Origin of the sequence: Halomonas sp. (assembly GCF_033549285.1) — a bacterium.
In the GTDB taxonomy this organism is placed as follows: domain Bacteria; phylum Pseudomonadota; class Gammaproteobacteria; order Pseudomonadales; family Halomonadaceae; genus Halomonas.
This window is the reverse complement of sequence record NZ_JAWSUJ010000016.1, coordinates 1-53058: the sequence shown is the minus strand read 5'-3', so window position 1 is coordinate 53058 and position 53058 is coordinate 1. Positions and strand designations below refer to the sequence as shown.

The following is a 53058-nucleotide window of genomic DNA, read 5'->3' as shown; positions in this document are numbered from 1 at the left end:
AAGCGCCTTGCCATGGTTCCGTCCGTGTCAGGTATCCTACACACATTATGCACGAAAACTTTAGATTAGGCACTTACGTATGTGTGACTGCCGCCACTCTACCTGCATTTCCTGGAACCATTGATTGGCAAATTCCTTGAATGTCAAACTTATGGCAGTATCCCTATTGGAGAGTGATTCATCTTCTTCTCCTTCGCTTTGAGAGTTTTGTTGTTGAATCTTCTTCAAGTTACGGCTTCCCGGGAAGAACTCGGCATAGTCGAGCTCATCCAGCAGAATCTTGGCTTCGACTCGCTGCATCAGCTTCTCGACTTGTTTTCGGTTTGCAGGGGTATCCGTCAGCGCCGTCTGCTCTCGGCAACGCACGCCCTGATAGAAGAAGTCGAGATAGAGTTTTCCTGTTTCCTTGCGGACTCGGACCTTACCCATGACATACCCCTCCACCTGCCATGGGGATCGCCAGATCGTCGCCTGTGGAGTCGGCCAGCATTTCTTGCTCAACCGCTTCCCAGAGGAAAAGGATTTTTCGCCGCCCGAAAGGCTTGATGTAGTGCTTACCTTCAAGGAGGACGGTGTCCTTGAGGCACTGGCGGATGGTGCGGCAGTCGTACTTGATCCTGGCTGCGAGCTCTTCCGTGGTGAGGTAGGTATAGGAGGTATCCATCGAAAACGCCCTCGCGTGGTGATAGCCTGTGTCTACAAAAGGCATTCGCAGTAGCCAAATGCCATCCTGAATGGCATTTTAGCCTGCATAATCACATTTGCAAGGGCTTTTTGTTATCCAGGATAAAAAAATCACCTTTGAGATGGAGTGAGCATGATTCGATGCCACCTGGCGCGCCTGATGGGGGAGCGCAAGATGAAGATCGTGGATGTGGCGCGAGAGACCGGGTTAAACCGCAATACGGTGACGCTTCTCTACAAGGAGACGGCGCAGCGCATCGATCTGGAAGCGTTGGAGAAACTGTGTCGGCTGTTCCAGTGCGAGGTGAGCGATCTTCTGGAGTATGTGCCCGAGGAGCCGTGAGAAAGGGGGGGTGGCCACTTCAGGCGTCTTGTGACGCTGTCTGCCCGAAGGTCGTTGTTCGACGGCAATGGCTGGAAGAGATTTCCGATGGGTGGCACGGGAGTGTCACAGTGGTGTCACAGGCGACTTTTCCTGCAGACAACGAAAAGAGGCAGGCCAGTAAGATACTGACCTGCCTCTAAAATATTGGTAGCGGGGACCGGATTTGAACCGATGACCTTCGGGTTATGAGCCCGACGAGCTACCAGACTGCTCCACCCCGCATCAACGTTGAGAGTATTCTACAGGCTATCCGCCTGTGGTCAAGGATTGATTTCAAACGCTCGTCCCGGCGGCACTCCCTGGTCCATACTTCCCCTGCTGTCATCAAGGTGACAGATCAATGAACAAGACTGGTGATGGCCGGCCTGGCGCCACGCCAGAAAAGATGTCATGCATATCAGGGAGGTAGTCAATGACAACACAAGCACCCGTCGCCTGGGTCACCGGTGGTACCGGGGGGATCGGCAGCGCCATCTGTCGCTCGCTGGCCTCGCAGGGCTACACGGTGGTAGCGGGATACCACAACCCGGAAAAGGCCAAGGCCTGGCTGGAGACCCAGAAGTCCGAGGGTTTCGACAACATCGACATCGCCGGGATCGATCTGGTCGACTTTGATGCCTGCGTGAAAGGGGTCAAGGAGATCGAGGAGAAGCACGGTCCCGTGAGTGTGCTGGTCAACTGTGCCGGGATCACCCGGGACGGCACCATGAAGAAGATGACGCCGGACCAGTGGCACGAGGTCATCGACACTAACCTCAACAGCGTCTTCAACACCTGCCGCAGCGTGATCGAGAGCATGCTCGACAAGGGCTACGGCCGGATCATCAACATCTCGTCCATCAACGGCCGCAAGGGCCAGTTCGGCCAGGTCAACTACGCCGCGGCCAAGGCGGGCATGCATGGCCTGACCATGTCGCTGGCCCAGGAGACGGCCACCAAGGGCATCACCGTGAACACGGTGTCACCCGGCTACATCGCCACCGACATGATCATGAACATTCCCGAGAAGGTCCGTGAGGCCATCCGCGAGACCATCCCGGTCAAGCGCTACGGGACGCCCGAGGAGATCGGTCGCCTGGTGACCTTCCTCGCCGACCAGGAGTCGGGCTTCATCACCGGCGCCAACATCGACATCAACGGCGGGCAGTTCATGGGCTGATCGCCCGACCGTCGCACGCCCCCTGTCGCCGGTGACCCCGGCGGCAGCCCCCGACAGCGCGAGGCATCCGCCTCGCGCTGTCGCGTCTGTGGGCGGCGTTCCTGATCAGGGCGGTGGCAGCTCGGCCAGGCTCTCGAGCATGCGGTCGAGTTCGCCCACCTCGCGCTCCCAGAGCCCCTCGGGCATCGGGCCGGTGGCCAGCAGGTCGGCGAGTATCTGGTGGAGCTCCTCGGCGCGGGAGGTCTGCTGGCTCAGGCTGTCGTTGAGGCGCTCGACCTGGATCGCCAGGCGCAGCGGGTCGTCCCGCTGGTTGACGCGACCGCCGGCCAGCAGCGACAGGTGGGCCCGCAGGCGTGCCAGTCGCTCCTCCACCGCATCGTCCGCGCCGGCCTGGCGGGCGGCATTGCGACGTTCGTGGGCGTCCTGCAGTGAGCTCGGCAGGGCCAGGCCATCCGGCAGGGGGACCGCCTCGACGGGGCCACCCGCCAGGCGCCGGGCGTCCGCCTGCAGGTGGGCATTGAGCAGGGGGCGGATGGCCTGCCAGCGCTCGGCTTCCTCGGCCAGCGACAGGCGGGCCAGGCGCTCGCGGCGAGCCCGCACGATGCCGGTCCAGCGGCGGCGCATGCCCTCGCTGCGACGTCCCGAGGGCAGGGGCTCGAGTGCCGTGGCCTCCCGCACCGCCTCGTCCAGCACGCCGGCCTCGCGGCTGTGCGCCGGGTGCCAGCTGTCGAGCCGGTCGATCAGCGCCTGCATGGCATCCAGCTGGGCCCGGTTGCGCTGGGCCTGGTCATCCCTGGCGGCATCGCGGCTGGCGAAGATGTCGTCGCACAGCGAGCGGAACTCCCGCCACAGGGCCTGCTCCTCGCCCTTGGGGGCGCGTCCCAGGTCGCGCCAGCGGCGCTGCAGCGCCTTGGCCTGGTCGGCCCGCCTGGCCGCGGGCATCTCCCGGGCCAGCAGTTCGCGGGTCTGCTCGATCAGGTCACGCTTGGCCTCGGCGATCTCCCGGGCGCGCCGGTCGATCAGGGCCTGGAGGTCATGACGGATGCGCCCGAAGCGTCGTCCGATGGGCTCGGCCTGCTCCCGGGGTACCGGGGCCAAGCGGCGCCACTGCTCCCGCGAGCGGTCGCGGATCTCGCGAAGCGCATCCGGGTCGGCCTCGTGGGCAGGCTGCTCGAGCAGCGTCTCGAGCTGCTCGCACAGTGCCTCGCGGGCAGCCAGGTTGCGCTGGCGCTCCGCCTGCTGGCGCTCCCGCCAGGGGGCCAGGCGCTCGTGGAGGCGGTCGGAGGCGGCCCGGAAGCGGGCGGACTGCTCGCGGTTGGCGGCGGCATCGCCCAGGGCCTTCCACTCCCTGACCAGCTGGCGGTGGCGGCGGTCGAGGGCCTGGTCACTGGCGCCCTCCTCATCGGCCAGCGCCTCGATGGCGAGGCAGAGCTGGTCGCGCTTGGGGCCGGCGACGAAGCCGCGCCAGTCGCGCAGTTCGGCGAGTCGTGCCGCGAGGCGCTTGAGTCGCGCCTGGTGCGGCTCGAGCGGTGCCTGGGGCAGCCGGTCGGCCTGCTGGCGCAGGCGCTGGTACAGCCGGCTGGCGCCCTTGAAGGCGCCGCTCTCGAGCAGGCGCTCGAGCTGGTCGAGCTCCTCGACGAAGCGCGACAGTCGAGCCTCCAGGTCGCCGTCTTCCCGGGCAGGCTCGGCGGCGAGTCGCTGCCGGGCTCGCTGCAGCAGCGGCGCCGGGGCCAGCCCCGGCGGCCAGCCGCAGGCCTCTACCAGGGCCTCGAGACGCTGGTCATCGCCGTCGGCCAGGGCCTGCTCGATCGCCCCGGCACGCTCGTCCAGGCGGACGCGCGCCTGGACGATGCCTTCATAGGCGGCCAGCGCCCGGTCGTAGCGGTCACGCAGTGCCTCGTCGGCCAGGTGCTGGTCGGAGAGGGCCTGCCAGCGGGTGGCCAGCAGGCGCTTCTGGGCGCGCAGGCTGGCGATGTCCTGGTCGGTCAGCCGGTCGCCCTGCTGCAGGCCCTCGAGGCTCTCCTCCAGGGCCTCGACCAGGGCCTCGCGGGTCTGGTCGGCGCTCTCGCGCTGGCGATGGTCGGCATCCCGTGCGTGCTCCTGGGCCTCGTGGTCGCCGATGACCTTGCGGCAGCGCAGGCAGGCATCCTGGTAGCGCCGCTCCTGCCGCGCGTCCGGCAGGTCCTCCAGCTTGGCCCATTCGCGCATCAGGTGGCGGAAGCGACCGGCATAGAGCGGTTCCCAGGGGCTGCCGGCGTGCTGCTCGAGGGTCTCGAGCAGGGCCTCGCGGCGCTCCCGGGCGGCCGCCAGGGAGGCGGCGTCGGCCCGCATCCGGTTGAGGCGTTCACGCGCCTTGCGGGCCACCTGGCGGTCGCGGCGGGCCTCGTGGGCCAGCCGGGAGAGTCCCGCCTCGCTCTCCACCCGGGCGGCGGCGGCATGACGCACGGCGGCAATGCCATTGTCGCAGGCCTGGCGGATCAGGTCCTCTTCCGCCTCGAGGCGGGCCAGGGCGGCGAGGCGCAGCTGCTGGTTGTCGCCCTGCAGGGCGAGCTCGTTGAGCAGGCCAGGGTCCTCGAGCCGCTCCACCAGGGCGATGCGCGCCGGCAGGTCATGCGCACCGCGGCGGCCGGCGAGCAGGGCCACCAGGTGGCGCCGCAGCTCCGGGGAAACGTCACCCTCCTTGCACAGGGCGAGCAGACGCTCGGGGTCCTCCAGGCGGGCCAGGGCCGCCTCGCGCACCGCGGGCTCGGGGTCGAGGGCGAGCCGCTCGAGGGCATGGCGCTGGTCATCGCGGGACGGGTCGAGGCGGGCCACGGCCTGGCGGCGGACCTCGGGGTCCGGGTGTTTCCAGCGCGGGGCGAACAGGCGGCGAAGGAGTCCTGGCATGGGGCATCCTGACAAAGGGAGCGCTCCCCGACGGGGCGCGGGTAAGGTCGTTATTGTTGGCGGCAGCGGTGCGGTGCCTGGGTCGAGAGTATCTAAGCACGTGCCGAGGTGGCAGAAAAGTCCAGCCGGCCGGGAGGTGTGGCCATCCGGAGACACTGACAACGGCCGCCCCTTGACCGTATGATCGGTTGCAGGGGCGCAGCCACTCGCTTAGCTTTGTGGCTGTACCCCGATCATCACCCGACGTGGAGTTCGGCAATGAGTCTCAAAGTGGACAGGGACAGCATGGCATTCACCTTCAAGGGGGGGATGCTGCCGATGACGGTCATGGAGCTGACCAGCGCCGACCCCGAGCGCATCCGCGAGCAGCTCGCGGGCAAGATCAGCCAGTCGCCGGCCTTCTTCCAGCATACCCCGGTCGTTCTCAACGTCGAGAAGCTCGATGAACCCCACCTGGCCCTGGAGCGCATCTGCGCGGTCTGCCGGGCCCACAAGCTGCTGCCGGTGGCGGTGCGCGGCGGCCCGGACCCGGTCAAGCAGTCGGCCTGGGCCCTGGGGCTGGGCTGGTTCCCGCCCCAGGAGGCCTCGCGCCCGCGCCCCCTGGAGAGCGTCGCCGGCGACGTAGAGGCCGACGCCGACCCGGTCGAGCCGGCAGGAGAGGCCATGACCCCCGATGCGCTGGCCGGCACCACGGCGGGCGGTCGCATCTATCGCGGCACGGTGCGCTCCGGGCAGCAGGTCACCGCGCCCGAGGGCGACCTGGTGGTGGTGGGGGCGGTCAATGCCGGCGCCGAGGTGCTCGCCGCCGGCAGCGTGCATGTCTACGGTGCCCTGCGCGGACGTGCCCTGGCCGGGATCCATGGTGATCCCCAGGCCGGCATCTTCTGCCGTGAACTGCACGCCGAGCTGCTCTCGGTGGCCGGCAACTACAAGCGCCTCGAGGACATCGACCCGCGCCTGCTGGGTACCACCGTCCAGGTCCGGCTGAGCGACGACCAGCTCGGCATCACGCCGCTGGCCTGATGCCGGCCAGCGGTGCGGCAGCCGCGCTGGCACCACCATTCCCTTTCATCATCACAAGACAGGATGCGACACTTGGCCAAGATCATCGTTGTGACCTCCGGCAAGGGCGGGGTCGGCAAGACAACCAGCGCAGCCGCCATCGCCACAGGGCTGGCGCTGCGTGGCAAGAAGACCGTGGTCATCGACTTCGACGTGGGGCTGCGCAACCTCGACCTGATCATGGGCTGCGAGCGCCGCGTGGTCTACGACCTGGTCAACGTGATCCAGGGCGAGGCGGGGCTTAACCAGGCGCTGATCCGCGACAAGCGGGTCGACAACCTGCACATCCTGCCGGCCTCCCAGACCCGCGACAAGGATGCCCTGAACCAGGAGGGCGTCGAGAAGGTGCTCGATACCCTGAGCAAGGACTTCGACTTCATCATCTGCGACTCCCCGGCGGGCATCGAGCGCGGCGCCCAGCTGGCCATGTACTTCGCCGACGCGGCGATCGTGGTCACCAATCCCGAGGTCTCCTCGGTGCGCGACTCCGACCGCATCCTCGGCCTGCTGGCCTCCAAGACCCGGCGCGCCGAACGCGGCGAGGACCCGATCCAGGAGCACCTGCTGATCACTCGCTACAACCCGGGCCGGGTCGACACGGGGGACATGCTCAACCTGGAGGATATCCGCGAGATCCTGGCCATCGACCTGCTCGGCCTGATCCCGGAGTCGGAGGCGGTGCTGCGGGCGTCCAACCAGGGGGTGCCGGTCACCCACGATGACAACAGCGATGCCGGCCAGGCCTATGCCGATACCGTGGCGCGCCTGCTGGGCGAGGAGGTGCCCCTGCGCTTCCACGAGTACCAGAAGAAGAGCCTGTTGAGCCGCATGTTTGGAGGAGTCCGCCGGTGAAGTTGCTCGATTTCCTGAAGCGAGAGCGCAAGAAGTCTGCGTCGGTCGCCAAGGAGCGGCTGCAGATCATCGTGGCCCATCAGCGCACCCAGCGGGGGCAGCCGGACTACATGCCGCTGCTGGAGAAGGAGCTGCTGGAGGTGATCCGCCGCTACGTGCAGATCGACGACGATGCGGTGAACATCACCCTCGACAGCGAGGACAACTGCTCGGTGCTGGAGCTCAACGTGACCCTGCCCAAGGCCTGAACGGGCCGTCCCGAGCGGCTCCTGCGCGGACAGCCCTGAGCGGTCCCTGTGTAGCCTGAGCGGTCCCTGCATGGAGAGCCCCGAGCGTTTCCCGGGCGACGGCCCGCCGGCTGAGTCGTCCGCGGGGCTGTGCTAGGCTGGGGCCCGTGAACCCACGCCCTTCGGAGAGCTCCCGCCCATGGCGCAGTCCCCCGCCGCCCCGCAGTCCTTCCTGTGGCACGACTACGAGACCTTCGGTGCCGACCCGCGTCGCGACCGCCCCTCCCAGTTCGCGGCCATTCGCACCGATGCCGACCTCAATGAGATCGGCGAGCCCCTCGAGCTCTTCTGCAAGCCGGCCGATGACTTCCTCCCCCATCCCCAGGCTTGCCTGATCACCGGCATCACGCCCCAGCAGGCTCGCCGCCGCGGCCTGCCCGAGGCCGAGTTCGCCGGCGTGGTCGAGGCGGCCATGAGCGAGTCGGGCACCTGCGCGCTGGGCTACAACAGCCTGCGCTTCGACGACGAGGTGAGCCGCCACCTCTTCTACCGCAACCTGCTCGACCCCTATGCCCGGGAGTGGCAGAACGGCAACTCGCGCTGGGACCTGATCGACGTGGTGCGTGCCTTCCATGCCCTGCGTCCCGAGGGCATCGAGTGGCCGACGCGCGACGATGGCGCGCCGAGCTTCAAGCTGGAACACCTGACGGCCGCCAACGGCATCGCCCATGCGGGGGCCCATGACGCCCTGGCCGACGTCCGCGCCACCATCGCCCTGGCGAGGCTGCTGCGCGAGCGCAACGGCAAGCTCTTCGACTACCTGCTGGGGCTGCGCGGCAAGCGTGCCGTCGCCCGGCAGCTGGACCTGCCCGGGCGCAAGCCGGTGCTGCACATCTCGCGGCGCTACCCGGCGAGCCGTGGCTGCAGCGCCCTGGTGATGCCGCTGGCCGAGCACCCCTCCAACCCCAACGGGGTGATCGTCTTCGACCTCTCCATTGATCCGGCCCCGCTGCTGGAGCTCACCCCCGAGCAGATCCGTGAGCGGGTCTTCGTCAGCAACGACGACCTGGCGGAGGGGGCCGAGCGCATTCCGCTGAAGGTGATCCACCTCAACAAGTGCCCGGTGCTGTTCCCGACCAGCGCCCTCAAGGACGTGGAAGGGCCGCACAAGGGCGAATACGGCGCCATCGTCGAGCGCCTGGGGCTGGACCTGGCCGCCTGCCGCGACCACTGGAAGCAGCTGTCGGCCCGCCCGGAGGTGGCCGCCCGGGTCGCCGAGGTGTTTGCCGCGCCGCCTCCCGAGCCGCCGCATGACCCGGACCTGATGCTCTATGCCGGGGGCTTCTTCTCGCCGGCGGATCGCCAGCAGATGCAGCGGGTGCGCGAGACCGACCCCTGGGACCTGGTGGGAGCACGCTTCGCCTTCCAGGACCCGCGCCTCGAGGAGATGCTGTTCCGCTACCGGGCCCGCAGCTATCCGGAGACCCTGGAGAGCGAGGAGCAGGCGCGCTGGGAGGCCTTCCGCTGGGAGCGCATGAACGACCCTGCCATCGCCGGCCTGACCCTCAAGGAGTTCGCCCGGGAGATCGAGCGGCTCAACAGTGTGCCGCTCTCCGACCGTGACCGGCAGGTCCTCGAGGAACTGGTGATGCACGTGGAGGCGATCATGCCCCCCCAGGCCTTCGACTGACCACGAGCTCCGCGTCGCGATGCCAACGACAGTGCCCGGCCAATGGCCGGGCACTGTCGTGTCGGAGGGTCAGTCGCGGCCTTCGGGCAGCGGCTTCAGGTGGTGGCTCAGGGAGAGGACGTCACTGGGCTCGTCACCCGGGTCGAAACTCACCCGCGCCACGCCGTCCTCGCGCAGTGCCGGCCAGCCCTCGCGCAGCTCCTCGGCCGTCACGGCCAGGGTCCGCTCGGCGAGCCGGCGATGGCGGTCGAAGGCGGTGTCACCGTAGGCGAGCGCGCGCCACAGGCGGTTGGTGCGCCCGGAGAGGCTGGTGTCGCGCTGCATCAGCGCGTCGTGCACGGCCTGGCGGTAGGGTGCCAGGTCCTCGTCCTCGAGCGCCTCGAGCCGCCCGGCGAAGTCGTCCAGGAAGGCGTCGATGCGCTCCTGGATCACCTCGCTTGCGGTGTCGGGCGACTGCACCAGCAGGCTGATGCCCGGCGCGTCCAGCATCGGCGAGTAACCCGCGTTGACCACATAGCCGAGCTGCTCCTCGGTGCGCAGGCGCTGGTAGAAGGGGGTCTCCAGCAGCTGGCCCAGTACCGCCAGGCGTGCCTGGCTGGCCAGCGAACGGTCCGGCCCCTGGAGGTAGCGCAGTACCAGCGACTCTTCCCGGGTGGTGGTCGGCGTCAGCGCGGGCAGGTCGTCCGCCTGCAGGGGGACGAGATCCGGGATCTCGTCTTCCGCAAGGGACGGAGAGAGTGCCTCGGCGACCTGCCGGGCCTCGCGCTCGGCGAGCGTGGCGTCGAGGTTGCCCACGGCCATGGCCTCCAGGCGCAGCTCGGCCAGGAAGCGCTCGCGGAAGTCGCGCAGGTCCGCCACGCCGAGCTCGCGGCTGGCCTCGAGCAGGGCGTCGGTGGGCCACTGGGGGCGTACCAGGGCCTCGGCCAGGGTGCGATGGGCCTGCCGGTAGAGGGCGTCCTGGGGCGCGTTGCGCCATTCGCGCTGCAGGCGGTAGTGCACCCGGTCGAAGCTCGCCGCGTCGATCTCGCCCTCCTGCAGCTGGTCGAGGACCCGGGCGATTAGCCGGTCCTGGCGGTCCCGCCAGCCCGAGAACGACAGGGTGATGCCCCGGGCGTGGGCATAGGCCTCGAAACCATGGCCGGCCAGCCGTGCCGGGTAGAGGGTCTCGTTGAGGCTGTCGCCGAGCCAGCCGGCAAGCAGCCGGGAGAGCGCCGCCTCGCGGGCCTCCTGGCTGGCGGCGGGGTGCTGGAGGCTGAAACGCCACTCCACCTTGGGGGTATCGAAGCGGGCATCCGCCTTGTACCAGAAGCTGAAGCCCGGTTCCTCGATGCGTTTCTCGGGGACCTCGTCGTGGCGGTCGAGGAGTTCGAGGTCCTCGGCGATATAAGGGTTGGGCTCGGGCAGGGCGAGGCCCGCCAGCGGCTCGGCCTCGACTGTCGCCTCGACCTCGCGCCAGGGGGCGTCGAACCAGGGCGAGACCTTCTCGCCCTCGACCTCCGGGCCGCTGTAGAGGCGCAGCATCCTGTCGCCCCGCAGGCCGTCGAGCCAGCGAGCGATCTGGTCGCGATCGAAGCCATCCATGCGGTAGGGCGCGACGTTGACGTCCTCCAGCGGGTAGCGTGACAGGTTCATGGCCAGCCGCATGGCATCGCCCTGGGGCGAGCCATGCTGCTGGAAGCGGAACTGCTGCTCGGCCAGGCGCGCCTGCTCCTCGTAGCGCCATGGCGCCAGGCCGGCCTCGCGGATCCGCTCGATGGTGGCCAGCAGGCTTTCCTGGATGCGGTCGAGCCGCTCGGCGCCAGCCGGCGTCAGGCTGATGTCCACGGCGAACAGCGCATGGCGGCCGTCGCCGCGGGTCACCCCGGCGGAGAGGCCGTCGGCCCAGCCCGCCTCGCGCAGCACCGCGAGCAGGCTGCCCTCGCCCTCGTGGCCGAGCAGGTTGGCAAGGTAGTCGGCCGGCTTGTGGCGATAGGCCTGCTGGGGGTCGGGCACGGGGAACAGGAAGCTGACCCGCTGGCTGTCGCGCACGGACTGCATCTCGGCGGCGCGGGGCAGGGTCTGTTCCGCCACCAGCGGCGCCTCGATGACCGGGCGGGAGAGGCCGCGGTCGGGTACCTCGGCGAAGCGCTCGGTGACCATGGCCTCGAGCTCATCGAGGGACTGGGGGGCGACCACGGCCAGGTGCATGACGTTGGCGCCGTAGTGCGCCTCGTAGAAGTCGATCACCCGCTCGCGCAGGCTCGGCTCGCCCTCGGGTCGGTCGGCGAGGGTCTCGCGACTGCCCACCGAGAAGCCGGTGGTAGGGTGCTCGGGATTGAGCAGCTGGTCGAGCACGTCCTGGGCGCGGCGCCCGTCGTCGCGGATGCGGGCCTGGTACTCGGAGTGCACCACGTTGCGCTCGCTCTCCAGGCGGTCGGCATTGAACAGCGGAGCGACGAAGAAGCGGCTGAAGCGGTCCAGGGCGCCGGCCAGGGCGTCGGGCTCGATGTCGAAGAAGTAGTTGGTGTCATGGGGGGCGGTGAAGGCGTTGTGGCTCCCCCCGTGGCGCGACAGGTAGGCCTGGTAGGCATCCGACTCCGGGTAGGCGTCGGTGCCCAGGAACAGCATGTGCTCGAGGAAGTGGGCCAGGCCGGCCAGGTCCTCCGGGTCCTGGGCGCTGCCCACGTCGACGTTCAGCGAGGCGGCGGCCTGGTCGGCCTCGGGGTCGCTGACCAGCAGCACGCTCAGGCCGTTGTCGAGGGTCAGGGCACGGTAGTCGCGGTCATCGTTGGGGCTGACCCGCGGCGAGACGACCTCGTCGATGGCCGCCTCCGGCTCGGGTACCTCGGCCCGGGCGTTAAGGCCCGTGATCAGGGCCGCGGCCACGGCGAGCCAGGCGAGCAGGCGGGCCGTCTGGCGCAAGGGGGCAGGCAAGGACTGTGTCATCATCGCTCCTGTGGCATGGGCTGGCGCAGCATGGGCCCGGTGGGGTGGGCGCAGGCCGGATCCTGGTTGGCGGGATCATTCACTCGTCTTGATACCGGAAAGGCGCCCAACAGTTCCCCGGGAGCGGGCGCGAGCAGCGACTGCGCCTCGGCCAACGGGGTCTTGGGGTCGAGCCAGCGCCTCGCGTCCTCGGGGGCGATCACGGCTGGCAGACGGTCGGTGAGCGGGGCGAGCAGTGCTCCGGTGGGCACCGTGATCAGCGCCATGGAGTCATTGTACTCGCTCAGGGTGGTATGGAAGCGGCACCAGAGCCCCGCCAGCAGCAGCGGGCCCCGGTCGGCGCGGGTCACCAGGAAGGGCTGCTTGAAGCGTGGCTGCGGCTTCCACACGTAGATGCCGCTGGCCGGCACCAGGCAGCGGCGCGCCTCGAAGGCCTCGCGGAACATGGGGCGGGTCGTCAGCGCCTCGGCTCGGGCGCAGTGGGGCGCATGGTCGAGCACCTTCAGCCAGGGGGGCGTGAGCCCCCAGAAGGCGTTCACCAGGCGCAGGCGGCCCCCTTCCAGGCGCACGATCGACAGGGGGCGACGCGGGGCCAGGTTGGCGCCGGTGATCGGGGTGGTCTCGGCGACCAGGTCGGGCAGCAGGCGCTCGAGCTCGAGGGGGGCGATATGCAGTCGGCCGGCCATGGGGTCTCCGCAGTGGTGGGGCGACAGGGTAACCAAGTCGACCTGATGAGAAAAGCGGCGAACGAGCGGCGTTCCTGTCGCCGGCTTGCATCGTCATTCGTGTGGGATATCCTGTCGAAAACAGTGTTCGATGAGGGTATCCTTGTCGCCCGACCCGCGATGCCCGCCACTATCCCTGCGAGGAAACCGATGGCCCGTCCCAGACAGCATGCCCCCGAGGCACTCCATGCCCAGGTCATGGCCGCGTGCGATGCCTGGCTGCAGGAGCACCCGGCCCATACGCTGTCACTGCGTGCCCTCGCACGGGAGGTGGGCTGTGCGCCGAGCACCCTGCTCAAGCTCTACGGCAGCTTCGGCAACCTGCTGCAGCACGTCAACATCGAGACCCTGGCGCGCCTGCGCGGGGTGATCGAGCCGCTGCTCGCCGACATTGCGCCCGAGGAGCGGCTCAAGGCGCTGGCCAGGGCCTACTGGCAGTTCGCCCGCGAGGATGCCTATCGCTGGCAGCTGCTGTTCGACTATCCCCTGGCCCAGGAGGGCGAGCTGGACCAGCGCCAGAACGAGATGATCGAGGGCCTCTTCCTGCGCGTGGAGGCGACCCTCAAGGAGTACCAGCCGGCGCTGGACGACCTGGAGGCACGGCGGCTGAGCCGCACCCTCTGGGGCAGCGTCCACGGCCTGGTCCAGTTGGGGCTCAACGAGCGCCTGGGGTACTGGCAGGGCGAGCCGCTGGAGGTGGGCGAGCTGCTCGACCAGTTGCTCGCGACCATCCTGGCGGGCCTCAGGCACGCGCCCGGCGTGACGTGATGACCCCCTGGCTGTGGGGGGTGACCGGCCTGGCGGTGGTAGCGGGAAGCTGGCGACTGGCCAGCGCGCCCAGGCCCGTCCTGCGCTGGCTGGTCTTCCTGCTGGTCCACCTCGTCTATCGGCTGCGCTTCCGTGGCCTCGACCACATCCCCCTGCGTGGCCCGGCCATCGTCGTCTGCAACCATGTCAGCTTCATGGATGCCCTGGTGGTTGGCGGGGCGAGCCCCCGGCCGCTGCGCTTTTTGATGGACAAGCCGATCTACGAGTCGCCATGGCTCAACTGGCTGTTTCGCCTGGTGGGGGCCATCCCCGTGGATGCCGACCGTCGCGACCCGGGTAGCGTGCGCCATGCGCTGGTCGAGGTCAGTCGCGCGCTGCGCCAGGGCGAGGTGGTGATGGTGTTTCCCGAGGGGCGCCTGACCCCGGACGGCGAGGTGCACCCCTTCCGCCGTGGCCTCGAGCTGATCCTGGCCCGGGATGCGGTGCCGGTGGTGCCCGCTGGCCTGGCCGGCCTCTGGGGCTCCTGGACCTCGCACCATGGCGGCAAGGCGCTGACCAAGCGGCCTCGCCGGTTCCGGGCGCGGGTGGCGCTCTTCTTCGGTGAGCCCCTGCCGGCCGGCGAGGCGAGCCGGCGCAATGTCGAGGCCCGGGTACGTGCGCTCAAGGCCGAGGCCGAGGGCTGGGCCGACAGTGCGCGAAAGTAGGCATCAGCCGCGTCGGGCGGGGCGCCGAGTCGGCTGCCAGCAGCGTGCCGCGGTGATCAGGTTGTCGCGGACCTCGAGGATCTCCATGCGCACGTTGCCGATCTGCAGGCAGGCCGGCCCGTCGGGGAAGGACTCCAGGTGCTCGAGGATCACCCCGTTGAGGGTCTTGGGGCCGTCCGTGGGCAGCTGCCAGCCCAGCGCCTTGTTGATGTCGCGGATGTTGGCGGTGCCGTCGATCACGTGGCTACCGTCGTCCTGCAGGTGGATCTCCTGGTCCAGGCCTGCCACGTCGGTGGTGAACTCGCCGACGATCTCCTCGAGGATGTCCTCCAGGGTCACCAGTCCCTCCACGTCGCCGTACTCGTCCACCACGATGCCGATGCGCCGCTTCTGCTTCTGGAAGTTGAGCAGCTGGGTGTGCAGCGGGGTGGACTCGGGGATGAAGTAGGGCTCGCGGGCCTCCTGGACGATGGCGGCCTTGGTCACCTCGCCGCGGGACAGGAAGCGCGCCGCGTTGCGCAGGTGGAGCATGCCGATGATGTTGTTGATGTCGCCCTTGTAGACCGGTACCCGGGTGTGCTGGCTGGTGCGGATGCGCGCCAGGATTTCCTCCAGGTCGTCGTCCAGGTCGAGGCCCATCACCTCGTGGCGCGGCACCATGATGTCGTTCACGGTGACGTTCTCGAGGTCGAGGATCGACAGCAGCATCGCCTGGTGGCGACGCGGGATCAGGGTGCCGGCCTCGTGCACCACGGTGCGCAGCTCGTCGCGGGTCAGGTTGTCGGTTTCACCGTCGATGTTCTTTACCCCGAGCAGGCGCAGCAGGCCGTTGGAGATGGCGTTGACCAGCCATACCAGGGGGTAGAGCAGCTTGAGCAGCGGCTCGAGCACCAGCGAGGCAGGATAGGCGATGCGCTCGGGCTTGACCGCGGCATAGGTCTTGGGCGTGACCTCGGCGAAGATCAGGATCACGATGGTCAGCACCAGGGGGGCGATGGCCGGGCCCGTGACCTCGCCGAAGAAGTGGATGGCCAGCACCGTGGCGATGGCGGCCGCCAGGTTGTTGACCAGGTTGTTGCCGATCAGGATCACGCCGATCAGCCGGTCCGGCCTGGCGAGCAGGCGCATCACCCGCTGGGCGCGCGACTCGCCGCTGTTCGCCTGATGGCTCAGGCGATAGCGGTTGATCGACATCATCCCGGTCTCGGAACTGGAGAAGAAGGCGGAAAGACAGACGAGCAGGAACAGCAGGCCGAACAGCAGTCCCAGCGGGAAGTCGTCACTCAAGTCGAAGGGTCCTCAGCGGCGTATCAGGCTCGAGTTGTAGGGGGTCGGTCATCCGCTGTCAAGGCGCGTGCCGGCGTCAGTTTCGGTCGAGCAGGATCTCCAGCACGAACTTGCTGCCGAAGTAGGCCAGCAGCAGCACCAGGCACCCTCCCAGGGTCCAGCGGACCGCCCGCATGCCTCGCCAGCCGAGCCGGTGGTGGCTGAACAGCAGGGTGGCGAAGATCACCCAGGCCGCCAGCGAGAGGATCGACTTGTGGGCCAGGTGCTGGGCGAACATGTTGTCGATGAACAAAAAGCCGCTGACGATCGACAGGGTCAGCAGGATCATGCCGGCCCAGATCAGCTCGAAGAGGATCCGTTCCATGGTGGTCAGCGGCGGCAGCGACTGGACCACGCCGCGGATGTGGTGATGGCGCAGCGCCTGGTTCTGGACGCCGAGCAGCACCGCCTGGATGGCGGCGATGGCCAGCAGCGCGAAGGCCAGCGCGCTGCTCAGGGCGTGCAGGGCGATCCCCGGGGTCATGCCGGTCCCGCGCTCGGGGCTCGGCAGGCCGACCGCCAGCAGCAGGGTCAGGCCGGCCAGCGGCAGCAGCCCGGTGGCGACGTTGAGGACCGGCTTGACGAGGCTGACCACCAGCAGCACCAGCACGGCCAGGCCGCTGGCCAGCACCGCGCTGGTAGAGAGCCCGGGCAGCAGGGAGTCGCCCCGGGCCAGCAGGGTGGCGGCCAGGGGCAGGTGGCAGAGCAGGCCGAGCAGGCTCAGCACGCGCACCAGCATGGCGCGGGGGGGCACCCGCCGGGCCAGGGTCAGCCCCTGCCAGGAGGCGGCCCCGAGGTAGAAGATGAAGGCCATGACGGCAAGTGATAGCGGCTGCATCGATCGCTGTCCGTGCGCCTTCGCCAGCGCCTGGTGGGATGGAATGGAGCCGCCACTATACCGAATCCGCCCGGCCGCGCCCAGCGCGGCGGCGTTCCTCGCCGAGGCGGGAATCCCCGCCATGCATGGAGACTCGCGGCCACAGGGCGTATAATTTTCGACCATTGCAGGGAGCCCCCGGTCGGTGCCGGGTCGGCTCTCCGGCCATCGTCAGTGGAGAGGCCCATGTTCCAGAATCTCAGCGAGCGTCTGTCGCAGACGCTCAAGTCGATCAAGGGTCAGGCGCGCCTGACCGAGGACAACGTCAAGGACACCCTGCGCGAGGTGCGCCGGGCGCTGCTCGAGGCCGACGTGGCCCTGCCGGTGGTCAAGGCGTTCATCGACCGCGTGCGCGAGCGTGCGGTGGGGCAGGAGGTCTCCCAGAGCCTCTCCCCGGGGCAGCAGTTCGTCAAGATCGTCCAGCAGGAGCTCGAGGCGATCATGGGCGAGGCCAACGAGGGGCTGACCCTCAAGGGTACCCCGGCCGTGGTACTGATGGCCGGCCTGCAGGGCGCGGGCAAGACCACCTCGGTGGCCAAGCTGGCGCGCTACCTGCGCGAGCGCGAGAAGAAGAAGGTGCTGGTGGTCTCTGCCGACGTCTATCGTCCGGCAGCCATCGACCAGCTCGAGACCCTGGCGAAGGAGGTCGAGGTCGACTTCTTCCCGTCCCGCTCCGACCAGAAGCCCGTCGACATCGCCGAGGCGGCGATCAAGCACGCCCGGATCCAGTTCCATGACGTGGTGATCGTCGATACCGCCGGCCGCCTGGCCATCGACGAGGCGATGATGGCCGAGATCCAGGCGCTGCATAAGGCCGTGGTGCCCGACGAGACGCTGTTCGTCGTCGATGCCATGACCGGCCAGGACGCCGCCAACACCGCCAAGGCCTTCCACGAGGCGCTGCCGCTGACCGGGGTGATCCTCACCAAGGCCGATGGCGACGCCCGCGGCGGTGCGGCCCTCTCGGTGCGCCATATCACCGGCAAGCCGATCAAGTTCATGGGGGTGGGCGAGAAGGTCGATGCCCTCGAGCCCTTCCATCCGGACCGCGTGGCCTCGCGCATCCTCGGCATGGGCGACGTGCTGTCGCTGATCGAGGAGGCCGAGCGCACCGTCGACAAGAAGAAGGCCGAGCAGCTGGCCAGGAAGGTCAAGAAGGGCCAGGGCTTCGACCTCGAGGACTTCCGCGACCAGCTCCAGCAGCTCAAGAAGATGGGCGGCATGGGCGGCCTGATGGGCAAGCTGCCGGGCATGGGCCAGATGGCCGAGATGGCGCAGGGCCCCGGCCCCGAGAAGGAGCTGGGCAAGCTGGAGGCGCTGATCAACTCCATGACGCCCCAGGAGCGGCGCAAGCCCGAGATCATCAACGGCTCCCGCAAGCGGCGCATCGCCGCCGGTGCCGGCCTGCAGGTGCCCGACCTCAATCGCCTGCTCAAGCAGCACAAGCAGATGCAGAAGATGATGAAGAAGGCGGGCAAGAAGGGCGGCATGCAGAAGATGATGCGCGGCATGTCCGGCATGATGGGTGGCGGTGGCCCGGGCGGTCCCGGTGGCATGGGGGGCATGGGCGGTCCCGGCGGCATGCCGTGGCGCTGAGCCGGGCCGCGGCGGGGCGCTCCCCGCAAAAAGGTTTCCAAGTCGGGCGGTTTTCCGTAGAATGTTGCGTCTTCACTGGCAGGACCGCGATCGACGCGGCCATCGTCGTGACCGAATGACCCGAAGCCGGGCCGTCGGCCCGCTTCCCGTAGCAGATCGTCGAGGGCCAGCAGGGTATCGGCACCTCGGCCGAAACATCCGCAACTTCAACCGAAGGATAATCAACGCATGGTTACCATTCGTCTGGCACGTGGTGGCGCCAAGAAGCGTCCCTTCTACCACCTCACCGTGACCGATTCCCGCAAGTCCCGTGACGGCCGCTTCATCGAGCGCCTGGGCTTCTTCAACCCGGTGGCTCGTGGCCAGGAAGAGCGCCTGCGCGTCGACCTGGAGCGCATCAGCCACTGGCAGAGCCAGGGTGCCCAGCTCTCCGACCGCGTCGCCGAGCTGGTCAAGGAAGCCCGCAAGCAGGCCTGAAGGGCCTGACTTGCCGGCAGCAACCGTCCAGGGGCCGTCGATGAGCGAACACGCGCAAGCGCAGCCCGCCGACGATCATGTGGTACTGGGCACGCTGACCAGCCCCTACGGCATCAAGGGCTGGCTGAGGGTGTACTCGTACACCAGCCCCATGGAGGGCATCCTCGACTACGCGTCCTGGGTGCTGCGCCAGGGGACGACGCTGACCCGGGTGAGCGTCCTCCAGGGACGTCGCCAGGGCAAGGGCCTGGTGGCCCGGCTCGAGGGGGTCGACAGCCGCGAGGCGGCCGAGGCCCTGGCCGGTGCCGAGATCCTGCTGCCCAAGGCGGAACTGCCCGCGCTCGATGCCGATGACTACTACTGGTATCAGCTGGAAGGCCTCCGGGTGGTGACCCGCGAGGGGCTGGCGCTGGGGCAGGTCGCCTATCTGTTCGAGACCGGCGCCAACGACGTCATGGTGGTCAAGGGAGAGGTCGACGAGGGCATCGAGGCCCGCGAGCGGCTGCTGCCCTACCTGCCCGGCGACGTGGTGCTGGACGTGGACCTCGAGGCCGGCGTGATGACCGTCGACTGGGATCCGGAATTTTGACGGAAGCGGGTTCGATGGCCTCCGGCCCTGCGGCACCCGAGCAGGTAGCCAGCATGTGGATCGGGGTGGTCTCGCTGTTTCCCGAGATGTTCGAGGCGATCACTCGCCACGGCGTCACGGGCAGGGCGGTGGAGAAGGGGCGCATCGCGCTCGAGTTCTGGAACCCCCGGGACTACGCCACCGATCGGCATCGCACCGTGGACGACCGCCCCTATGGCGGTGGCCCGGGGATGCTGATGAAGGTCGACACCCTGCGCGCGGCCATCCACGCTGCCCGCGAGCGGGCCGAGGCGGCCACCGGGACACGGGCGAAGGTCATCTACCTGTCTCCCCAGGGACGTCGCCTGGACCAGCGGGGCGTGCAGGAGCTGGCGTCCGGTTCCCCCCTGGTGGTGGTGGCGGGGCGCTATGAAGGCATCGATGAGCGGGTGGTGGAAGCCGACATCGATGAGGAGTGGTCGATCGGTGACTATGTGCTCAGCGGCGGCGAGCTGCCGGCCATGGTGCTGATCGATGCTGCGGCAAGGCTGGTGCCCGGGGTGCTGGGCCATCAGGATTCCGCGGTCGAGGACTCCTTCAACGACGGACTGCTGGACTGTCCGCACTACACGCGCCCGGAGCAGGTCGACGGGCGTCGGGTGCCGGAGGTCCTGCTCAGCGGCCACCATGGCGCCATCCGGCGCTGGCGGCTCAAGCAGTCCCTGGGGCGGACCTGGCTCAGGCGTCCCGACCTGCTGGAAGGCAGGACGTTGAGTGGCGAGCAGCGCGAGCTGCTCGAGGAGTTCATCGAGGACTACGCGCTGTCCACGAGGTAGGACAGGGCGGAGGTGCAGGACGCCATGCCCCGCAACGGGCCCGGTGGACCTGTGTCACCAACGGCATTCCCGCGCTCTCGAGCTCGACTCGGGCGCCGGGATCACGGTTCGCCGGCAACCCAAACTGACCGGCGGATCAGGTTATCAAGGAGTCAATGTCATGAGCAGCAAGAACAAGGTGATCCAGGCGCTCGAGAGCGAGCAGATGAGCAAGGAAGTCCCGGCCTTCGCCCCCGGCGACACCGTGGTCGTCCAGGTCAAGGTCAAGGAAGGCACCCGCGAGCGTCTCCAGGCCTTCGAAGGCGTGGTCATCGGCAAGCGCAACCGCGGCCTGAACTCGGCCTTCACCGTGCGCAAGATCTCCCACGGTGTCGGCGTCGAGCGGACCTTCCAGACCTACAGCCCGCTGGTCGACTCCATCGAGGTCAAGCGTCGCGGTGACGTGCGCCAGGCCAAGCTGTACTACCTCCGCGAGCGCAGCGGCCGGTCTGCCCGCATCAAGGAAAAGCTGGCCTGAGGCGAACGCCTCTGCCGGCCCGTGGTGCCGGGGCCCCAGGCCCCCGCACCCTCTGCGAAACCCCGTCACCGCTGCCGCGGGGCGGGGTTTCGTGCTGCTGGGGCATCTCCGGGAGCCGTATGGAAACCACCATGGATGCGGATACGCTGGTCGACGCCTTCCTCGACGGCCTGTGGCTGGAGCGGGGCGCGAGCGACAATACGCTGGCGGCCTATCGCCACGACCTGAGCGCCTGGCAGGCGCGCCTCGGGGGCGTCGGCCAGCGGCTGCTGGCCCCGGCCGGCGGGGAGCTGCCGGCCTGGCTCGACGAGCGTCGCGAGGCCGGTTACAGCCTGCGCAGCAACGCCCGGCTGCTCTCCAGCCTGCGCGGGTTCTACCGCTGGGCGCTGGCCGAGGGGCTCGTCGACCACGATCCGCTGGCAGAGGTTCGACTGCCCCGGGTGCGCCCCTCGCTCCCCGACACCCTGGAGGAGGCCGAGGTGGAGCGCCTGCTTGAGGCCCCGGACCTCGCCACCGACCTGGGGCTGCGTGACCGGGCAATGCTCGAGGTGCTCTACGGGGCCGGGCTGCGTGTCAGCGAGCTGGTCGGGCTGACCACCGATGCGGTCAACCTGCGCCAGGGGGTGGTCCGGGTGCGGGGCAAGGGTGACAAGGACCGCCTGGTGCCACTGGGCGAGGAGGCCGTGGCGTGGCTGTCGCGCTACCTGCGTGGGGCCCGCGGCGCGCTGATGGTCGACATCACCCGGCCGGCGCTGTTTCCCGGGCGCGGCGACCGCTGCCTGACGCGTCAGGCCTTCTGGCACCGCATCAAGGCCCATGCGCGTACCGCCGGCATCGACCGGCCGCTGTCGCCGCATACCCTGCGCCACGCCTTCGCCACCCATCTGTTGAATCATGGGGCCAACCTGCGTGTCGTACAACTGCTGCTCGGTCACAGCGACCTTTCGACCACGCAGATCTATACCCATGTGGCGCAGGTGCGACTGGAAGCCCTGCATGCCGACCATCATCCTCGAGGCTGACTCATGAGACGATCGACCCTTACCCTCGGCGGCGGACTGCTCGCCGCCTCCCTGGCCCTGCTGCCCGTCGCCCAGGCCGACCCGGCCGAACAGCTGGCCGAGACCCTGACGGTCAACGGCCAGTCCATGCCAGTGGAGCGCGTGCGCGAGACACCGCTGGAGGGCTTCTTCGAGGTCCGGCTGGAGAGTGGCGAGACCTTCTACAGCAACGCCGAGGGCAGCCACTTCCTGGTCGGCGACCTCTACGAGAACGGCGAAAACGGCCTGGTCAACCTTACCGAGCAGGGGCGCAACGCCGAGCGTAGCGGGCGCCTCGCCGCGGTGCCGGAGAGCGAGCGGGTGGTCTTCCGTGGCCCCGGCGACCCTCGTGCCACGCTCATGGTCTTCACCGATACCACCTGCCCCTACTGCCGGAAGCTCCATGAGGAGGTGCCGCGCCTCAACGAGCTGGGCATCGAGGTGCACTACCTGGCCTTCCCGCGCAGCGGCCTGGGCTCGCCGGGGGGCAGGGAGCTGCAGCAGGTGTGGTGCGCCGACAACCCGGCCGAGGCGATGTCCGCGGCCAAGCGCGAGGAAGCGCTGTCGGGTGCCGCCGACTGCGACAATCCGGTCGAGGAACAGTATCATCTGGGCATGGAGCTCGGCGTCCAGGGCACGCCGGCGATCGTGCTGCCCGACGGCCGCCTGGTACCCGGCTACGTGCCGGCGGAGCGCCTGGCCGCCATGCTCGGCCTGAACGAGTGATGACCGACGTCGACGAACGTCGGCACGGCGGGCCCGGACGGGCCCGATCCACGCTGAGACACACGCCAGAACGAGGGGAATGACATTGAAACCGGTGAGAGTGGGAATCTGTGGCCTGGGGACCGTCGGTGGCGGAACCTTCAACGTGCTGACGCGCAATGCCGACGACATCGCCCGGCGGGCGGGGCGTCCGATCGTCATCGAGCAGGTCGCCTTCCGCAGCCTCAATCCCGACTGTGACACCACCGGCATCCGGACCACCTCCGACGTCTTCGAGGTGGCCACCAACCCCGACATCGACGTGCTGGTCGAGCTGATCGGCGGCTACGACGTGGCCCGCGAGCTGGTGCTCACCGCCATCGAGCACGGCAAGCACGTGGTCACCGCCAACAAGGCGCTGATCGCCGTGCACGGCAACGAGATCTTCCGGGCCGCCCACGAGAAGGGCGTGATCGTGGCCTTCGAGGCCGCGGTGGCCGGCGGCATCCCGGTGATCAAGTCGCTGCGCGAGGGCCTGGGGGCCAACCGCATCGAGTGGGTGGCCGGCATCATCAACGGCACCGGCAACTACATCCTGACCCACATGCGCGACGAGGGGCGGGCCTTCGAGGACGTGCTCGCCGAGGCCCAGGCGCTGGGCTATGCCGAGTCCGATCCGACCTTCGACGTCGAGGGCATCGATGCCGCCCACAAGCTGACCATCCTCGCCTCCATCGCCTACGGCGTGCCGCTTCAGTTCGACAAGGCCTACACCGAGGGTATCTCGCGCATCACCGCCGACGACGTGGAGCAGGCCGACAACCTGGGCTACATCATCAAGCACCTGGGCATCTCCAAGCGCACCGAGGCGGGCCTCGAGCTGCGCGTGCACCCGACCCTGATTCCCAAGGAGCGCCTGCTGGCAAGCGTCCATGGCGTCAAGAACGCCATCGCCATCATGGGCGATGCCGTGGGGCCGACCCTCTACTACGGGGCCGGTGCCGGCGCCGAGCCCACCGCCTCCGCGGTGGTCGCCGACCTGCTGGACGTGGCCCGCGATATCGCCACCGACCACCACTACCGGGTGCCCTACCTGGCCTTCAGCGGCATCGGCGAGCCGGAGTGTGACCTGCCGATCATGCCCATGGAGGACATCATCACCGCCTACTACCTGAGGCTGCTGGCGGTGGACCGCCCCGGCGTACTGGCACGGGTGGCGACGATCCTCTCCGAGCAGGGGATCTCGATCGAGGCGCTGATCCAGAAGGAGGCCACCGAGGGCGAGCTGGTGCCGATCATCCTGCTGACCCATCGCACCCGCGAGAAGCAGATGAACGAGGCGATCCGCCTGATCGAGTCGCTGGCCGACATCGCCGGCCCGGTGACGCGGATTCGCGTCGAGTCGCTGGACGAGCAGGAATGAGCCGGGCTACGCCCTGAGCGGTAAGCCGAAAGCTGGAAGAAAAAGTCGACGGATGTCGACCAGCTGCAAGCTGGCTGTCGCGGTCTTCAGCGAGGAGCGCCGGGAACAAGTTGAAGAGGAGGTCCTATGCCAGGGATGGCATCGGTAGCGCCCAGGGATGGGTTCACAGCGCCTCCTCGAAGACTTGTTGCCGGATCAGCTCCGAGCGAGCAAAGGAACAGAATGATGCGCTATATCAGTACTCGCGGGCAGGCGCCCGCGCTCTCCTTCGAGGAGGTCGTGCTCACCGGCATGGCCAGCGACGGCGGCCTCTATGTGCCGGAGGAGATCCCGACGCTTTCCCATGATGACCTGGCGGCCATGGCCGGGCTCTCCTATGCCGAGATCGCCTTCCGGGTCATGAAGCCCTACGTCAACGGCGAGATCGACGACGCGACCTTCCGGGGCATCGTCGAGGAGGCCTATGCCACCTTCAGCCACGACGCCGTGGTGCCGCTCAACCAGCTCGATGCCAACCACTTCCTGCTCGAGCTGTTCCACGGTCCGACGCTGGCCTTCAAGGACGTGGCGCTGCAGCTGCTTGGCCGCATCCTCGACCACTTCCTGCAGAAGCGCGGCGAGCGGGCGGTGATCATGGGGGCGACCTCCGGCGATACCGGCTCGGCGGCCATCGAGGGCTGCCGCCACTGCGACAACCTGGACATCTTCATCCTCCATCCCCACCAGCGGGTCTCGGAGGTGCAGCGCCGCCAGATGACCACGGTGCTGGCCGACAACGTCTTCAATGTCGCCATCGAGGGCAACTTCGATGACGCCCAGGCCATGGTCAAGGCGAGCTTCGCCGATCAGGGCTTCCTCGACGGCACCCGGCTGGTGGCGGTGAACTCCATCAACTGGGCGCGCATCATGGCCCAGATCGTCTACTATGTCGCCTCGGCCGTGGCGCTGGGGGCCCCCCACCGGGCGGTGAGCTTCTGCGTGCCCTCGGCCAACTTCGGCAATGTCTTCGCCGGCTACATGGCCAAGCGCATGGGGCTGCCGGTGAAGCAGTTCATCATCGCCACCAACGCCAACGACATCCTGCACCGCACCCTGGCCGACAACGACTTCTCCAAGCAGGAACTGGTCGCCACCCTGGCGCCCTCCATGGACATCGTGGTCTCCTCCAACTTCGAGCGGCTGCTGTTCGAGGCCTACGAGCGCGACGGGGCGGCGGTGAAGGCCCTGCTCGAGCGCTTCCAGAGCGAGCCCTCGGCGCTGGCCGAGGCGCCGCTGGCCAGGCTGCGCGAGTCCTTCGCCAGCCACAGCGTGAGTGATGCCACCATCCTGGAGGTGATCCGCGAGGCGCATCACCGCACCCAGGAGATCCTCGACCCGCACACCGCCACCGGCTACCGTGCCGCCGAGCAGGCGCGTGCCGATGCCGCGACCCCGGTGATCACCCTGGCCACGGCCCACCCGGCCAAGTTCGCCGAGGCGGTGGTCAAGGCCGGTTTCCCGGGCGTGCCGCTGCCGCCGCACATGGACGACCTGCTGGAGCGCGAGGAGCGCTACACCGTGCTGCCCGCGGAGCTTGCCGCCGTGCAGCAGTTCGTGGCCGAGAACCGGCGCTGAAGTGCATGCCGCAGCGCCATCACTAGCGAGGGGCGCCGGGGGCAGGCCGAAGAGGAGGTCCTACGCCAGGGATGGCGTCGGTAGCGCCCAGGGAGGGGTTCACAGCGCCTCCTCGCAGGCCTGTCGCCGGATCAGCCCCGAGCGGGTATCTGTCTCCCATCTCTCTTCTTCGTGTCTCTTACTTGCAGGAGCATGGCTTGGACGCCGTCACCGATCCCTTCGATCTGCAGGCGCGCTTGCGCCCCCGCATCCAGCCCAGGCCCCGCGATGAGGCGCTCTATGCCCGTGCCCGCGAAGAGGGCCTGACCGAGCTTCAGGCCCGGGTGCTGGCGGGGCGGCTTGCCGGTTACCAGGGTGAACTGGCGCCGCTGGTCTCGCCCAGCCTGCGCCACCTGGCCCATCCCGAGAAGCTCGCCGACGCACGGCGTGCGGCCGAGCGCATCGCCCAGGCGGTGGTGGATGGCGAGCATATCGGCATCCTCACCGACTACGACGTGGACGGCATCACCTCCCACGTGGTGATCCGGCGGACCCTGGTCGAGCTCTTCGGGGTGCCCGAGGCCCGCCTGCACAGCCTGATCGGCCACCGCATCCATGACGGCTACGGCATCAGCCTGCCGCTGGTGGAGCGCACCCTGGCGCTCTCGCCGCGGCCGAGCCTGGTGATCACCGCCGACTGCGGCAGCTCCGACGAGCCGCGCATCGCCCGACTCCGGGACGCCGGCATCGAGGTGGTGGTCAGCGACCACCACGCCCTGCCGGTGGAGGGACCGCCGGCCTCGGCCTACGCCGTGGTCAATCCCACCCGTGACGACTGCGCCTATCCCGACCCGACCATCGCCGGCTGCATGGTGGCCTGGCTTACGATGTCGCTGGCTCGGCAGGTACTGATCGAGTGGGGCGTACTGCCCGAGGCCACGCCCAAGCTTTCGCCGTGGCTCTCCTACGTGGCGCTGGGCACGGTGGCCGACTGCGTCTCCCTGGGCGGCAGCGCCGCCAACCGCGCCGTGGTGACCCACGGCCTGGCGCTGATCAACCGCATGGAGGCCGCCTGCTGGCGCGCCATGGCGGCGCGCCTGGGGGCCGACAGCGTGCCCTTCGATGCCGAGACCCTGGCCTTCCAGATGGGGCCACGGATCAATGCCCGTTCGCGGCTCGACGATCCCTATGCGGCGCTGCACTTCATGCTCGCGGCGGATGACGCCACGGCGGCGCGGCACCTGGCGACGCTGGATCAAGATAACCAGTCGCGCAAGGCGATCGAGGCCGAGATGGCCGAGGAGGCCAAGGCCCTGGCACTGCCGGCCCTGACGACCGACGAGCCCGCCATCGTCGTCTTCCTGGCGTCGGGGCATCCCGGCGTGCAGGGCATCGTTGCCTCGCGGCTGGTGCAGGCCTTCGGCCGACCGTCGCTGGTGCTGACGCCGGCGGCGGCCCCCGGCATGCTCACCGGCTCCGGGCGCTCCATCGAGGGGCTGCACCTGCGTGACGCCCTGCAGCGGACCTTCGAACTGGCGCCCGAGGCGCTGCCGCGCTTCGGTGGCCACCGCGGCGCCGCCGGGGTCGGCGTGCCCGTCGAGCGGCTGGATGCCTTCAAGACCGCGTTCCTCCAGGCGGTGGGCGAGCAGCTGGGCGATACCGAGCTCTGCCCACGAATCTTCACCGACGGCGAGCTGGCGCCCCATCAGCTCGGCCTCGCCACCCTGGACGAGCTCGAGCGGCTGGGGCCCTATGGCCGGGAGTTCGATGCCCCGCTGTTCCAGGGCGAGTTCCTGGTCGAGGCGCTGCGCACGGTGGGCGCCGATGGCAGCCACCTGATGCTCGAGCTCTCCGCCGGGGCCTCGAGCCTGAAGGCGATCTGGTTCCGCGCCCTGACCCCCGGTGAGGTGCCGGCCTTCGGCGTCGGCGACCGCCTGCGCTGTGCCTTCAAGCTCAATCGCAACCGCTGGCGGGGGTGCGAGAGTTTGCAGCTGATGATCGAGCACGCCGAGCCACTATAAGGAAAGAGAGATGGATCCCCAGGAACTGCCCACCGACCCCCATCGCGTCCATGAGGACGTGATGGCGATGCTGGTCGGCACGCTCTTCGTCGCCCTCGGCGTCAGCTTCTATACCCAGGCAATGCTGCTCACCGGCAGTACCGCGGGCCTGGCCTTCCTGCTGCAGTACGCCACCGGCTGGCGCTTCGGCATCGGGTTCTTCCTGGTCAACCTGCCGTTTTACTGGCTGGCCGTACGTCGCATGGGCTGGTCGTTCACGCTGCGCACCTTCGTGGCCATCGGCCTGGTCTCGGTGTTCTCGGAACTGACCGCCGGCTGGATCCGCATCGAGTGGCTTCAGCCGCTCTACGCGGCCCTGATGGGCGGCAGCCTGATCGGCATCGGCATGCTGGTGCTGTTTCGTCACCGCACAAGCCTCGGCGGCATCAACATCCTCGCGCTCTTCCTGCAGGACCGCTACGGCTGGCGGGCGGGGTACGTCCAGATGGGCATCGATGCGCTGATCATGCTGGTCGCCCTGCTGGTGCTGCCGATTGAGCGGGTGGGCCTCTCGGTGGTGGGGGCGGTGGCGCTCAACCTGATCATCGCGCTGAACCACAAGCCGGGGCGCTACATGGGCGTCAGCTGAGGCATGGTGACTCAGTAGTAGGGCCAGACCCCGGGCGAGGCCAGCTCCAGCAGGTGACCGCCGGGGTCACGGTCGAATAGAGAGGCAGACTCTCCCACGAGCGCGATATCACGCGCACTGGTCTCAATAGTTGGGCCAGACCCCGGGCGTGGCCAGCTCCAGCAGGTGACCGTCGGGGTCACGGAAATAGAGACTCTCTCCTCCTCGTGGCCAGTGGGTGCGCCCCTCGATGGCGATGCCGTGATCCTCGAGCTGCCCCTCCCAGGCCGCGAGCTCGCGGGCGGCGATGGCGAAGGCGAGGTGTACCCGGCCGCTGCCGTCGTGTGGCGGGATCGTGCCCATCTCGTCCGGCAGCACCACGGTCTCCAGCGTCTCGCCGTGCAGGAAGAGCAGCAGCACCGAGCCGGCGCCGGCGTCATAGGCGGTGAAGCGATGGTCGGCGTTGAAGGGCGAGAGCCCCATCACGCCCTCGAAGAAGGTCCGCGCCCGGGCCATGTCCTCCACGTAGAGCGCGGTCTCCAGTACGCCGTTGAGCCTGGACATGGCTACCTCCGTTTCCACTGTCCCCCTAAGCCTAGCAAGGATCAGCGTTGGCTCCCCCAGAACCACCAGGCGATCAGGGCGATCAGCGCCAGGCCGGCGAGATTGACGATCCAGCTCATGACAGGGCCTCCTTCGTTTCCCGGGGGGGGTGAGGTTTCCTTGCCGGCATCGGTGTCGCCCCGGGCACGGAACAGGCGCAGCCGGTTGGCGTTGCTGACCACGGTGATCGAGGAGAGCGACATGGCGGCCCCGGCGATCATCGGCGAGAGCAGGGTGCCGGTGAGGGGGTAGAGCACCCCGGCGGCGATGGGAATGCCCAGGGTGTTGTAGCCGAAGGCGCCCACCAGGTTCTGCTTGATGTTGCGCAGGGTGGCCCGGCTGATCTCGATGGCGGCGGCCACGCCGTGCAGCGAGCCGCGCACCAGGGTGATGCCGGCGCTCTCGATGGCCACGTCGGTGCCCTGGCCGATGGCGAAGCCCACGTCGGCCCGGGCGAGTGCCGGGGCGTCGTTGATGCCATCGCCCACCATGCCCACGACCTCGCCCTCGGCCTGAAGGCGCTCGATCTCGGCGTGCTTGTCCTCGGGCAGCAGGCCGGCGCGGAAGTCGTCGATGCCCACTTCCCGCGCGATGGCGGCGGCGGTGTGGGCATTGTCGCCGGTGAGCATCACCACCTTGAGGCCATCGGCCTGCAGGCGCTTCACGGCGGCGATGGTGTCATGGCGCAGCGGGTCGCTGATGCCGAACAGCGCGGCCAGGCGGCCATCCACCGCCAGGTAGACCACGGTGCGCGCCTTCTCCTCCAGTTCGGCGGCAATGTCGCGGCCGCTGGACAGGTCGATGCCGGCTTCCTCCAGCAGGCGGGCATTGCCCAGCAGCAGCGCCCTGCCGTCGACGGTGGTCGCCTTGACCCCGCCGCCGGTGACGGTGTCGAAGTCCCGGATCTCGCCGGGCTCGGCCTGCCGCTCTTCCGAATGGGTCATCAGGGCGGCGGCGAGGGGGTGCTCCGAGCCGCGCTCCAGGGCCGCCACCAGGCCCAGCATGCCCCGCGCGTCGCCCTCGAGCACCTTCGATTCCGTCACCTCGGGCTTGCCCTCGGTCAGGGTGCCGGTCTTGTCCACCACCAGGGTGGTGAGCCTGCTGGCGGTCTGCAGGGCATCGCCGCTTCTCACCAGCACGCCATGCTCGGCCGCCTTGCCCACGCCGATCATGGTCGAGATCGGCGTGGCCAGGCCCAGGGCGCAGGGGCAGGCGATGATCAGCACCGTGGTAGCGGTGACCAGCATATGGATCACCCGTGGCTCGGCACCGAAGTTGAACCAGGCCAGGGCGGTGATCACGGCGATGATCATCACCGAGGGCACGAAGACGCTCGACACCTTATCGGCCAGCTGGCCGATGGGCGGGCGGGAGTTCTGGGCGCTGGCCACCTGTTCGGTGATCTGGCCCAGGCGGGTGTCAGCACCGACGCGCGTTGCACGATAGACCAGCGAGCCCTTGCCGTTGACCGTGCCGGCGCTCACCTCGTCACCCTCGCCCTTGCCCACCGGCAGGGGTTCGCCGGTGAGCATGGACTCGTCGATATGGCTCTGTCCCTCGGTCACCTCGCCGTCCACCGGCAGGCGCTCGCCGGGGCGCACGCGGATATGGTCACCCTCGCGCACCTCGTCGATCTCGACCTCGCGCTCCTCGCCGTCGCGGATCACCCGCGCGGTACGGCTCTGCAGGTCGAGCAGCCGCTTGAGGGCATCGCTGGTCCTGCCCCGCGCCCGCAGCTCCAGGGCATTGCCCAGCAGCACCAGGCCGATGATCATCGCCGAGGCCTCGAAGTAGATCCCCCGCGCCACCTCGGGCAGCCAGGGCCCGACGGCCACCACCGCCATGGAGTAGAGCCAGGCGGTGCCGGTGCCCATGGCGATCAGGGTATCCATGTTGGCCTGGTGGTGGCGGAAGTTCTTCCAGGCATTGACAAAGAAGTGGCGGCCCGGGAACACCATTACCGCCAGCGTCAGCAGGCCGATCACCAGCCAGTAGAGCCGCCCGGCCCCCACGGGGTGGGGGTGGAAGACGAACATGCTGGCCATCAGCGGCACGGCCAGGGCCAGCGACCAGGCGCTCCCCTTCAGGCGGCGACGGTACTCCCGCTCGTCGCGCTCGGCGCGGGCCTGCTCGGCCTCGCGCATGTCGACGATGGGCTCGGCACCGTAGCCCACGTCCTCCACGGCCTTGACCAGGTCATCCGGGTCGGCGCTGCCGCGTACCTGGGCGGTATGGGTGCCGAAGTTGACCTCCGCGCCGACCACGCCGGGGGTGCGCTCCAGGGCCTGCTGGACGCTCTTCACGCAGCTGGCGCAGGTCATGCCGCTGATCGACAGCCGGCGGGTGGTGGCGCGAGCCTCCGTTTCCTCTGCCTTCGGGTCCGTGCCCCGCTGGGTGACCGGTTCGCTCGCCTCCTCGGCGGATGGTCGCTCGGGTTCATGCTCGGGAGCTGGCTCGGCAGCCTCCGAGGACCCGGCGGCCGGGTAGCCGGCCGCTTCCAGCAGCCGGTCCAGGCTGGCGCCCGCCAGGGCCGTCTCCACCGCCAGGCGCTTCTCGTCGGGGAAGCCGACCACCTCGGCCTCAGGGTCCTCGGCCTGGATCGCCCTGCGCATCCTGCCCACGCACCCCTGGCAGCTCATGCCCGGCACCTTGCGCTCGTGGTGGCGCCGTCCGGCGGCCGGGTAACCTGCCTCGGCCAGCGTCTCGTCCAGGGCATCATCGGCCAGGGTGGTGGTGACCTCGAGGCGCTTCTCGGGCGGGGTGCCGGTGACCTCGGCCTGCGCGTCCCGGGCCTGGATGGCCCGGCGCATGGTGGCCACGCAGCCCTGGCAGTTCATGCCGGGGACCTGGCGTTCCAGGGTCTGTCTGGCGTTCATCGGGTCTCCTCGCCGGTCTCGTGGCCGGCAGTGAGCGGTTCGGGAAAGCTCTCGATCAGGCGGCAGAGGCTGTGGCCGTCGGGGGTGCCGTCGGGCATCTCCTCCCAGGCGGCCAGGGCCTGCTCCATGCGCGAGGCCAGGGATTGCAGCTCGCGGATCCGTTCACGGATCTGTGGCAGCCGGCTGGCCAGCAGGTCGCGCACCATGGGGCAGGGCGAGTCGCCATGGTCGGCATGGTCGAGGATGTCGCGGATCTCGGCCACGCCGAAGCCCAGGGTCCGGGCCCGCTGGATGAAGCGCAGCCGGTCCAGGTCGCCCTGACCGAACAGCTGGTAGCCGTTCTTGGGATGGCGCTCGGGATGCAGCAGCCCCTCGCGAGTGTAGTGGCGCACGGTCTCGGCGGTGACGCCGGCCAGCCGTGCCAGTTCGCTGACCTTCATGGCGGGGTCTCTCGGCGATGTCATGCGGCAAGTGTAAAACCCTTGGGTTACCCATAGGTCAAGGGGTGATGGAGACCTGGCTGGCACGGGGAGCATGAGTTACCTAAGTCAATGAAAGTTCAGGGGATACAACGATCGTGCGACCAAAGTATTAGCATTTTTTGTTTTCAAACGGCCGTTTGTACTTGATCCCGGGTGGAGGATTCGCAAACACTGCGGGTACGCCAGAACGTTCCACGACAAGCACCCAGCATTATTACCCGAAAGGATGTCGAGCCCATGCATAACAAGTTCAACAAGCTCTCCCTCGCCGTGGCCATCGCCTCCACGGCCCTGATCGCCAGCCAGGTCTCCGCCTCCGGCTTCCAGGTCCGCGAGCAGAGCGCCAAGACATTGGCCAACGCCCTCTCCAACGCCGCCGCGGGGGCCGAGGACGCCAGCTTCATGGCCTACAACCCGGCCGCCATCGGCAATATCGACGGCAACCAGGTCGTCGGCGGGGTGGCCTATATCGATGCCAATTTCGAACTTCAGGACGCGGAAGCCTTCCCTACTGGAGCCCCCCCCAGCCTCACCTACGATAGAGGTGGCTCTCGGGAGGGTGGTGAAACGGCCGTGGTGCCGAGTTTCGCCGCCAAGACGCAGCTCAACGAGCAGTTCGACCTGGGCCTTGCCATCTATGCGCCCTACGGGCTCTCCACCGAGTACGACAAGGACTGGATCGGTCGCTACCATGCCATCGAGACCGAACTGACCACTATCGACTTCCAGCCGACGCTTAACTACCGGGCCACCGAGCGCCTCAATCTGGCGGTGGGCCTGCGGGCGCAATATGCTGATGCCACTCTGTCCAATGCGATTGATCTCGGAGGACGTTCTGGCAATCAAGCATTAATTGGCAATGCCGATGGCATGGCCGAGGTCACTGGGGACGATTGGGGGTATGGTTATACGCTGGGCGCTCTCTTTCAGGTCACCGATAAGACGCGTCTTGGCGCGAGCTATCGCTCCGAGATCGATCTGACATTGGAGGGTGATGCTCGCTTCAGCTCAGACGATCCCGTCGGGCAGCAAGTGCTTGCAGGTGCTCAGGCTGGTAATACCTTGACGAACGGTGGCGGTGCCGCCGATCTGACCACGCCGGCCAACCTGAATCTGGGGATCTATCACCAGCTGACCGATCGGCTGGCGGTGATGGCCAATGCCGAGTGGACCGAGTGGAGCAGCTTCGACGAACTGACGGTCGAGTTCGAAGACAATACTCCTGACAGCTCCACGACCGAGAACTGGGACGATACCTGGGCCTTCTCGGTGGGCGCCAATTATGCGCTGACCCCGCAGTGGTTGCTGCGTGCCGGCCTGGGCATCGACGAGAGCCCGGTGCCGAGCGCCGAGTTCCGCACCCCGCGGGTGCCGGATGCCGATCGCCAGTGGGCCACCCTCGGCGCCACCTGGATGCCCACGCCCGAGCTCGGCATCACCGCCGGCTACATGCATGTCTTCGCCGACGATGGCGATATCGATCAGGACGGCAGTGAGGAAGAGAACGCGACCAAGGGTAGCCTGAACGGCACCTACGAGGTGGAGGCCGACGTCTTCGCCCTCTCGGTGGACTATCGCTTCTGATCCTCCCTTGCACGCGCCCGACCTCGAGACCCGGCTTCGGCCGGGTCTTGTCGTCATGGGCTCCCGCCGGCATCAGGACTTTCGCAGATTGAAGTAACGCTCGAGGCTGTTCCGGCGACAGGACTTCGGGGAGGCGCTGTGAACCCCTCCCTGGGCGCTACCGATGCCTTCCCTGGCATAGGACCTCCCCTTCGACCTGTCCCCGGCGCCTCTCGCCTGGGCTAACTGCGATACGCCTGCCGTCGGCGCGGGGGATGGATGCGGCGCGGCGGCACTTTCGCTACAATAGGCGCCTTTTCCGTGCCGTCGGGGCCCTGGTGTCGAACCCGCGCCCAGGCGGCCATCGTTCCATCGCAGACTCGGATGAGCCCCATGCTGGAAACCAACCCGATTCACCACCTGATCAAGGACCTGTCTGAGCGGACAGACGTCCTGAGGGGGTATCTTTGACTATGCCGAAAAGAAGGATCGGCTAGAGGAAGTCACCCGCGAACTCGAGGACCCGGACGTCTGGAGCGATCCGGACAATGCCCAGAAGCTCGGCAAGGAGCGGGCGACGCTGGAGGCGATCGTGGCCACCATCGATGAGCTCGACCAGGGCCTCGGCGACAGCCGCGACCTGCTCGAGCTCGCCGAGATGGAGGAGGACGAGGGCACCGTCGCCGAGGTCCAGAAGGAGCTCGAGGGGCTGCAGGCCAGCCTCGAGAAGCTCGAGTTCCGGCGCATGTTCTCCGGCGAGATGGACGAGAACAACGCCTATCTCGACATCCAGGCCGGCTCCGGCGGCACCGAGGCCCAGGACTGGGCCAACATGCTGCTGCGCATGTACCTGCGGTGGGCCGAGCACCACGGCTTCAAGGCCGAGATCATAGAGGTCTCCGCCGGCGAGGTGGCGGGCATCAAGTCGGCCACCGTGCACATCCAGGGGGAGTACGCCTTCGGCTGGCTGCGCACCGAGACCGGCGTGCACCGCCTGGTACGCAAGAGCCCCTTCGACTCCGGCGGCCGTCGGCATACCTCGTTCGCCTCGGTGTTCCTGTCGCCCGAGATCGATGACAGCTTCGAGGTCGAGATCAATCCCTCGGACCTGCGCACCGATACCTACCGCTCCAGCGGGGCCGGTGGGCAGCACGTCAATACCACCGACTCGGCGGTGCGCATCACCCACGAGCCCACCGGCATCGTGGTGGCCTGCCAGAGCCAGCGCAGCCAGCACGCCAACCGCGACTTCGCCATGAAGCAGCTCAAGGCGAAGCTGTGGGAACTCGAGATGCAGAAGCGGACCGCGGCCAAGCAGGAGGCCGAGGACTCCAAGGCCGATATCGGCTGGGGCAGCCAGATCCGCTCCTATGTGCTGGATGACCAGCGCATCAAGGACCTGCGCACCGGCGTGCAGTCCAGCAGCTGCGACAAGGTGCTGGACGGCGATCTGGACCAGTTCATCGTCGCCAGCCTCAAGCAGGGCCTCTAGCCCTGCCGCTCATGGCGGGGCAATGGGCCCCGCCGTGGCGGCGCCTTCCCCCGTCGCCGTTTTCCCGCCCCAGCCCAACTTGATGACAGGTAGTGATATGGCCAATGAGAGCCCCTCAGCGGATAGCCCGCAGAACGACGAGAACCGCCTGATCGCCGAGCGGCGTGCCAAGCTGGCGGCGCGCCGCGCGCGTGCCGCCGAGACCGGCGAGAGCGCCTTCCCCAACGATTTCCGTCGCGACAGCCTGGCGGCCGAGCTGGCCGACGAGCTCGGCGAGCGGGAGAAGGCCGACCTGGAGGCCCTGGACCGCCGTGCCGCCGTGTCCGGGCGGATCATGCGCAAGCGCGGGCCCTTCATCGTCATCCAGGACCCGTCCGGGACGATCCAGCTCTATGTCGACAAGAAGGGGCTGCCGGCCGAGGTGCTGGAGGACGTCAAGGGCTGGGACATCGGCGACATCGTGGCGGCCCGGGGGCCGGTGCACAAGTCGGGCAAGGGCGACCTCTACGTGATGATGGTGGAAGCCAAGCTGCTGACAAAGAGCCTGCGCCCGCTGCCTGACAAGTTCCATGGGCTCACCGACATGGAGGCGCGCTACCGCCAGCGCTACGTCGACCTGATCATGAACCCCGACTCGCGCAAGGTGTTCGAGACCCGCGCCGGGGTGATCAGCGCCATGCGCCGCTTCTTCGAGGATCGCGGCTTCATGGAGGTGGAGACCCCCATGCTGCAGCCGATCCCCGGCGGCGCCACGGCACGCCCCTTCGTCACCCACCACAACGCGCTGGACATCGACATGTATCTGCGCATCGCGCCGGAGCTCTACCTCAAGCGCCTGGTGGTGGGCGGCTTCGAGCGGGTCTTCGAGATCAACCGCAACTTCCGCAACGAGGGGCTCTCCACCCGCCACAACCCCGAGTTCACCATGATCGAGTTCTATCAGGCCCACGCGGACCACAACGACCTGATGGACCTCACCGAGGAGATGCTGCGCAGCGTGACCCGCAGGGTGCTGGGCACCACCACAGTGGTGAATACCGTGCGCAACGGCGAGGGCGAGGTGCTGGAGACCTTCGAGTACGACTTCGGCCAGCCGCTGCGGCGCATCACGGTGTTCGATGCCATCCTCGAGTTCAACCCGGAGATCCATGCCGAGGCCCTGGCCGACGAGGCCGCCGCGCGCCAGATCGCCGAGCGCCTGGACATCGACGTCAAGGACGGCTGGGGACTGGGCAAGGTCCAGATCGAGATCTTCGAGAAGACCGTGGAGCACCGCCTGCAGCAGCCCACCTTCATCACCGAGTACCCCACCGAGGTGAGCCCGCTGGCGCGTCGCAAGGACGCCAACCCCTTCGTCACCGAGCGCTTCGAGTTCTTCGTCGGCGGCCGCGAGATCGCCAACGGCTTCTCGGAGCTCAACGACGCCGAGGACCAGGCCGAGCGCTTCCGCGCCCAGGCTGCGGAGAAGGAGGCCGGCGACCTGGAGGCGATGTACTTCGACGCCGATTACGTGCGGGCGCTGGAGGTCGGCCTGCCGCCCACCGCCGGCGAGGGCATCGGCATCGACCGCCTGGTGATGCTGTTCACCGACAGCGCCTCCATCCGTGACGTGCTGCTCTTTCCGGCCATGCGCCCCGAGGTGGAGTGATCGGGGCCGGAAGTGTTGGTAAGGGGCGGCCCGAGCACCCATAATGATCGTCGTTTCGACGTCGAGGAGACCGTGATGAAACTGCTCAACCGCTCCGCCCTGAGCGTCAGGCCGACCCGGCATTTCGTGGAATGGATCAATGCGCTCGAACCCACGATGGAGGGCGATGACCTGACCCTGGCCGACGTCGAACGCGAAAGCACCGTCTACCTGATCCCGGAGATGGATGCGCCCGAGGCCCTGGAGGCCTTCGTGCGCGAGCGCTACCTCGAGATCCTGGAGACCGAGCTGCGCGCCTGGGAAGAGGACGAACGCCAGTGGCCGGAGGCACTGGACTGGGCGCTCTTCCAGCGCTTCCTGCAGGTCGAGCACAGCTACCTGGCCATCGACCTCGACGACGAGGCGGCGCTGGAGATCTCCGAGGTGGATGACGCCCTGCTCCTGGAGACGGACCAGGACTGACCCTCCTGCCCGACAGCGAACATGGGAAACCGGCTTCGGCCGGTTTCCGCGTTATGGACCCCGCGGTGATGGACGCAGGATGAGCCGACTCTTCGATTCACTCCCCGGCGATGACGGCCTGCCGGGCCCCGAGCGGCGCCTGGCGGTACTGGCGCTGATCCTCGGCACCCTGATGGCGGTGGTGGACACCACCATGGTCAACATCGCGCTGCCCTCCATGGCGGCCGACCTCGGGGTATCCGCCTCCCGGGTGGTGTGGGTCACCAACCTCTTCCAGGTCGTCTGTGCCGCCTTCCTGCTGGTCTTCGCCGCCCTCAGCGAGCTGGTCAGCCGCCGGCGGCTCTATGCCGCCGGGGTGGCGCTGTTCACCCTGGCGGCCCTGGGCAGCGCCCTGGCGCCGAACCTGGAGACCCTGCTGCTCTTCCGTGCACTGCAGGGCCTCGGCGCCGCGGCGACCCTCTCCATCGGCCCGTCGCTCTATCGCTCGATCTTTCCCTCGCGGCTGCTCGGCAGCGCCCTGGGGCTCTCCGCCCTGGTGGTGGCCGGTGGCTATGCCGCCGGGCCGACCATAGGCGGGCTGGTGCTCTCCGTGGCCAGCTGGCCCTGGCTGTTCGCCCTGCACGTGCCGCTGGGGCTCTGCGCCTCCTGGCTGGCCTGGCGGGCGTTGCCCCGGGAGGCGGGGCGGCGCGACGGCTTCGACTGGCCCGGGGCGCTCTGTTCGGTGGCCATGCTGGCGGGACTCTTCCTCGGCCTGGACGGCGTCGGCCACGGGGCGCCGGCCTGGCAGGTGCTCGCCTGGCTGGCGCTGAGCCTGCTCAGTGCCGTGCTCTTCCTGCAGCGCCAGCGCCGGGCCCGCCATCCGCTGCTGCCACTCTCGCTCTTCGCCGAGCGACGCTTCACGCTGGCGGTCTCGGCCTCGGGGCTGGCCTTTGTCGGCCAGGGCCTGGCCTTCGTGGCGCTCTCCTTTCTCTACCAGCAGGAGATGGGCTTCACGCCGCTGGAGACCGCCTGGATGTTCACGCCCTGGCCGCTGGCGATCATGCTGGTCGGTCCCCTGGCCGGGCAACTGGCCGACCGGGTCAATCCCAGCCTGCTCTCCAGCGGTGGCCTGGTGCTGTTGCTGCTGGGCCTCGCCGCCCTGGCCGGGCTCGATGCCGAGGCCGGGGTGGTGGACAGCCTGTGGCGCACGGCACTCTGCGGGCTGGGCTTCGGGCTCTTCCAGCCGCCCAACAACCGCGAGATGATGGCAAGCGTCCCCCGCGAGCGCAGTGCCCGGGCCTCCGGCGTGATGAGCACGACCCGTACGGTAGGCCAGTCGCTGGGCGTCGCCCTGGTGGGGGCCTTCCTGGCCGCCGGGGCGCCGGTGCAGGCGACCCTCTGGGCCGGGGCGGGGGCCTGCGCGCTGTCGCTCGCGGCGAGCCTGGGCCGGGTGTCGCTGGCCGGGCGGGCCCAGCGCGAGGCACGCCGTGGCGAGCCGCTGCGGGCGTCGTCGGACCCCGACTGAAGGCGTACAATGGGCCCATCACTCACCCAGCATCGGAACCCCGACATGAGCATCCAGGCCACCATCGAAGACAAGCTCAGGGCCCTCGAGCCCGCCTTCCTGGCGGTGGAGAACGAGAGCCATCGGCATAACGTGCCGCCCAACTCCGAGACCCACTTCAAGGTCACCCTGGTCGCCTCGCGCTTCGAGGGGCTGATGCCGGTCAAGCGGCACCAGCAGGTCTATGCGCTGCTCGCCGACGAGCTCGACGGCCCCGTCCATGCCCTGGCCCTGCACCTCTTCACCCCCGAGGAGTGGGAGGCCAGCGGCCGCTCCCGCCCCGACTCCCCCGACTGCCGGGGCGGCGGCAAGTCGTGACCCAGGAGCCGCAGCGCCTGCAGTACCTGGAGGCCATGGGCCTGACGGCCTGGGTCTCCCGCTATCGTCTGCCCAATGCCCTCCCCACGCCGCCCTGCGAGTGGGAGAGTGACGCGCCGGTTGCCGAGGAGCGCCGCGCCCCCGGGGAGCGGCTGCATGCGCTGCTCGACGAGGCCGCCGAGGCCCAGGTCGCCACCCCGCGACCGGCCCCTGCCGAGCCGGAGCCGCGTCACCGGCCCTCGGCCGGCAAGGCCCGGGCGCTGCTCGGTGACCTGGTGCCCGCCGACGAAACGGAGGCCCCGCCCGAGACGCAGGCCCCGGCCCCCGTGCGCCATGGCGAGGCGCTGCGCTTCACCCTGCAGGTCGCCTGCCTGGATGGCCGCTGGCTGGTGCTGCTGCCCCGGGAGGCGCCGCCCGGCAGCGTGGAGCTGCGCCTGCTGCGCCACCTGCTGCAGGCTGTCGGCGTGGTGCCCGAGCAGATGCCGGCCTTCGAGGCCTTCCGCTGGCCCCAGGTGGAGGGATTGCCGGTGGAGGCGCCGCTGGAGGAGGCCCGGGAGGGTCTCCAGGCCTTCCTGGCCGGCCGGCAGCGGCGAGGCTGGGTACCGGAACGGCTGCTGGTGTTCGGCGAGGATGAGACCCTCGCGGAGATCCTGACCCTCGCCAACGGCCATTGCCCACTGCTGGCGCTGCCGGCCTGGCAGGGGCCTGCGCTTGGCGAGCTGGCCGGCAGTGCCGAGGCCAAGCGCGCCCTCTGGCCGCGGATGGCCGACTGGCGCGATGCCTGGCAGGCGGGTCGTGAGGCCGACTGACGTGGTGCGGCGGCTGGGGCCGGCCGATCTGGCGGCGCTGTCGTCGCTGGAGCAGGCCGCCGGCCCCGCTCCCTGGACCCCGGACCAGCTGCAGGCGGCACTGGCCGACCCCGACACCCGGGTGTTCGGCATCGAGCATCAGGCATGCCTGGTCGGCCATGCGGTGGTGGTGCGGCTGCCCTTCGATGCGGAGCTTCAGGCGATCCTGGTGGCCCGTGAGGCGCGTCGCCAGGGGGTGGCGGGGCGCCTGCTGGCGGCGGTGATCGAGCAGGCGCAGAACTGGGGCAGCGAGCGCCTGCTGCTCGAGGTCAGGGTGGGCAACGAGGCGGCCCTGGCGCTCTATCGGGGGGCGGGGTTCGGCGAGGACGGCCGACGCCGGGGCTACTACCCGGCGGGCACCACCGGCCAGCGGGAGGATGCGCTGCTGATGTCGCGCCCGCTGGCCTGAGGACGCCTCAGCTGCTGGCGGTGGTCTCGACTTCGTCGAACTTGCCCAGCAGGGCAGAGAGGCGGCGCTCCCACTCCTCGCGCTCCTGCTTCAGGCGGGCGTTTTCCTCGCGCAGCTCCTCGGCTTCCATCCTCATCAACTCCAGGGCCTCCACGGCGCTGGTGACCTTCTGTTCGAGCTGGTTGAAGAGTTCGATACTCATCCTGTTCTCCTGACGACATCCTGCTGGTGGGGCGTGCCCGTTGGGTTCCTTCAGCGCGCAGCGTAACGCCGCGGTCGGGGCTCAGCAAGCGTCGCGGTCGTGCGACCCCGCGCCTGGTGGATGCCGGCGGTAGAGCCTTCCCGTGCTGTCGCCGGCACGTACCTCTCGGTGCAGTTGCCAGCTGGCCGGCACCTCGGGGGGGAGCGACGATTCGGTTTCCACGTAGACGAGCGCCTCCTCGGCGAGCCAGCCGGCCTCCAGGGCGCGGCAGCAGGTGCCGGCGAGTCCCTGACGGAAGGGCGGGTCGAGGAACGCCAGGGAGAAGGGGGTGGGGTCGCCGGCAAGGTAGGCCTGGGCATCGGCGGTGACCAGTTGCGCGCGCTCGTTGGCCCCGAGGGCCGCGAGGTTGTCGGCGAGCTGGCGTGCCACGTGAGCGTCGCGCTCGACGAACACCGCCTGCCGGGCGCCCCGCGAGAGGGCCTCCAGGCCGAGCGCCCCGGTGCCGGCGAAGAGGTCCAGGACCCGTGCCCCGGGCACGGCGGTGGCGAGCCAGTTGAACAGCGTCTCCCGCACCCGGTCGGAGGTGGGGCGCAGCCCCGGGCGGTCGAGTACCGGCAGCTGTCGGCGCCGGTACTCGCCGCCGATCAGGCGCAGCCGGCCGGCGTTCCGGCGGCCGGGGCCCTTGGCGCTGGCTGGCTGGCGGGGCTTTCGAGAGGAGGGGCGGCGTCGTGTCATGGAGGCGGATTGTAACCGCCGGCTTGTCCACAGTCATGGTGCGCGATGGTAGGATGAGGCGATTCGTTCATCCGTGAGGCGTGATCCCCCCATGTTCGGTATTTTCAAGCGCAAGAAGAAGCAGGAAGGGCAGCAGACGACACCGGAACAGGAGGCCGAGCGCCGGTCGGACGAGCAGGTAGCAGACGACCTTACCGAGACCGCGTCGCTGGCGGAAGAGGCCACCGAGGAGGCCGACGAGGCGGTATCCGGCGGCCAGCCGGCGGAGGCGCCCGAGCCGCAACCCGAGCCCGAGCCCGAACCCAAGACTGAACCCGAACCCGAGCCTGAGCCCGAACCCGAACCTGAAGCCAAGGCGGAGCCCGCGCCCGACGCCCAGCCAGTCCCCGAACCCGAGCCGGCTCAGCCCAGGGCGGCCCTGCAGGAGAAGCCGGTCGCCGAGAAGAAGGGCTGGTTTGCCCGTATCCGCGCCGGGCTCGGCAAGACGCGCGCCAACCTCACCGACGGCCTGGCCGACCTCTTCATGGGCCGCAAGCAGATCGACGACGATCTCATGGAGGAGCTCGAGACCCAGCTGCTGATGGCGGACGTGGGCATCGAGGCCACCACCGAGATCATCGACCGGCTCACCGACCGGGTCTCGCGCAAGGAGCTCAAGGAGCCCCAGGCGCTCTACCGGGCCCTGCAGGAGGAGCTCGCGGCGATGCTCGAGCCGGTCACCCGGCCGCTGACGCTGCCGCCGAAGGGTGAAGGCCCCTTCGTGATCCTGGTGGTGGGGGTCAACGGCGTGGGCAAGACCACCACCATCGGCAAGCTGACTCAGCGCTTCCAGCGCGAGGGGCGCAGCGTGATGCTGGCCGCCGGCGACACCTTCCGGGCGGCGGCGGTGGAGCAGCTCAAGGTGTGGGGCGAGCGCAACGACGTGCCGGTCATCGCCCAGCACACCGGCGCCGACAGTGCCTCGGTGATCTTCGATGCCGTCTCGGCCGCCAAGGCACGGGGCGTCGACGTGCTGATCGCCGACACCGCCGGCCGCCTGCACAACAAGGCCCACTTGATGGAGGAGCTCAAGAAGGTCCGCCGGGTGATGGGCAAGGTCGACGCCAGCGCCCCCCATGAGGTGATGCTGGTGCTCGATGCCGGGACCGGCCAGAATGCCCTCGCCCAGGCCTCGACCTTCAACGAGGCGGTGCCGGTCACCGGCATCACCCTGACCAAGCTGGACGGCACCGCCAAGGGCGGCATCATCTTCGCCCTGGCCCGCCAGCTCGGCACGCCGATCCGCTTCATCGGTGTCGGCGAGTCCCTGGATGACCTGCGCCCCTTCGCGGCGAGCGAGTTCGTCGATGCCCTGTTCGACCGCGAGCCGGTGTCGCCCGAGTCATGATCGCCTTCGAGCACGTCGGCAAGCGCTACGGAGGGCGCTTCGAGGCGCTCGCCAATATCGACTTCCGGGTGCATCGCGGCGAGATGGTCTTCCTGACCGGCCACTCCGGCGCGGGCAAGAGCTCGCTGCTGCGCCTGATCATGCGCCTCGAACGGCCCAGCCGCGGCAAGGTGCGGGTGGCGGGCCATGACATCGACCGCCTGCACCACAGCCAGATCCCCTTCTACCGTCGCCAGATCGGCGTGGTTTTCCAGGACCACCAGCTGCTCTTCGATCGCTCCATCTACCACAACGTGGCCCTGCCGCTGGAGATCCAGGGGGTCGAGCACCGCGAGGCCGCGCGTCGGGTGAGGGCGGCGCTGGACAAGGTGGGGCTGCTGCACCGCGAGGCGGCGTTGCCCATCGAGCTCTCCGGCGGCGAGCAGCAGCGGGTCGGCATCGCCCGGGCGGTGGTCAACAAGCCGGCGCTGCTGCTTGCCGACGAGCCCACCGGCAACCTCGACCCCCAGCTCTCCGCCGACATCATGAGGCTCTTCGAGGACTTCAATCGCATCGGCACCACGGTGATGGTGGCCAGCCACGACCTGGCGCTGATCGCCCGTCTGCGTCACCGCACCCTGCGGCTCCACGAGGGGCGCCTGGTGGCGGACGAGGAGGTCGCATGAGCCGCGAAGCCGCTCCCTCGCCCCGTGGCGCGCGCACCCACCGGCCGGCAGGCGGCGTCCGCTGGCGGGCCTGGGCGCGTCACCATCGCGTCATGGCCCTCGACAGTGCGCGCCGCCTGCTGCGCCGGCCGCTGGGCAGCCTGCTGACCATGCTGGCCATCGCCATCGCCCTGGTGCTGCCCGCGGGGCTCTGGCTGACCCTGGACAGCGCCCGCCTGCTCGACGCCGAACTGGAGGAGAGCGCGACCCTTACCGCCTATCTGGCCACCGGGGTCGGGGAGGGCGAGGCCGGGCGTATCGAGGAGGCGCTGGCCGCCCAGGCGGGGGTGGCCGGCACGCGGTTGATCACCGCCGCCGAGGGCATGGCCGAGTTCCAGCAGGCGCTGGGGCTGCGCGATGCCCTGGCCCGGCTCGAGGGCAATCCCCTGCCGGCCAGCGTGGTGGTGCGCCCAGGGGACCCCGATCCGGAGGCGGTGCGAGGGCTCGCCGAGGCCCTCGAGGCCGTCCCCGGGGTCGACGAGGTGCGCCTGGACCTCGCCTGGCTCGAGCGCCTGCGCCACCTCGCCGAGCTGGGCCAGCGGGTCACCCTGGCGCTGGGCGTGCTGTTCGGCCTGGGCGTGCTGCTGGTGGTGGGCAACACCATCCGGCTCGCCGTGGAGAATCGCCGCCAGGAGATCGAGGTGGTGACCCTGATCGGCGCCACCCATGCCTTCGTGCGTCGCCCCTTCCTCTACAGCGGGGCCTGGTTCGGGCTGGGCGGCGGCCTGCTGGCCTGGGGCCTGCTGACCCTGGGCAGCGACTGGCTCTCGGCGCCGGTCTCGGCCCTGGCGGCGAGTTACGGGGCCAGCTTCCACCTGCCGCGGCTGGGCCCCGAGGGGTCTACAATATTGCTTGCCTGTAGTACACTGCTTGGCTGGCTGGGTGCCTGGATCGCCGTGAATCGGCACCTGGCGGAGATCCGGCCTCGCTGAGGCGAGCGCCGGTCGAATCCACGGGATATCGGGCATCAGCCGGAACTTTCGTCGGTTTTCATCGTCATACGCGGCAACCATGCACAGCCTTATGGGTTTCGAAGGAGACAACCTGCACATGAGCACCAGTCTTCTGCCGGTGGGTCAACTCTCCCCGGGTCATGACCTGAACGGTTACATCCAGGCGGTCAACGGCATCCCCATGCTGACCGTCGACGAGGAGCGCGAGCTGGCCTTCCGCCTGCACGACGAGGGCGACCTCGAGGCGGCACGCCGCCTGGTGCTCTCGCATCTGCGTTTCGTCGTCTATATCGCCCGCAGCTATTCCGGCTACGGCCTGCCCCAGGCCGACCTCATCCAGGAAGGCAACGTCGGCCTGATGAAGGCCGTCAAGCGCTTCGACCCCAACCAGGGCGTGCGGCTGGTCTCCTTCGCCGTGCACTGGATCAAGGCCGAGATCCACGAGTTCGTGCTGCGCAACTGGCGCATCGTCAAGATCGCCACCACCAAGGCGCAGCGCAAGCTGTTCTTCAACCTGCGGGGCGCCAAGAAGCGCCTGGCCTGGCTGAACAGCGACGAGGTCGAGGCCATCGCCAAGGACCTGGACGTCAAGCCCGAGGTGGTGCGCGAGATGGAAGGGCGCCTGTCGGCCCACGACGCCGGCTTCGATGCCTCGCCGGGGGAGGACGACGAGTCCGCCTACCAGGCGCCGGTGCACTTCCTCGATGATGCCAGCGCCGACCCGGCCACCCAGCTCGAGGACAGCGACTGGGAGCAGGATGCCACCCATCGCCTGCAGCAGGCCCTGGAGGCCCTCGACGAGCGCTCCCGGGATATCCTTCAGCGTCGCTGGCTGGGGGACGACAAGGCTACCCTGCACGAGCTGGCCGACGTCTACGGCGTCTCCGCCGAGCGCATCCGCCAGCTCGAGAAGAACGCCATGAAGAAGATTCGCCTGCAGATCGGTGATGCCCTGGTGGCTTGACGCCCTCCGGGCAGCGCCAAGCGGCCAAGCACCGAGCCGCCAAGCTGATTGATGACGGGCAGCGGGTCTTCAGGCTAGGAACAGAAACCCCGCCGGATCGGATATCCGGCGGGGTTTCTCGTTGATACCGGCCGCGTCGGTGGCATCATCCTGCTCGGCGCTCGGCGCTCGGCGCTCGGCGCTCGGCGCTCGGCGCTCGGCGCTCGGCGCTCGGCGCTCGGCGCGCTACGCCGTCTGCGGGCTCTCCCGCAGCAGCTGGGCCGAGAGCAGCGCCCACTGGTCGTCCCAGTGCTCGGTGGGACGGTGGCGGAAGTCGCTGCGCACGTAGCGCGAGATCTGCCCCTCGAGGTGGGCCAGCAGCAGGTTGGCGGCCGCCGAGACCGGCAGCGAGGGGCGTCGCCCCTCGCGCAGCTCTGCCTCGCGCAGCACCTGCTTGAGCTGGGTCTCGAGGCGCTCGAAGAGCTGGTGGATGCGAAGGCGCAGCCGTGCCGTCTCGCCGGTCAGGGCGTCGCCGCCCAGCAGGCGGGAGAGGCCCGGGTTCTTCTCGGCGAAGGCCAGCACCAGGGTGAGGATCTGGCCGCAGCGCGGCACCGCCTCCGGCACCTCCTCGAGGATGCGGCCGATGCGCTCGAAGAGGGACGCCTCGATGAACGCGATCAGCCCCTCGAACATCCGTGCCTTGCTGGGGAAGTGGCGATAGAGCGCGGCCTCCGAGACGCCGACCTGGCGGGCCAGGGCGGCCACGGTGATGCGCTTGCCGCTGTCCTCCTCCAGCATCAGCGCCAGGCCCTGCAGGATCTGCTCGCGGCGACTGGGGGTTCGTGTTTCCTGCGTCATGTCGTTATGTTCTTGTCGGGTCGGTGGATCGGGCCGGGGGCTCAGCCGGCGTTCGGGTCCTGGGGGATGTCGGTGATCAGGGTGCCCACCCCGGCGTTGGTGAAGATCTCCAGCAGGGTGGCATGGGGCACCCGGCCGTCGATGATATGGGCGCTCGCGACGCCGCCCTTCACGGCGTCCAGGGCGCAGCGGATCTTCGGCAGCATGCCGCCATGGATGGTGCCGTCGGCGATCAGGGCATCCACCTGCTCGGTGGTCAGGCCGGTGAGCACCTCGCCCTCGGCATTCATCAGGCCGGCGACGTTGGTCAGCAGCATCAGCTTCTCGGCATCCAGGGCCTCGGCCACCTTGCCGGCCACCAGGTCGGCATTGATGTTGTAGCTGCGTCCCTTCGCGTCCACGCCGATGGGGGCGATCACCGGGATGAAGTCGCGGGCGGCGAGCATCTCGATGAGGTCGGTGGAGATGTGCTCCACCTCACCCACGTGGCCGATGTCGATGATCTCCGGCGCGGTCATCTCCGGGCTCTGGTGTTCCACCTTGAGCTGCCGGGCGCGGATCTGCGCGCCGTCCTTGCCGGTCAGGCCGATGGCCTTGCCGCCGCACTGGTTGATCAGGTTGACGATGCCCTTGTTGACCAGGCCGCCCAGCACCATCTCCACCACGTCCATGGTCTCGGCGTCGGTCACCCGCATGCCGTTGACGAACCGCGACTCGATGCTGAGCTTCTTCAGCAGCTCGCCGATCTGCGGACCCCCGCCATGCACCACCACCGGATTGATGCCGACCTCCTTCATCAGCACCATGTCGCGGGCGAAGGAGTCGATCAGGGTGTCCTCGGTCATGGCGTTGCCGCCGTACTTCACCACCACGGTCTTGCCGGAGAAGCGCTGGATGTAGGGCAGTGCCTCGGAGAGCACCTCCACCACCAGGCGCGGGTCGCGGGTCTGTTCGGTCATCGGTCGGGTTCCCTCTCCTGTCTATGCGGCGAACCGCCCCTCAGAGGGGCAGCTCGAGGTCGGGTGATACCTGAGTGAGGGCGTCGGCGAAGCGGCCGCGGATGCGGGCCAGGGCGGCGTCGTCCTTGCCCTCGAAGCGCAGCACCAGCACCGGCGTGGTGTTGGAGGCGCGGCACAGCCCCCAGCCGTCCGGGTAGTCGACGCGGATGCCATCCAGGGTCGTCTTGACGCCCTCCTCGCCGAAGTCGCCTTCCCGGGCCAGCCGGTCCACCAGCGCGAACTTGGTCTCGTCGGTGACCGTGATGTTGATCTCCGGGGTGCCGACGTCCTGGGGATAGCGGGCGAAGAAGGTGTCGGCATCGTCGGCCTGCTTCGACAGGATCTCCAGCAGGCGGGCGGCGGCGTAGAGGCCGTCGTCGAAGCCGTACCAGCGTTCCTGGAAGAAGATATGGCCGCTCATCTCGCCGGCCAGCAGGGCGCCGGTCTCCTTCATGCGCGCCTTGATCAGCGAGTGCCCGGTGCGCCACATCTCCGGCGTCCCGCCGGCTTCCTCGATCACCCGGGTCAGGTTGCCGGTGCACTTGACGTCGAAGATCACGCGGGCGTCGCGATTGCGCGACAGCATGTCCTCGGCGAAGGCCATCAGCAGGTGGTCGGGATAGATCAGCTTGCCGCTCGGCGTGATCACGCCGAGGCGGTCGCCGTCGCCGTCGAAGGCCAGGCCGATGTCCGCGCCGGTCTCCTGGACGGTGCGGATCAGGTCCTGGAGGTTCTCGGGCTTGCCGGGGTCCGGATGGTGGTTGGGGAAGGTGCCGTCGATCTCGGCGAACAGCGGGATGGTCTCGGCGCCGAGGCGCTCGACCAGCGCCGGGCCGAGTTCGCCGGCCACGCCGTTGCCGCAGTCGACCACCGCCTTGATCGGCCGGGCGAGGGTGACGTCGCCGAGGATGCGTGACAGGTAGGCCTCACGCAGGTCCTCCTGGCGCAGGCTGCCGTGGCCCTCGCTGAGCTCGCCGTCCGCCAGGCGGGTGTGCAGCGCGGTGATGGCATCGCCGGAGAGCGTCTCGCCGCCGAGCACGATCTTGAAGCCGTTGTAGTCCGGCGGGTTGTGGCTGCCGGTGACCATCACCCCCGAGGCCGTCCCCTCTAGCACGTGGGTGGCGAAGTAGAGCACCGGGGTGGGCACCATGCCGATATCGACGACGTCGCAACCCGACGACAGCAGGCCGCGGGTCAGGGCCGCCAGCAGGCGCGGGCCGGAGAGGCGACCGTCGCGGGCGACGACCACGGTGGACTCGCCGCGGGACCGGGCCTCGCTGCCGATGGCGCGGCCGATCTGCTCGACACCCGTCTCGGTCAGGGTGTCGTCGACGATGCCGCGGATGTCGTAGGCGCGGAAGATGGAGGCGGGAACTGCCTGGATCGCTTCTTGGGTCATGGGTCCGTCCTGTGTGGCGTATCGAGTGGCTGTGTGCGTCGTCGGGCGTCAGTGACGACCGGAGCTGCCGAACCCGCCGGTGCCACGCTGGCCGGTGCCCCGGCGGCTGGTATCGAAGGCCTCGACGACCTCGAGGTCGGCATGCACCACGGGAACAAGCACATACTGTGCCAGCCTCTCGAAGGGCTCGATGGTGAAGGGTGCCTCGCCACGGTTCCATGTGGAGATCAGCAGCTCGCCCTGATAGTCGGAATCGATCAGTCCCACCAGGTTACCGAGCACGATGCCGTGCTTGTGGCCCAGTCCCGAGCGGGGCAGGATCATCCCGGCGAGGGCCGGGTCGGCGATGTGGATGGCAAGCCCGGTGCGCACCAGCTCGCACTGCCCCGGCGCCAGGGTCAGGGGGGCGTCGAGCAGGGCGCGCAGGTCCATACCGGCGGCGCCTTCGGTGGCGTAGTGAGGCAGATGATCACGCAGGCGCTCGTCGAGCAGCTGGACGGCGAGGCGCGGGCGATCGGGAGTGGCGGGCATCGGGGATCCTCGGGGGTCAGTGTCAGGGGGTGTGGCGGGACGACAGGCAGGCCAGGGCGCGGCGCACCACCGCCAGGGCGAGCTGCGCCTTGGGCTGCGGGGCGAGGCTTTCGCTGCCTTCCCTGTCGCCTTCCCGCCACAGCAGCAGCGCGGCGTTGTCGTCGCTGCCGAAGCCGAGCCCGGCCCGGGCGACATCGTTGGCGACGATCATGTCGAGCCCCTTGCGGGTCAGCTTGTCGCGGGCATAGGCCTCCAGGTCGCGGGTCTCGGCGGCGAAGCCCACCACCAGCGGACGCTGCGCCTGGGGCAGGGTAGCCACGGAGGCGATGATGTCGGGATTCTTCACCAGGCGCAGGGTGAGGCCCTCCTCGCCCTCGACCTTCTTGATCTTGTGCTCGGCGGCCGCCTCGGCCCGGTAGTCGGCCACGGCGGCGCAGCCGATGAAGATATCGCTGTCGATGGCCAGCCGCTGGGCGGCCTCGTGCATCTCGCGGGCGGTCTCCACGTCGGTACGCTCGACGCCCTCCGGCGTCGGCAGGCCGACCGGGCCACTGATCAGCCGCACCCGGGCGCCCAGCGAGGCGGCGGCGGCGGCCAGGGCGAAGCCCATCTTGCCGGAGCTGTGGTTGGAGAGGTAGCGCACCGGGTCCAGCGGCTCCCGGGTCGGGCCGGCGGTGATGATGATGGTCAGGCCATCGGCCTCCCGTGATGCCTCCGGCCTGGCCGGCGCGCCATCGGGTGCCGTGGAGAGCAGCGCCGCCACGATCGCCTCGGGTTCCAGCATGCGCCCGGGCCCCACGTCACCGCAGGCCTGGTCGCCGCTGTCCGGTCCCAGCAGCTGCCAGCCGTCCCCGGCCAGCCGTCGCGCGTTGCGCTGGGTGGCCGGGTGGCGCCACATGGCCTGGTTCATGGCCGGGGCCATCACCTTCTCGGCCTCGCTCGCCAGGCAGAGGGTGGTGAGCAGGTCATCCGCCATGCCCTGGGCGAGGCGCGCCATCAGGTCGGCGGTGGCCGGGGCGACCAGGATGGTGTCGGCCCAGCGGGCCAGCTCGATATGCCCCATGCCGGCCTCGGCCTCGGGGTCGAGCAGCGAGGTGCGCACGGCTTCTCCCGTCAGGGCTTGCAGCGTCAACGGGGTGATGAAGGCCTGGGCGCCCTCGGTCATCACCACGCGCACCTCGCAGCCGTCCTGCTTGAGCAGGCGGGCGAGCTGGGCGCTCTTGTAGGCGGCGATGCCGGCGCTGATGCCGAGCAGCACGCGTCGGCGGGGGAGTGTCCACATGGCGGTATCCGAGCGTGAATCCGGTCGCCTACCTTACCATCGGTGCCCGACCTTGCGTAGCCGCCGGGCCGTCTACACTGACAGTCACGGGCATGGGGCAGGGAGACAGGGATGTCGATTCGGGACTGGCCGGAGGGGGAGCGCCCCCGGGAGAAGCTGCTGGCGCTGGGGGTGGAGGCGCTTTCCGATGCCGAGCTGCTGGCGATCTTCCTGCGCGTCGGCGTGGAGGGGCGCTCGGCGGTGGACCTGGCCCGGGACCTGCTGTCTGCCTTCGGCGGGCTTCGCCAGCTGCTGGAGGCCGACCAGGCACGCTTCTGCGCCGAGCGCGGCATGGGCATGGCCAAGTATGTCCAGCTCCAGGCCACCCTGGAGCTGTCGCGTCGGCATCTCGCCAGCCAGCTGGACCGGGGCGATGCGCTCACTTCGCCCTCGCTGGTGCGCGCCTACCTCGCCGCCCGGCTGCGCCATCTCGGCCATGAGGAGTTTGCCGCGCTCTTCCTCGACAGCCAGCATCGCGTGATCCGCTATGAGTCGCTGTTCCGCGGCACCCTGGACAGCGCCTCGGTCTATCCCCGCGAGGTGGCACGCCGTGCCTTGGAGCTGGGCGCCGGCGCCATCATCTTCGCCCACAATCACCCCTCCGGCGTGGCCGAGCCCAGTGACGCCGACCGGCGCATCACCGAGCGCCTGCGCGAGGCGCTGGGGCTCTTCGAGGTGCGCGTGCTGGACCATTTCGTGGTGGGGGACGGGGAGGTGGTCTCCTTCGCGGAGCGGGGGTGGCTGTAAGGGCCCGGGTGGATAGGAATATCGCGCATGGCCGGCTATAATGCCGCACCGGCTGCGCTAGGCGCCTGTCGGATTTGACCGATCGTCACGAGAGAGTCGGATCTCGAGCCAAGTTCATCGATCTGATAAGGCGAATAGCCCGCTATTCAACGAATCATATCGAATGAAATTGGCCGAAAGACCGGCTGTCGGAGTAGATCAGCGTCAGGTCCGGCGGCCGCCTTGGCCCCTTGGTACGGGCCCCTTGCCTGTCATCGTCGCCTGCCGCGCCATCGAGGCGTGTCGCGAGGCCATGTCACGCCCCCGTCGGATCATCGCCGCATCGCTTGTCGAATGCGGCGGGTTCTGGTATAAAGTGCAGCCTTTGAATTCCCTTGGGTCAAATGACAACGGGGTCGTCCCGGTTTGCCCGACAGGTTTTGAACACTCAGGTCCAGATACCTGGCCAAGCGGTTGGAGGCTCTCATGTCCAAAGTATGTCAGGTTACCGGCAAGCGCCCGGTGACTGGTAACAACGTTTCACACTCCCAGCGCAAGACGCGCCGTCGTTTCGTGCCGAACCTGCATTCCCACCGTTTCTGGGTGGAGTCCGAGAAGCGCTTCGTCAAGCTGCGCGTCTCCTCCAAGGGCATGCGCATCATCGACAAGAAGGGCATCGAGGCGGTGCTCGGCGACATTCGCAAGCGCGGCGAAGCCGTCTAAGCGATCCACCAGGGGAGAAAACCGTCATGCGTGACAAGATCAGAATGATATCCAGTGCCGGTACCGGCCACTTCTACACCACCGACAAGAACAAGCGGAACACCCCGGACAAGCTCGAGAAGAAGATGTTTGATCCGACCATCCGCAAGCACGTGATGTACAAGGAAGGCAAGATCAAGTAAGCCTTGGTCGCTTCCACCGCAGGCAGGAGCCTGTCAGCCTGAACCCGGCCCGATGGTCGGGTTCTTGCGTATCACCGCCCTCCGGACGAGACCATGCCCGAGCTGCCCGAAGTCGAGACCACCCGACGTGGCATCGCCCCCCATGTGGAAGGCCGCGAGATCACTGAGGTGATCGTGCGCCAGGCTCGCCTGCGCGTGCCGGTGCCGGCGGATCTCGTCGAGCGGCTGGTCGGGGCGCGCATCGGCGAGCTCGCCCGGCGCGCCAAGTACCTGCTGGTGCCCCTCGAGGGCGAGGTGCCGGGGACCCTGCTCTGGCACCTGGGCATGTCCGGTAGCCTGCGCATCGCCCGCCTGGGCGAGCTGCCGAAGAAGCACGACCATCTCGACCTGGTGCTCGATGATGGCGCCATCCTGCGCTATCACGATCCGCGCCGCTTCGGCTTCGTCGACTGGCTCTCGGGCAGCGCGGAGCAGGATGCGCGCCTGGCCCGGCTGGGGCCGGAGCCGCTCTCCGCGGCCTTCGACGGTGAACGCCTCTTCGCGCGCTCCCGCGGCCGCCGCCTGGCGGTGAAGCCCTTCCTGATGGACAACGCCGTGGTGGTGGGCGTGGGCAACATCTATGCCGCCGAGGCGCTGTTCCTGGCCGGCATCGACCCGCGTCGCGCCGCCGGGCGCATCTCCCGGGAGCGCTATGACCGGCTCGCGGCGGCGGTGCGCGAAGTGCTGGCCGCCGCCATCACCCAGGGCGGCACCACCCTGCGCGACTTCGTCGGCGGCACCGGGGAGCCGGGCTACTTCAAGCAGCGCCTCAATGTCTACGGGCGCGACGGCCAGCCCTGTCGGCGCTGTGGCGCCGAGCTGCGCCTGGTGACCCTGGGCCAGCGGGCCAGCGTGTTCTGCGGCCACTGCCAGACCTGATGGCGGCGCGGCCTCTCCGACGCCCCTCCACCCTTTCACGAGACACTCCCATGACCGCACTCCGCTCACTGCGCCTGAAGAAGAATGCCGACCGTCGCCTCAAGGCCGGCCACCTCTGGCTCTACTCCAACGAGATCGACACCCGGGCCACGCCGATCAAGGAGATCGAGGCCGGTGCACAGGTGGTGGTCGAGGCCGCCAACGGCAAGGCCATGGGCGTGGCTTACGTCAATCCGCATTCGTTGATCTGCGCGCGGATGGTCTCCCGCGACCCGGCCCAGGGGCTCGACCGCTCGCTGCTGGTCCACCGCCTCAACCAGGCGCTGGCGCTGCGCCAGCGCCTCTTCGACAAGCCCTTCTATCGCCTGGTGCACGGCGAGGGCGACCTGCTGCCGGGACTGGTGATCGACCGCTTCGGTGACGTCCTGGTCGTGCAGCTCAATACCGCCGGCATGCAGGCGGTGCTGCCCGAACTCCTCGACGCCCTGGACAAGGTGTTGGCGCCCTCGTCGGTGGTGCTGCGCAACGACACCAGCGGTCGCCGCCAGGAGGGCCTCGAGGCCGGCGTCGAGGTCGTCAAG

General features: G+C 68.9%; 53 protein-coding genes and 1 tRNA gene. 36 read left to right on the top strand and 18 right to left on the bottom strand.

The genetic code is table 11. From position 1 onward, the window contains the following. Positions 1 to 60: 60 nt before the first annotated feature. Complete coding sequence (locus tag SCI24_RS05715) at positions 61 to 429, bottom strand: Arm DNA-binding domain-containing protein (RefSeq protein WP_318724459.1); 369 nt, start codon at positions 427 to 429, stop codon at positions 61 to 63. Then, the gene (locus tag SCI24_RS05710; protein ID WP_031217941.1) at positions 422 to 664 is read right to left on the bottom strand and encodes a hypothetical protein; all 243 of its coding nucleotides are present in this window, start codon (positions 662 to 664) and stop codon (positions 422 to 424) included. Before SCI24_RS05710 ends, SCI24_RS05715 begins: the two co-directional genes overlap by 8 nt. Before the next feature lie 153 nt (positions 665 to 817). On the opposite strand from SCI24_RS05710, the gene SCI24_RS05705 reads away from it, so the two are divergent. After that, entirely contained in the window at positions 818 to 1027 is a 210-nt protein-coding gene (locus SCI24_RS05705; protein ID WP_023005485.1) for a helix-turn-helix domain-containing protein, read from the top strand. A gap of 187 nt (positions 1028 to 1214) precedes the next feature. Here the strand turns inward: SCI24_RS05705 and SCI24_RS05700 are convergent. Further along, positions 1215 to 1291 (bottom strand) — tRNA-Met (locus SCI24_RS05700). A gap of 190 nt (positions 1292 to 1481) precedes the next feature. Between SCI24_RS05700 and phbB the strand changes: the two genes are divergently transcribed. After that, on the top strand, positions 1482 to 2228 hold the full coding sequence (gene phbB / locus SCI24_RS05695; protein ID WP_318724458.1) for an acetoacetyl-CoA reductase: 747 nt from the start codon (positions 1482 to 1484) through the stop codon (positions 2226 to 2228). Positions 2229 to 2333: 105 nt separating this feature from the next. Here the strand turns inward: phbB and SCI24_RS05690 are convergent, their stop codons facing one another. Then, positions 2334 to 5114, bottom strand: a complete 2781-nt coding sequence (locus SCI24_RS05690; RefSeq protein ID WP_318724457.1) for a DUF349 domain-containing protein — start codon at positions 5112 to 5114, stop codon at positions 2334 to 2336. A 258-nt stretch (positions 5115 to 5372) separates the two neighbouring features. On the opposite strand from SCI24_RS05690, the gene minC reads away from it, so the two are divergent. The 4 genes from minC (at position 5373) to sbcB (ending at position 8945) form a co-directional block, all read left to right on the top strand. Then, positions 5373 to 6137: a septum site-determining protein MinC gene (gene minC, locus SCI24_RS05685; RefSeq protein WP_318724456.1), complete on the top strand. Its 765-nt coding sequence runs from the start codon at positions 5373 to 5375 to the stop codon at positions 6135 to 6137. A gap of 72 nt (positions 6138 to 6209) precedes the next feature. Beyond that, positions 6210 to 7028: a septum site-determining protein MinD gene (minD, locus tag SCI24_RS05680; RefSeq protein WP_318724455.1), complete on the top strand. Its 819-nt coding sequence runs from the start codon at positions 6210 to 6212 to the stop codon at positions 7026 to 7028. Then, positions 7025 to 7276: a cell division topological specificity factor MinE gene (gene minE / locus SCI24_RS05675; RefSeq protein ID WP_071944062.1), complete on the top strand. Its 252-nt coding sequence runs from the start codon at positions 7025 to 7027 to the stop codon at positions 7274 to 7276. The genes minD and minE overlap by 4 nt, the downstream gene beginning before the upstream one ends. A 178-nt stretch (positions 7277 to 7454) precedes the next feature. Then, on the top strand, positions 7455 to 8945 hold the full coding sequence (gene sbcB, locus SCI24_RS05670) for an exodeoxyribonuclease I (RefSeq protein ID WP_318724454.1): 1491 nt from the start codon (positions 7455 to 7457) through the stop codon (positions 8943 to 8945). A gap of 69 nt (positions 8946 to 9014) precedes the next feature. Here the strand turns inward: sbcB and SCI24_RS05665 are convergent, their stop codons facing one another. After that, the gene (locus SCI24_RS05665; RefSeq protein WP_318724453.1) at positions 9015 to 11870 is read right to left on the bottom strand and encodes an insulinase family protein; all 2856 of its coding nucleotides are present in this window, start codon (positions 11868 to 11870) and stop codon (positions 9015 to 9017) included. After that, on the bottom strand, positions 11870 to 12556 hold the full coding sequence (locus SCI24_RS05660) for an SOS response-associated peptidase (RefSeq protein WP_318724452.1): 687 nt from the start codon (positions 12554 to 12556) through the stop codon (positions 11870 to 11872). Before SCI24_RS05660 ends, SCI24_RS05665 begins: the two co-directional genes overlap by 1 nt. A 189-nt stretch (positions 12557 to 12745) precedes the next feature. Between SCI24_RS05660 and SCI24_RS05655 the strand changes: the two genes are divergently transcribed. Together SCI24_RS05655 and SCI24_RS05650 are read left to right on the top strand one after the other, a co-directional pair. Beyond that, entirely contained in the window at positions 12746 to 13363 is a 618-nt protein-coding gene (locus SCI24_RS05655; RefSeq protein WP_106231350.1) for a TetR/AcrR family transcriptional regulator, read from the top strand. Continuing rightward, a complete protein-coding gene (locus tag SCI24_RS05650; protein WP_318724451.1) occupies positions 13363 to 14067 on the top strand; it encodes a 1-acyl-sn-glycerol-3-phosphate acyltransferase in 705 nt (234 codons plus the stop codon). Before SCI24_RS05655 ends, SCI24_RS05650 begins: the two co-directional genes overlap by 1 nt. Positions 14068 to 14070: 3 nt before the next feature. On the opposite strand, the gene SCI24_RS05645 is transcribed toward SCI24_RS05650, so the two are convergent. Together SCI24_RS05645 and SCI24_RS05640 are read right to left on the bottom strand one after the other, a co-directional pair. Continuing rightward, entirely contained in the window at positions 14071 to 15354 is a 1284-nt protein-coding gene (locus SCI24_RS05645; RefSeq protein ID WP_318724450.1) for an HlyC/CorC family transporter, read from the bottom strand. Positions 15355 to 15430: 76 nt separating this feature from the next. Further along, on the bottom strand, positions 15431 to 16231 hold the full coding sequence (locus SCI24_RS05640) for an inner membrane protein YpjD (protein WP_318724449.1): 801 nt from the start codon (positions 16229 to 16231) through the stop codon (positions 15431 to 15433). 225 nt (positions 16232 to 16456) lie between these two features. Between SCI24_RS05640 and ffh the strand changes: the two genes are divergently transcribed. From ffh to SCI24_RS05585, 11 genes are all read left to right on the top strand, one after another. After that, positions 16457 to 17866, top strand: coding sequence for a signal recognition particle protein (gene ffh / locus SCI24_RS05635; protein ID WP_318724447.1), 1410 nt, complete (start codon positions 16457 to 16459; stop codon positions 17864 to 17866). A gap of 228 nt (positions 17867 to 18094) precedes the next feature. Then, a complete protein-coding gene (rpsP, locus tag SCI24_RS05630; RefSeq protein ID WP_133637530.1) occupies positions 18095 to 18343 on the top strand; it encodes a 30S ribosomal protein S16 in 249 nt (82 codons plus the stop codon). Positions 18344 to 18383: 40 nt separating this feature from the next. Continuing rightward, positions 18384 to 18932, top strand: a complete 549-nt coding sequence (gene rimM, locus SCI24_RS05625) for a ribosome maturation factor RimM (RefSeq protein ID WP_318724446.1) — start codon at positions 18384 to 18386, stop codon at positions 18930 to 18932. A gap of 53 nt (positions 18933 to 18985) precedes the next feature. After that, positions 18986 to 19747 carry a tRNA (guanosine(37)-N1)-methyltransferase TrmD gene (trmD, locus tag SCI24_RS05620; RefSeq protein WP_318724462.1) on the top strand — a complete coding sequence of 254 codons (762 nt, stop codon included), beginning with the start codon at positions 18986 to 18988 and terminating at the stop codon, positions 19745 to 19747. 160 nt (positions 19748 to 19907) lie between these two features. Further along, positions 19908 to 20264: a 50S ribosomal protein L19 gene (gene rplS, locus SCI24_RS05615; RefSeq protein ID WP_318724445.1), complete on the top strand. Its 357-nt coding sequence runs from the start codon at positions 19908 to 19910 to the stop codon at positions 20262 to 20264. 131 nt (positions 20265 to 20395) lie between these two features. Then, complete coding sequence (xerD, locus tag SCI24_RS05610; protein WP_318724444.1) at positions 20396 to 21286, top strand: site-specific tyrosine recombinase XerD; 891 nt, start codon at positions 20396 to 20398, stop codon at positions 21284 to 21286. 3 nt (positions 21287 to 21289) lie between these two features. Continuing rightward, complete coding sequence (locus SCI24_RS05605; RefSeq protein ID WP_318724443.1) at positions 21290 to 22030, top strand: DsbC family protein; 741 nt, start codon at positions 21290 to 21292, stop codon at positions 22028 to 22030. A gap of 85 nt (positions 22031 to 22115) precedes the next feature. After that, on the top strand, positions 22116 to 23432 hold the full coding sequence (locus tag SCI24_RS05600) for a homoserine dehydrogenase (protein WP_282734120.1): 1317 nt from the start codon (positions 22116 to 22118) through the stop codon (positions 23430 to 23432). Between the two features lie 225 nt (positions 23433 to 23657). Then, positions 23658 to 25046: a threonine synthase gene (gene thrC / locus SCI24_RS05595; RefSeq protein WP_318724442.1), complete on the top strand. Its 1389-nt coding sequence runs from the start codon at positions 23658 to 23660 to the stop codon at positions 25044 to 25046. Between the two features lie 197 nt (positions 25047 to 25243). Next, complete coding sequence (locus SCI24_RS05590; protein ID WP_318724441.1) at positions 25244 to 27046, top strand: single-stranded-DNA-specific exonuclease RecJ; 1803 nt, start codon at positions 25244 to 25246, stop codon at positions 27044 to 27046. Between the two features lie 10 nt (positions 27047 to 27056). Further along, complete coding sequence (locus tag SCI24_RS05585; protein WP_318724440.1) at positions 27057 to 27674, top strand: YitT family protein; 618 nt, start codon at positions 27057 to 27059, stop codon at positions 27672 to 27674. A gap of 123 nt (positions 27675 to 27797) precedes the next feature. On the opposite strand, the gene SCI24_RS05580 is transcribed toward SCI24_RS05585, so the two are convergent. From SCI24_RS05580 to SCI24_RS05570, 3 genes are read right to left on the bottom strand one after another with little or no spacing between them, the layout of a single operon-like run. Next, entirely contained in the window at positions 27798 to 28217 is a 420-nt protein-coding gene (locus SCI24_RS05580; RefSeq protein WP_318724439.1) for a VOC family protein, read from the bottom strand. A 41-nt stretch (positions 28218 to 28258) separates the two neighbouring features. After that, entirely contained in the window at positions 28259 to 31132 is a 2874-nt protein-coding gene (locus tag SCI24_RS05575; RefSeq protein ID WP_412929108.1) for a heavy metal translocating P-type ATPase, read from the bottom strand. Next, entirely contained in the window at positions 31129 to 31572 is a 444-nt protein-coding gene (locus tag SCI24_RS05570) for a MerR family transcriptional regulator (RefSeq protein ID WP_318724438.1), read from the bottom strand. Before SCI24_RS05570 ends, SCI24_RS05575 begins: the two co-directional genes overlap by 4 nt. 195 nt (positions 31573 to 31767) lie before the next feature. On the opposite strand from SCI24_RS05570, the gene SCI24_RS05565 reads away from it, so the two are divergent. The 8 genes from SCI24_RS05565 to rimI all read left to right on the top strand — a co-directional run bounded on the left by SCI24_RS05565 (position 31768) and on the right by rimI (position 39897). Beyond that, positions 31768 to 33198: an OmpP1/FadL family transporter gene (locus SCI24_RS05565; RefSeq protein ID WP_318724437.1), complete on the top strand. Its 1431-nt coding sequence runs from the start codon at positions 31768 to 31770 to the stop codon at positions 33196 to 33198. A gap of 372 nt (positions 33199 to 33570) precedes the next feature. Beyond that, a protein-coding gene (prfB, locus tag SCI24_RS05560) for a peptide chain release factor 2 (RefSeq protein WP_412929105.1) occupies positions 33571 to 34669 on the top strand; the annotation gives its coding sequence in 2 pieces (ribosomal slippage) (positions 33571 to 33645 and positions 33647 to 34669; 1098 coding nt in all). 97 nt (positions 34670 to 34766) lie between these two features. Further along, on the top strand, positions 34767 to 36317 hold the full coding sequence (gene lysS, locus SCI24_RS05555) for a lysine--tRNA ligase (protein ID WP_318724436.1): 1551 nt from the start codon (positions 34767 to 34769) through the stop codon (positions 36315 to 36317). Positions 36318 to 36392: 75 nt separating this feature from the next. Further along, the gene (locus SCI24_RS05550) at positions 36393 to 36779 is read left to right on the top strand and encodes a hypothetical protein (protein WP_318724435.1); all 387 of its coding nucleotides are present in this window, start codon (positions 36393 to 36395) and stop codon (positions 36777 to 36779) included. A 79-nt stretch (positions 36780 to 36858) separates the two neighbouring features. Beyond that, complete coding sequence (locus SCI24_RS05545; RefSeq protein WP_318724434.1) at positions 36859 to 38283, top strand: MFS transporter; 1425 nt, start codon at positions 36859 to 36861, stop codon at positions 38281 to 38283. Between the two features lie 45 nt (positions 38284 to 38328). Next, on the top strand, positions 38329 to 38640 hold the full coding sequence (locus tag SCI24_RS05540) for a BolA family protein (protein WP_318724433.1): 312 nt from the start codon (positions 38329 to 38331) through the stop codon (positions 38638 to 38640). Next, positions 38637 to 39449: a hypothetical protein gene (locus SCI24_RS05535; protein WP_318724432.1), complete on the top strand. Its 813-nt coding sequence runs from the start codon at positions 38637 to 38639 to the stop codon at positions 39447 to 39449. The genes SCI24_RS05540 and SCI24_RS05535 overlap by 4 nt, the downstream gene beginning before the upstream one ends. Further along, positions 39436 to 39897: a ribosomal protein S18-alanine N-acetyltransferase gene (rimI, locus tag SCI24_RS05530; RefSeq protein ID WP_318724431.1), complete on the top strand. Its 462-nt coding sequence runs from the start codon at positions 39436 to 39438 to the stop codon at positions 39895 to 39897. The genes SCI24_RS05535 and rimI overlap by 14 nt, the downstream gene beginning before the upstream one ends. Positions 39898 to 39904: 7 nt before the next feature. Here rimI and SCI24_RS05525 read toward each other — a convergent pair whose 3' ends face one another. Both SCI24_RS05525 and rsmD read right to left on the bottom strand, forming a co-directional pair. Continuing rightward, a complete protein-coding gene (locus SCI24_RS05525) occupies positions 39905 to 40099 on the bottom strand; it encodes a cell division protein ZapB (protein WP_106231375.1) in 195 nt (64 codons plus the stop codon). A gap of 81 nt (positions 40100 to 40180) precedes the next feature. Further along, positions 40181 to 40834, bottom strand: coding sequence for a 16S rRNA (guanine(966)-N(2))-methyltransferase RsmD (gene rsmD / locus SCI24_RS05520; protein WP_318724430.1), 654 nt, complete (start codon positions 40832 to 40834; stop codon positions 40181 to 40183). Positions 40835 to 40925: 91 nt separating this feature from the next. Here rsmD and ftsY point away from each other — a divergent pair, with 91 nt between their 5' ends. The 4 genes from ftsY (at position 40926) to rpoH (ending at position 44842) form a co-directional block, all read left to right on the top strand. Continuing rightward, positions 40926 to 42221, top strand: a complete 1296-nt coding sequence (gene ftsY, locus SCI24_RS05515) for a signal recognition particle-docking protein FtsY (RefSeq protein ID WP_318724429.1) — start codon at positions 40926 to 40928, stop codon at positions 42219 to 42221. After that, entirely contained in the window at positions 42218 to 42886 is a 669-nt protein-coding gene (gene ftsE, locus SCI24_RS05510) for a cell division ATP-binding protein FtsE (RefSeq protein ID WP_106231378.1), read from the top strand. Before ftsY ends, ftsE begins: the two co-directional genes overlap by 4 nt. Next, complete coding sequence (ftsX, locus tag SCI24_RS05505; protein ID WP_318724427.1) at positions 42883 to 43857, top strand: permease-like cell division protein FtsX; 975 nt, start codon at positions 42883 to 42885, stop codon at positions 43855 to 43857. Before ftsE ends, ftsX begins: the two co-directional genes overlap by 4 nt. Before the next feature lie 118 nt (positions 43858 to 43975). Beyond that, positions 43976 to 44842, top strand: a complete 867-nt coding sequence (gene rpoH, locus SCI24_RS05500; RefSeq protein ID WP_318724426.1) for an RNA polymerase sigma factor RpoH — start codon at positions 43976 to 43978, stop codon at positions 44840 to 44842. A 225-nt stretch (positions 44843 to 45067) separates the two neighbouring features. Here rpoH and slmA read toward each other — a convergent pair whose 3' ends face one another. The 5 genes from slmA to coaBC are packed head-to-tail and all read right to left on the bottom strand — an operon-like array spanning position 45068 to position 49889. Further along, a complete protein-coding gene (gene slmA / locus SCI24_RS05495; RefSeq protein WP_318724425.1) occupies positions 45068 to 45679 on the bottom strand; it encodes a nucleoid occlusion factor SlmA in 612 nt (203 codons plus the stop codon). Positions 45680 to 45720: 41 nt separating this feature from the next. Next, complete coding sequence (gene argB, locus SCI24_RS05490; protein ID WP_318724424.1) at positions 45721 to 46638, bottom strand: acetylglutamate kinase; 918 nt, start codon at positions 46636 to 46638, stop codon at positions 45721 to 45723. A 40-nt stretch (positions 46639 to 46678) separates the two neighbouring features. After that, on the bottom strand, positions 46679 to 48076 hold the full coding sequence (locus SCI24_RS05485; protein WP_318724423.1) for a phosphomannomutase/phosphoglucomutase: 1398 nt from the start codon (positions 48074 to 48076) through the stop codon (positions 46679 to 46681). Between the two features lie 48 nt (positions 48077 to 48124). Next, entirely contained in the window at positions 48125 to 48607 is a 483-nt protein-coding gene (dut, locus tag SCI24_RS05480; RefSeq protein ID WP_318724422.1) for a dUTP diphosphatase, read from the bottom strand. 22 nt (positions 48608 to 48629) lie between these two features. Then, on the bottom strand, positions 48630 to 49889 hold the full coding sequence (gene coaBC / locus SCI24_RS05475; RefSeq protein WP_318724421.1) for a bifunctional phosphopantothenoylcysteine decarboxylase/phosphopantothenate--cysteine ligase CoaBC: 1260 nt from the start codon (positions 49887 to 49889) through the stop codon (positions 48630 to 48632). 111 nt (positions 49890 to 50000) lie between these two features. On the opposite strand from coaBC, the gene radC reads away from it, so the two are divergent. From radC to SCI24_RS05450, 5 genes are all read left to right on the top strand, one after another. Continuing rightward, on the top strand, positions 50001 to 50675 hold the full coding sequence (gene radC, locus SCI24_RS05470) for a RadC family protein (RefSeq protein ID WP_133637556.1): 675 nt from the start codon (positions 50001 to 50003) through the stop codon (positions 50673 to 50675). A gap of 465 nt (positions 50676 to 51140) precedes the next feature. Then, positions 51141 to 51377, top strand: a complete 237-nt coding sequence (rpmB, locus tag SCI24_RS05465) for a 50S ribosomal protein L28 (protein ID WP_040184989.1) — start codon at positions 51141 to 51143, stop codon at positions 51375 to 51377. A 26-nt stretch (positions 51378 to 51403) separates the two neighbouring features. Further along, positions 51404 to 51559, top strand: coding sequence for a 50S ribosomal protein L33 (rpmG, locus tag SCI24_RS05460; RefSeq protein WP_071944136.1), 156 nt, complete (start codon positions 51404 to 51406; stop codon positions 51557 to 51559). Between the two features lie 93 nt (positions 51560 to 51652). Then, complete coding sequence (gene mutM, locus SCI24_RS05455; RefSeq protein WP_318724419.1) at positions 51653 to 52477, top strand: bifunctional DNA-formamidopyrimidine glycosylase/DNA-(apurinic or apyrimidinic site) lyase; 825 nt, start codon at positions 51653 to 51655, stop codon at positions 52475 to 52477. A 50-nt stretch (positions 52478 to 52527) separates the two neighbouring features. Then, on the top strand, positions 52528 to 53058 hold a 531-nt coding region (locus tag SCI24_RS05450; RefSeq protein WP_412929093.1), incomplete at its 3' end, for a class I SAM-dependent rRNA methyltransferase.

Bases quoted from the DNA above. Each gene is read 5' to 3' on its own strand.
- argB (WP_318724424.1), bottom strand. From the start codon at position 46,638: ATGACCGAACAGACCCGCGACCCGCGCCTGGTGGTGGAGGTGCTCTCC.
- rpmG (WP_071944136.1), top strand. From the start codon at position 51,404: ATGCGTGACAAGATCAGAATGATATCCAGTGCCGGTACCGGCCACTTC.
- SCI24_RS05585 (WP_318724440.1), top strand. From the start codon at position 27,057: ATGGATCCCCAGGAACTGCCCACCGACCCCCATCGCGTCCATGAGGAC.
- minC (WP_318724456.1), top strand. From the start codon at position 5,373: ATGAGTCTCAAAGTGGACAGGGACAGCATGGCATTCACCTTCAAGGGG.
- SCI24_RS05705 (WP_023005485.1), top strand. From the start codon at position 818: ATGATTCGATGCCACCTGGCGCGCCTGATGGGGGAGCGCAAGATGAAG.
- ftsE (WP_106231378.1), top strand. From the start codon at position 42,218: ATGATCGCCTTCGAGCACGTCGGCAAGCGCTACGGAGGGCGCTTCGAG.
- mutM (WP_318724419.1), top strand. From the start codon at position 51,653: ATGCCCGAGCTGCCCGAAGTCGAGACCACCCGACGTGGCATCGCCCCC.
- SCI24_RS05660 (WP_318724452.1), bottom strand. From the start codon at position 12,556: ATGGCCGGCCGACTGCATATCGCCCCCCTCGAGCTCGAGCGCCTGCTG.
- SCI24_RS05570 (WP_318724438.1), bottom strand. From the start codon at position 31,572: ATGAAGGTCAGCGAACTGGCACGGCTGGCCGGCGTCACCGCCGAGACC.
- radC (WP_133637556.1), top strand. From the start codon at position 50,001: ATGTCGATTCGGGACTGGCCGGAGGGGGAGCGCCCCCGGGAGAAGCTG.
- SCI24_RS05655 (WP_106231350.1), top strand. From the start codon at position 12,746: ATGGCCCGTCCCAGACAGCATGCCCCCGAGGCACTCCATGCCCAGGTC.
- rimM (WP_318724446.1), top strand. From the start codon at position 18,384: ATGAGCGAACACGCGCAAGCGCAGCCCGCCGACGATCATGTGGTACTG.
- rplS (WP_318724445.1), top strand. From the start codon at position 19,908: ATGAGCAGCAAGAACAAGGTGATCCAGGCGCTCGAGAGCGAGCAGATG.
- coaBC (WP_318724421.1), bottom strand. From the start codon at position 49,889: ATGTGGACACTCCCCCGCCGACGCGTGCTGCTCGGCATCAGCGCCGGC.
- rpsP (WP_133637530.1), top strand. From the start codon at position 18,095: ATGGTTACCATTCGTCTGGCACGTGGTGGCGCCAAGAAGCGTCCCTTC.
- SCI24_RS05575 (WP_412929108.1), bottom strand. From the start codon at position 31,132: ATGAACGCCAGACAGACCCTGGAACGCCAGGTCCCCGGCATGAACTGC.
- lysS (WP_318724436.1), top strand. From the start codon at position 34,767: ATGGCCAATGAGAGCCCCTCAGCGGATAGCCCGCAGAACGACGAGAAC.
- ftsX (WP_318724427.1), top strand. From the start codon at position 42,883: ATGAGCCGCGAAGCCGCTCCCTCGCCCCGTGGCGCGCGCACCCACCGG.
- SCI24_RS05715 (WP_318724459.1), bottom strand. From the start codon at position 429: ATGGGTAAGGTCCGAGTCCGCAAGGAAACAGGAAAACTCTATCTCGAC.
- sbcB (WP_318724454.1), top strand. From the start codon at position 7,455: ATGGCGCAGTCCCCCGCCGCCCCGCAGTCCTTCCTGTGGCACGACTAC.
- SCI24_RS05580 (WP_318724439.1), bottom strand. From the start codon at position 28,217: ATGTCCAGGCTCAACGGCGTACTGGAGACCGCGCTCTACGTGGAGGAC.
- SCI24_RS05525 (WP_106231375.1), bottom strand. From the start codon at position 40,099: ATGAGTATCGAACTCTTCAACCAGCTCGAACAGAAGGTCACCAGCGCC.
- SCI24_RS05540 (WP_318724433.1), top strand. From the start codon at position 38,329: ATGAGCATCCAGGCCACCATCGAAGACAAGCTCAGGGCCCTCGAGCCC.
- SCI24_RS05710 (WP_031217941.1), bottom strand. From the start codon at position 664: ATGGATACCTCCTATACCTACCTCACCACGGAAGAGCTCGCAGCCAGG.
- ftsY (WP_318724429.1), top strand. From the start codon at position 40,926: ATGTTCGGTATTTTCAAGCGCAAGAAGAAGCAGGAAGGGCAGCAGACG.
- rpmB (WP_040184989.1), top strand. From the start codon at position 51,141: ATGTCCAAAGTATGTCAGGTTACCGGCAAGCGCCCGGTGACTGGTAAC.
- SCI24_RS05605 (WP_318724443.1), top strand. From the start codon at position 21,290: ATGAGACGATCGACCCTTACCCTCGGCGGCGGACTGCTCGCCGCCTCC.
- rpoH (WP_318724426.1), top strand. From the start codon at position 43,976: ATGAGCACCAGTCTTCTGCCGGTGGGTCAACTCTCCCCGGGTCATGAC.
- SCI24_RS05665 (WP_318724453.1), bottom strand. From the start codon at position 11,870: ATGACACAGTCCTTGCCTGCCCCCTTGCGCCAGACGGCCCGCCTGCTC.
- SCI24_RS05485 (WP_318724423.1), bottom strand. From the start codon at position 48,076: ATGACCCAAGAAGCGATCCAGGCAGTTCCCGCCTCCATCTTCCGCGCC.
- SCI24_RS05550 (WP_318724435.1), top strand. From the start codon at position 36,393: ATGAAACTGCTCAACCGCTCCGCCCTGAGCGTCAGGCCGACCCGGCAT.
- trmD (WP_318724462.1), top strand. From the start codon at position 18,986: ATGTGGATCGGGGTGGTCTCGCTGTTTCCCGAGATGTTCGAGGCGATC.
- SCI24_RS05545 (WP_318724434.1), top strand. From the start codon at position 36,859: ATGAGCCGACTCTTCGATTCACTCCCCGGCGATGACGGCCTGCCGGGC.
- SCI24_RS05640 (WP_318724449.1), bottom strand. From the start codon at position 16,231: ATGCAGCCGCTATCACTTGCCGTCATGGCCTTCATCTTCTACCTCGGG.
- dut (WP_318724422.1), bottom strand. From the start codon at position 48,607: ATGCCCGCCACTCCCGATCGCCCGCGCCTCGCCGTCCAGCTGCTCGAC.
- slmA (WP_318724425.1), bottom strand. From the start codon at position 45,679: ATGACGCAGGAAACACGAACCCCCAGTCGCCGCGAGCAGATCCTGCAG.
- rsmD (WP_318724430.1), bottom strand. From the start codon at position 40,834: ATGACACGACGCCGCCCCTCCTCTCGAAAGCCCCGCCAGCCAGCCAGC.
- SCI24_RS05690 (WP_318724457.1), bottom strand. From the start codon at position 5,114: ATGCCAGGACTCCTTCGCCGCCTGTTCGCCCCGCGCTGGAAACACCCG.
- thrC (WP_318724442.1), top strand. From the start codon at position 23,658: ATGCGCTATATCAGTACTCGCGGGCAGGCGCCCGCGCTCTCCTTCGAG.
- xerD (WP_318724444.1), top strand. From the start codon at position 20,396: ATGGATGCGGATACGCTGGTCGACGCCTTCCTCGACGGCCTGTGGCTG.
- ffh (WP_318724447.1), top strand. From the start codon at position 16,457: ATGTTCCAGAATCTCAGCGAGCGTCTGTCGCAGACGCTCAAGTCGATC.
- SCI24_RS05650 (WP_318724451.1), top strand. From the start codon at position 13,363: ATGACCCCCTGGCTGTGGGGGGTGACCGGCCTGGCGGTGGTAGCGGGA.
- phbB (WP_318724458.1), top strand. From the start codon at position 1,482: ATGACAACACAAGCACCCGTCGCCTGGGTCACCGGTGGTACCGGGGGG.